The organism is Streptomyces carpinensis (assembly GCF_002154505.1).
GTDB lineage: Bacteria > Actinomycetota > Actinomycetes > Streptomycetales > Streptomycetaceae > Streptomyces > Streptomyces carpinensis.
On record NZ_MUBM01000095.1, the window covers coordinates 1 to 50,234 of the forward strand.

Below are 50,234 nucleotides of genomic sequence, written 5' to 3' on the forward strand. Positions count from 1 at the left end.
CGAAGTCCCGGCGATCGCCGGCGCGTACCTCTTCGAGCCGACGCCGTACGCCGACGAGCGCGGCTTCTTCTGCCGCACCTTCGACGCCGACGTGGTCCGCTCGGTCGGCCTCGACCCGGACGCCTTCGTCCAGGACAGCCTGTCCCGCTCGGTCCGGGGCGTGCTGCGCGGCCTGCACCTGCGCTCCGGCGCCGGCGAGGCCAAGCTGGTGCGGTGCTCGTACGGGAGGATCTTCGACGTCGTCGTGGACCTGCGGACGGACTCGCCGACCTACCTGGGCCGGGCCTTCTTCGAGCTGTCCGGCGACACGCAGGCGACCCTGTACATCCCGGCGGGGTGTGCGCACGGCTTCCAGGCGCTGACCGAAACCGCCGACACCTCGTACCGGATCGACCGCCCGCACGATCCGGCAGAGGACGTGACGATCGCCTTCGACGACCCAGAACTGGCCATCCCCTGGCCGCTGCCGGTCACATCGATGTCCCAGCGGGACCGGAAGGCGCCTAGCCTCGCCGAGGTCCTTCAGCAACGAGAGTGGAGGCCGGCGTGAACACCGAAGACACCGCAGAGCTCATCCTGCCCCGGTCGCGGAGGGCGAACGAGCGGCTGCACGCCATGATCCCCGGAGGCGCGCACACCTACGCCAAGGGCGACGACCAGTACCCCGAGAACCTGGCCCCGGTCATCAGCCACGGCCGTGGTGCCCACGTGTGGGACGTCGACGGCAACCGCTACGTCGAGTACGGCTCCGGCCTGCGGTCGGTCAGCCTCGGCCACGCCCACCCACGCGTGATCGAGGCGGTGCGACGGGAACTCGAGCGCGGCAGCAACTTCGTCCGGCCGTCCATCATGGAGGTCGAAGCCGCGGAACGCTTCCTGGCCACGGTGCCGACCGCCGAGATGGTGAAGTTCGCGAAGAACGGCTCCGACGCCACCACCGCCGCGGTGCGCCTCGCCCGCGCCGCCACCGGGCGCTCGCGGGTGGCCATCTGCGCCGACCACCCGTTCTTCTCCGTCGACGACTGGTTCATCGGCACCACGCCGATGTCCGACGGCATTCCGGCGGCGACCAACGAGCTCACCGTGGCGTTCCCCTACGGGGACCTGGCCGCCACGGAAGAGATGCTCACCCGGTACCAGGACGAGATCGCCTGCCTGATCCTCGAACCCGCCACCCACACCGAGCCGCCGCCCGGGTACCTCGCCGGCCTGCGCGAGCTGGCCGACCGGCACGGCTGCGTACTGATCTTCGATGAGATGATCACCGGCTTCCGCTGGTCCGAGGCGGGCGCCCAGGGTTTGTACGGCGTCGTCCCCGACCTCTCCACGTTCGGCAAGGCGCTGGGCAACGGATTCGCCGTCTCCGCGCTGGCCGGGCGTCGCGATCTGATGGAGCGGGGCGGGCTGCGTCACTCCGGGGACCGGGTGTTCCTGCTGTCCACCACGCACGGTGCGGAGACACACTCACTGGCCGCCGCGATGGCCGTGTTCACCACCTACGTCGAGGAGGGCGTCACCGCGCGGCTGCACGCCCTCGGAGAGCGGTTGGCCGCCGGTGTCCGCGACGCCGCGGCCGGCGCGGGCGTCGGCGAGCACGTCGTCCTCCGGGGCCGGGCCAGCAACCTGGTCTTCGCCACCCTCGACGAGAACCGGCAGCCCTCGCAGCGGTACCGGACCCTGTTCCTGCGACGGCTCCTCGCGGGAGGGGTGCTCGCCCCGTCGTTCGTGGTGAGCAGCGCGCTCGACGACGCCGACATCGATCACACCGTCGAGGTGGTGGCCCAGGCATGTGCGGTGTACCGGAAGGCACTGGACTCCGCCGACCCCACCTCCTGGCTGGCCGGGCGACCGGTGAAGCCCGTGTTCCGCCGCTTGGCTTGACATGACGTGACGTCAGCGGCGCTCCGGCCCACCGGCGTCGGCCACCCGGTCGACCGGCTGGTCAGCCGTCCGGTCGACCAGCCGGTCAGCCGTCCGGTCGACCAGCCACGCGGTCGCCGGTACGACCGCCAGCGCGGTGCACCAGCCGCCGAGGACGTCCGTCGGGTAGTGCGCGCCCAGGTCGACCTGTGCCCAGCCCATGGCGGCGCCGGCGACCAGCGCCGTGGCGAGCACGAGTGACGTGCCGGCCGTCCTCCCGAGGCCGAGCCGGCCGGTCGCGAGCAGCGCCACCACGAGGGCGACCGCCGTGAGGAAGGCGGTGTGCCCGCTCGGAAAGGACAGGTTGCCGGCGCCGTGGATGGTGCGTCCCACCACATGCTTGAGCAGCGTCGCCGCCCCCACGGCCATGCCGACGCCGGCAACGACGAGCACCGCTGCCCGGGGACGCCGAAGCAGCAGGCAGCCCGTCACGATGGCCACGACCACCGTCGTCGCTCCCCCGGGCTCCCCCAGGAAGTCCAGGGCATGAGCGACGTTCCGCCACGGCGGTCCCACACCGTCCACCGCCGCCGAGATCCGCGTGTCCACCGTGGCGGGCCCGCTGTCGTCGGCGAACAGGACACCGAGCACGACGACCACCAGTGCGGCGAGTACTGCCGTCAGCCCGAGCCACACACGCAGCGGTGGAGGCAGCACCGCGGGCGCCGACCGGCCGGTCACACGCCCACCGCGCCCGGTCGGCCTGCGGTGCTCTGCCGTGATCGGGTGTAGATCTCGACTTCTTGAGTCAGGGTGAGGGTGCGGCCCTTCATCCGACCGGTGGGCAGCCATGAATGCGATGCACCTCTCCCTCCCGTCAGGGCCGACGCCATGTCACCCACCGCTGCCGCGATGCCGCGTCCCCGAGAACTGCCCGCTGCCGCCCACCGACATGGCCGGGATCGTCAGATGTACGGGCTGCGCACGGCTGGACCGAGCAAGATTGCGAACACGTCGAGCGCGAACTGGGCCGGGCCGACTTCCAGGACCGCTCCGGCCAAGCGGCCAAACACCACTGCCGCCTGCCGACGTGGCCTTCGGCTTCTGCTGACGCCAACTCCCCACCAACGAGCCCCCCGTCGTGTCCGACTGGCCCCTGCGGGAGCCACCAGCCTGCGCAGCCCCGCACTCGCCAGCCCGTCCATCACCCTGGCCAACGGCATAGGAATCAGTCTCTGCTTCGCACCCTAACCAACAATGCGATCGCGGCAAACCGCCGGCAGAAGGTCCGCGTGTCAACACTCCGCGAACGTCGGTTCCGGATCGCTTGCCATCCGAGCGGGACGCCGGACGGCGCGCCAGGCCCCTGCCACGGGTGCAGGTCAGCAAGCTGGGACACCGTCCGGCCTGCTGCTGACCATGGTGTGCACGTTGATCGAGTTGTCCATGTGCTTCGCGTATCCCGGGACCGTCAGCCGACCCGGTTCGCGAGGGACTCGGCAACGGGTGGTCTTCTTTTCCTCCATCATCGTCGTTCGGCTCGGCCTCGTTGCCGACCCGGCCGCCGCGTGGGGTCGACCCGCGCGGTCACCGGGCCGTCCGCGCGACAAGGCGTCGGGTCCGCCTGTCCGGCGAACGCCCCGGTGGGCGGGGCCGGTTCGAGGAGCATCCGGCTCACCGATAGCCTGCGTCACCATGACGCGTGCTTGGATCCTGCCCCTGACGCTTGTGCTGTGCGGCTCAGCCGTCGCAACCGGGCTGGTCCTCAGGAGGGAGCCCGGCTCAGCCGTATCACTCCTGCTGGTGTTCGTGGTGCTCGCCTTCGTGAACTCGCCCGTGATGTTCCCGAGGTCGATCGGTGCGGTGGAGGCACAACGCCGCAGCGCCGTCGACGGCCGGCCGGTCGTCTACTGGCGGCCGGGCTGCACCTACTGCCTGCGACTGCGCGTGCGGTTGGGCCGCAGTGCTCACCGGTTGCACTGGGTCGACATCTGGCGCGACCCGGCCGGGGCGGCAGCGGTGAGGGCAGCCAACGACGGCGACGAGACCGTGCCGACTGTCGTCGTGGCGGGCCGCCCACACACCAACCCCGACCCCGCATGGGTGCGCGAACAGCTCTCCACTGCCCTATGACCGAGCGCGGCGCCCTGCCGACGAGACGCCCGCAAGCCAGAAGATCACGCACCAGCGAGGGCCCCGGCCCGAGTTCGCGGCCCCCGATCGTGCACCCCGCGCGCTGGGCCACCCCGCGCAGCAACGCCTTGGCGCAACCTCCCGCGCGATCACCGCTGCCGCCGCATCCACCGACTCCGCCCGGTCGGTGGCGCGGTCGCCGGCCGCACGGCCACGCCGCCTGAGCAGTCCGCAGGTCAAAGGCGCACCCGCGCACCCGGCGCTCCTGTACGTCCAGCGCCCCCTACGCCCGGCGGAGTAGACACGATGGCTCCCCCCGCAGGATGATCGCGAGTGTGCCATGGGCGATGCTGTGGCCTGTGACAGCTGATCTTCGCCGTGCTGGAGCCGAACCCGGGGACGGAGACGGGGGCGCCCATCCGGCATCCGCTCCGCCGTCGCCCCCTGCCGGGGGCGCGCAGCGGCCACGCCGCTCCCGGCTGCGGCGGTGGCTGCGGCGCGCGGTGCCGGCCTGTGCCGTGGTGCTGATGGTCGTCACGGCGGCCTCACTCGTCTACAACGGCGTCACGGCCGGGCGCGCGGCTCCGCCGCGGGGGCTCAGGTACGTGCAGGCCGCCGACATCCGCACGCGCTACCAGACATGGGGTACGGCGGGCCCACCGGTGGTCCTGGTGCACGGCGCCTTCGAATCCGTGGACACCTGGTCGCGCCTTGCCCCGCTGCTCGCCCGCGACCACCGGGTGTACGCGCTCGACCTGACGGGCGACGGATACAGCGAGCGCCAGGGCCCGTACACCGTCGACCATTTCACCCGGCAGCTCCTGGGCTTCCTGGACGCCATGCACCTCGGCGGTCCGGGCGGGCGCCCGCTGCTGGTGGGGCACTCCAGCGGAGCCGCCGTGGTCACCGAGGCGGCGTTGCGGGCCCCTGGCCGGCTGGGGGGTGTGATGCTCCTCGACGGCGACGCCCTCGACACGGGTGCCGGGCCGCCGCCGGCCTTCAAGTACGTGCTGATCGACCCGTACCGCACCAGCCTGCTGCGGCTCGGGCTCGGCATCGACGCGGTGATACGCGGTGTGTACGACGCACAGTGCGGGCCGGCCTGTCCGCGCCTGGACGCCGCCGGTCTGGATCAGTGGCGACGCCCGCTCCGGGTGCCGGGCGCGGAGAGCGCGCTCTGGAGCATGCTGGCCGCCGGGGTGCCGGGGCTGCCGGCGGACCGGGTGGCTCGGCTCGCCGGGGTGCGTCTGCCCAAGTCGGTGGTGTTCGGCGCCCAGGACGACGTGTTCACCCGGCAGACTCCGCAGGAGACCGCCCGGCGGATCGGCGCACCGCCCGCGACGCTCATCCCCGGCGCCCGGCACCTGACGATGATCTCCAGCCCCGAGGCGGTCGCGACGGCCGTGGACAGACTCACAGCGGCATCGGTCGCGGCATCTCGGTGATCCGCCGCTGCCCCGGCTCATGACCGTGAGGTGACTCAGCCAGCTGCGACGACGTGGTTCGGGCGCATCGGTCACGCCACACACCTGCGGTTGATCGTCCGCCCGCGCGCCGGGGGTCCGGCATGCGCGCGCGGGGCGCCGTGGCTGCCGGGCCGGCACATCGGCGTCCGCATCGCCCGTATCGACACAAGTGAACTGCTGGTTCGCCGACGGCGGGTCCTCGAACCGGCCGTGCAGGACGCCCTCACACGGGGTTGCTGTTCCGGCCCCACCGTGCCTGCAAGTCGGCCGTGCGGACGAAACCCGGTGCGCCGTCGCGGACCGCCCCACCCGTGCCGGCGCCCGCGCGGCGGCCGACGATGTCCGGTGCGAGGAGCGTCTCCAAGGAGGCGGCGTCTTTCCCGTTTCGGCTGCTGTGACGAAGGCGTACAGCAGACGTCGGTGTTCCGCCGCGTCCACGGCCTCCCGCCGCTCGGCCGCCAGATGTCTGCGGGCGCGGCTGGCGATCTTTCGGGTGTTCACGACGCTGAGCTGCAGCATGTCCGCGATCTCGGCGTAGGCGTATGGGAAGGCCTCGTGTCGGATGTACACGGCCCGCTCGGTGGCGGTCAGTCTCTCCATCACGAGGAGCAGTGCGAGTTCCAGCTCCTCCGCCTGCTGCACGCCGGCCTCGGGGCCGCCCAGAGACAGCTTCGTCCAGGGACGTTTCCGTGCGGCACGCAGGCCGAACGCCGTTCCGAACGCGCTGCGTTGGGGGGCGGCGAGCCGGTCGAGTCGGTCCAGGAACGGTGCGCACAGCTGGCGGAGCCTGGCGAACGCGAGGTCCGTCTCGGACTCGACGCGCACTTCCCCGGCGGCTGCCGTCAGGGCGACGGCTTCCGGGCCGGTGCGGCGCAGGAGCGGGGAGTCAGTCGATCGCGCGGGTCATCCGCGCCTCCTGGTGCGCGAAGGGGTCCCCGGCCGCCCGCCCTGCTTCTTCGCCGGTGAAGGCACTGGTGATCAGGGCCAGGGCGACCGTGTACGTCACCATGACGAGCGCGCCGCGCCCGGGGAAGCCGGTCCCCGCGGCTCCCAGCCCGACGAGCAGGTCCGAGCCGAGGAACACCAGCCCGCCCCAGGCCGCCCTGCTTCCCAGCACGCGCGCGGTCAGTGCCATGGCGACCAGGGCCGACGCGTAGACCGCCACCGCGGCGCCGAGAACCGGCCCCAGCGCCGGCGCGATCGCGGCGACCGCGGCGACCCAGACGGCAAGGTGCACGGCGCACAGCAGGCGGCGGGGACGCAGATACCGCAGGGCGCCTGCGCGCAGGAACGCCGCCGTCCAACAGAGCTGCGCGCCCAGGAAGAACGCGATTCCGCCCCCGAAGGCCACCGGGCCGGGCAGCATCAGCGCCACGTCCCCGGCGGTGGCGAGACCGAGGCCGGCCAGGACCGGAACGTGCCGTGTGCCGGTACGGCGCCACAGGTGTACGGCGAGCACGGGCGCCAGCAGGGGCTTGGCGATCCACTCCAGGGGCGGCAGGCCCGCCGCGACACCGGCGATGTCGAGAGCGGCCAGCGCGGCGAAGGCGACGATCAGCGGCGGCATGTCAGGCGTCCGCCCTCGGTGCCCAGCCGGGCGGCCCGAACAGATACCCGGCACGGTCGCGCCAGCGCCGCGCCGCGCGGACGTCGCGCCAGGCGGCCGCGAACTCGTGGAAGGCCACCCGCACCGGGTTGTAGGTGTCGATGTTCTTCGTCAGGCCGTACACCACGCGTACGCCCTCCGGTTCGAACGTGCCGAGGAGCCGGTCCCAGACGATGAGGATGCCGCCGTAGTTGCGGTCCAGGTAGACGTTGTTCGAGCCGTGGTGGACGCGGTGGTGGGAGGGCGTGTTGAAGAACCACTCCACGGGCCGCCACAGCCTGTCCACCCGCTCGGTGTGCAGGAAGAACTGGTAGACGAGGCTGAAGGCCTGCTGGAGCAGGATCATCCACGGCGGAACGCCGAGCAGTGCCAGCGGCAGCCAGAAGGGCAAGCCCGTCATCGGCGTCCAGCTCTGGCGCAGGGCGGTCGAGAGGTTGAAGCGGACGCTGGAGTGATGGACCACATGGCTCGCCCACAGCACCCGCACCCGGTGGTGGGCGCGGTGGAAGGCGTAGTACGCCAGGTCGTCGCCGAAGAACAGCAGCACCCACGTCCACGCGGACGACGGTGACAGGTGCCAGGGGACGACGGCGAAGACTCCCGCGTACAGCAGGATCGTCACCACCTTCCACGGGACCGCGACGACCTGGCTGCCGGCACCCATGGACATGCTGGTGACGGTGTCCCGCAGTTCGTAGCCGCGCTCGTCGTCGTCCGGCAGGAAGCGGTAGGACAGTGCCTCGACGACGACCAGCAGCACGAACGCGGGTATCGCGTAGACCACGGCAGGGATCATGTCAGCGCACCGCCTTCCGCGGCGTCGCGGGCACGCTGCGGGACAGCAGCTCGCGCGCCAGCCGTTCGGCCGCCTCGGCCTCGCGTGCCGCGATGTGCGCCGCCAGCCGCTGATGCGCTTCGACATCGAGGAGTTCCGCGGTCCGCAGGTCGTCCGGCACGTCGGCGACCGGGAGCGCGCCGCCCACCAGGCTGTTGAACGCCAGCAGGTAGGCGACGTTCCCGGAGCCCTCCACGATCAGTCGCCACCAGGCGATGTCCGCGTCGGCCAGTTCGGTCAGATCGGGCCCGGAGCGCGCGTACCGGCCCGCGGCCTCGACGATCTCCGCGGCGGTGCCCTCGGAGCAGCGGAGCGCGCACAGCCGGGCCGCGTCGGCGCCGATGCACGCCCGCATCTCCAGGGCGTCGCGGGTGAGGTCCTCCACCGAGGGACCGGCGTCGGCCGCCGCGATGCCCATGGCGAGGTCGAGGCCGGCGGTGCGCCGCCAGTCCAGGACGAGCGTGCGGCCACCGTGGCTGACCTCGACCAGCCGTGCCTGCTGGAGCCGCTTGACGGCCTCACGGACGGCATGCCGGTTCACACCGAACTCGGCTGCCAGGTCGCGTTCGGCGGTGAGTGCGGCACCGGCCGGCAGTTCCCCGCCGAGGATCCTGTCGCGTAGCAGGGCGAAGAGCTGGTCGGAGACCGCCTCGCGCCGGATGGGTCCCTGGTTCATGGCGATCAGAGTGAACGCGCGGGACTTACTGGTCAACTGGTTGGACCAGAATTTCCATGGCGTTCCGCGCATCGGCCGTCGGCGACCGACCGGCCGGTCCCGCCGGGGTGGACCGGGTCACCGACTTTTGCACTGTCATGACCAATGAAACCGACACACCATACCGTTAGCATGTTCGAACCCGCGATGATCGCCGCACTTCACCCATTCTTCGCTGGAGAAACACGCCATCCGACATGATTCGTAGTTTTTGTCCGACATCTACCAAATGAGTCAAACAATTGAAAAATACACAGACACGAATATCCGCACGAAGAAACAACGGCTCTGATTTCGCCGCGTGGCGTCAGCCACGAGTGGTGCTGTGGGCCACGGCGGGTGTGGCGACCTTGGGATTCCTCATCGCTCTGGAATATGCCGCACGCCGCTACGGCCTACCGGGACCGATCACCAACCAGGCGCGAGAGGTGATATTCGCACCCGGTTCGGGACCGCTGCTCTACGCCGGCCTGGCGTTGACGATGGTGGTGCTCACCTGGCGGCAACGGCTCCTCTCGGCTGGTGCCGCGATCGGCATCGACCTCGTCTTCTGGCTGGTGCGATGGGCCGTCGGCGCCGAGATGAACTTCGGCAACGGTGCGTTGTGGGTGGTTCTGGGCTGGGCGGTCATCGCTGTCACGCGTCGTACCGGCCGGGAGCGTGTGCTGCTGCTGAAGGGCGTCGGGCTGGGCCTGCTGCTGGTGGCCGGCCACAAGACGGGCGACACCTGGCTGCTCATCACGTCGAAGACCCGCCGGGCAGTGCTCGACCAGTACGTGGCAACCGCCGATCACGCCCTGGGCGACCCGTCGTGGCTGGTCGGCCGGATCGTCGATGCCACCGGCCCGATCGGCGCCGGCGTTCTTCACCTCGTCTACGGTCAGCTCCCGCTGGCGGCGGCACTCGTCGGGCTGTACCAGCTGCGCCGGGTGGCGGTCGAGCGCGGTTTCCCGGACCACCACCTGGTGCGCACCTTCCTGGTCATCGGTCTGCTCGGGCCGGCCATCTACATGGTCTTCCCCGTCGTCGGTCCGGTCTTCGCCTACGGCGCCGACGGCGGACACTGGGCGACGGCCGACCTGTGGCCGGACACACTGCCGTCGATCGGCACCCCGCAACCGATGCCGTTCGACGAGATCACCCCCCGCAACTGCATGCCCAGCCTGCACACTGCGTGGGCCACCACGCTCTTCGTCCATTCCCGCAAGGGCTCACGGGCGATGCGCTTCGCGGGCGCCTTCTGGTTGGTCGGCACCGTCTGCGCGACGCTGGGATTCGGCTACCACTACGGCGCGGACGTCGTCGCCGGCGTGGTGTTCGCGCTCACGATCGAGGCGGCCATGCGCTCGTTCGCCCGTGGCTGGGACCGGTCCGGCATCCAGCTGGTCGCCTACGGCGCGATGGTCTTCACCGTCCTCCTGGTGTCGTACCGCTACCTGCCGCAGGAGATGGCCGATCGTCCGTGGCTGTTCGGGCCACTTCTCGTCCTGGCGATGATCTCCGTGGTCACCGGCTACGTGCGGACCACCAGGCGGTGGGACCCGAAGGCCGCACCGGCGCGGCAACCGGAACCACAGACCGCCGAACCGCAACCCGGACTCGTCTGAGTCGTGTCGCACCGGGTTGCGGGCTCAGCGCTTCACGGTGACGCCGTGGCCGACGTAGACGACCGTCCGAGGACCGTCGATGGACCAAGAGCCTGAAGTCGCCCCGTCGGCCCTCGGCCTTGACGGCCGCGGCAACGCGGGGGAAGGCCACCGAGAAGCCGATCGGCAGCTGCTGGCTGCCGGACGCGTCCGTGAAGTAGGCCGACCGACTCCAGGCAGATCATCCCGGCGATACGCCTGCTGCGGCTCAGTCCACGAGCAGCATGCCGAGCTCCGATCAAACCGAGTTCCTCCATGTCGAAAACGGCGAGGGTGACCCGTGGCTCGATGCGCAGCCGGGTCAGGAGGCGTGCTGTCTCCAGCACCACCGCGACACCGGAGGCGTTGTCGTCGGCTCCTGGACTGCCGCTGACGCTGTCCAGATGAGCTCCGATCAGCGCCGTGGCAGCATCCTCCTGGGCAGCGCCCAGTGAGGCGATGAGGTTCGTCCACTGCAGCTGACGGTGCAGCCGTGGCTTGAAGCCCAGTGCCCGATGGCCGTGCCGGTCGGTCGGTCGGTCGGTCGGTCGGTCGAGCCCAACGTCCGACGCAGGTCGAACGGTTGCCGCACAACCTGCCAGCCGGCAGCGCCCAGCTCCCCCGTGACGTACGACTCCGCTCGCTCCATCATGCGCGGAGCCCGGCGCCGACTGCGTGGCTGAGCAGCGAGGAACTCGACGTCGCGACGCAGCCGAAGCGGGTCCACGAGCGCCTCCAAGTCCCCGACGGTGGGCATGGCGTGTGGCACGGCTGGTCCTGCCTCTCGAACGCAGACGGCGCAGAAGCTGCGGCGGGTGCCTGAGGCCGCTGCCCAACATGCGCTCGGGAGGCTCGGGACAGGCCTGCGCCGCCAGCGGGTGCAGGCAGGCAGAGCGGCGGCGGTCGCAGGAATGGGTGCAATGCCGTGCTCGCCGCGTGTGCAGGAACCGGCCGAGATTCGTGGTGCAGCGCCGTGTGGGGCATGTGCATGCCTCGTACATCGGCCATGGGTTCATCGACGGTCGAATTCACTGCCATACCTCGGAGTTCCGTTCGAAGTCGACCAGAAGGTGCCTGGAAGTGAACACTCAGGTGAGCCAGCGCCCTTGCGGGTACTCGTCCGTCAATTCCATCACGTGGCACCTGAGGGAGGGAAGAACGATCCTGCTGTCTGCGTGCCCGATACTGGCGACCTCCTGACCTTGCTGCCTGACTCCGTGAGGCTGAACCCGGTTGAACACATGGCCTGGTGTGCTGGCAGGAAAGACGGTATGGAGGCTGACTGCGATGACGACGGCATGGTCCTGTTCATAGCTTCGACGTGTTCCTGGATGTCTCTCTCGTAGAGGAGAAAGTAAGTGCCAGCCGTCTGTACCGTCTTTGTCGGAACTCGGCCCATCGTGGTGACTGCTGCCGGTGAACTGGACATCGCCACCGCCGCCCACACCGAGGCAATCTTCACCGCCGCGAGCAGCGGCACCCATCCCGAGGTCGTCATCGACCTGCGGCAGGTCACCTTCCTGGACTGCGCAGGAGCACGTCCGCTGACGGCCGCCGCCCGCCGCATCCACGAGGCCGGGGGCCGGCTGACGCTGCTGGCGGATCACCCCTTGGTCATCAAAGTACTGCGCTTCAACAAGCTGATTCCTCATGGCGTGGGGTCAACCGGCGGCGCCGACCCGGCTCACCGTCCACCCGCACACGCCCCGTCGCTGCACCTCTGCGACTACCACTGCCGACCATTGGCGGAGGAATGCTGACCGATTCGCTCATCACCGCCGCGGCCCCGCGGAAGCTGGGGCCCGTGCGATTCGGAGAACGTCGGAGAATGCTCGTCATTACGTATCGCGCCTTGGGGAAGTCCCGAACATTCTTCGGTAGTCCCGATGGAACTGGGACGGGCTTTCGTAGCCGACGCGGTGGGCGATCTCCGTGACACTCCCTGTGCGGGCCCACAGAAGTGTCCGGGCGGTTTGTAGACGTATGGTCTTCTGAAACTGGATCGGTGTGGCTGACGTAGCTGCGCGGAAGTGCCGGTGGAAGGAGGACGTACTCATGCCGGACAGGCGGGCGAGGTCGGCGACGTTGAGCGGCTCGTGATAGTGCTGGCGGATCCAGCCGATGGCCCGGGCGATGTGCGCGATGCTGCTGTTGGCCAGTCCAATCTGCCATATGAGGCCGCCCTGGTTTCCGGAGATCAACCGCCAGAGGATCTCGCGTTGGTATGCCGGGCCGAGAACCCGCAGGTCGTCGGGGCAGCGGGCGGCTCGCAGCAGTCGCACGACGGGGTCGAGCAGCTTTGGCGTAGCGTCCGTGACGAAGAATTCCCTGTCGGCGGGGAGCTTACCCGCCTCGTTCGTCTCGAGTAGCAACGACGCGATGGCCTGCGGTCGGAGGTCCATGATGAAGATCGTGAGCGGTTCGTCACGGTCAGCCTGGATGACCTGGCTAGTTGACGGCAGGTCGAGCGAGACGATCACATATTTGCCGGCACCATACTCGTACGGTTCGCCGTTGAACACCGTGCGCATGGTGCCTGAGCCACGATCGCCAGGGTGGGCCTGGGCACGGGCGCCACGACCGGAGGCGTCGGCTCGTTCACGACCGCAACGGCGACGCCGTCGACAACCGTGGCTTTGCGGCCGCCGTCCCCAACGTGTTCAAGAATCAGCGTGCGCAGCTCCTGTAGAAGCTCCATCATCAACCTCCGAAGACGAAGTTCCGCAAAGGGCTAGGCGCCCAAGCGTGCCGACGGGTTGTGATCGTCGCTGTGGGCTTCTTCGAATGTCGGAAGTTGTTCTTCCGCCCAGATGGTCTTGCCGTGGGATTGGTGGCGCGTGCCCCAGCGCCTGGTGAGCTGAGCGACGATGAACAGTCCCCGGCCGCTTTCGTCGAAGGTACGGGCTCGCCGCAGATGCGGGGAGGTGCTGCTGCCGTCGGAGACTTCGCACGTCAATCCTGCACCGTGGAGGATCAGGCGGAGTCGGACAGGAGGGTGAGCGTGGCGGATGCGTTGGTGACGAGCTCACTGGCGATGAGCTCCATGGTGGGTGCGGCGTGTTCAAGTCCCCAACGCCGCCAGCTTCCCTGAGATGTGCTTGCGAGCTTGCGAGACGGCCGCAAGATCGGCTGAGAGCTCCCACGTCCCTACATTTCTGCTGTCGCCCGCTGCGTCTCCTGCCCGGTGCCGGTCCGGAAGGCGGCGCCCTCAAGGCGTGGCCGGGCGCGACCGGGCGCCGGGGCGCCCGGTCGCTCACGTCGCCTCGGCCCCGGTGGGCAGGGGCGGTTCCGTCTCCATGCGCCGCGCCTCCTCGTCGGTGAACATCCGGGAGCGGATCAGGAAGCGGACGCCCTCGGGGGCTTCGAGGGAGAACCCGCTGCCCCGGCCGGGGACGACATCGACGGTGAGGTGGGTGTGCGACCAGTAGGCGTACTGGTCGGCGCTCATCCAGAACGGCGTGTCGCCGGCCAGGTGGCCGAGCAGGACGTCGGAGGCGCCCACCCTGAACTCGCCGCGTGGATAGCACATGGGTGCGCTGCCGTCGCAGCAGCCACCGGACTGGTGGAACATCACCGGTCCGTGCCGGGCCGCCAGTCGCCGCACCAGGTCCTCGGCGGCCGGCGTCAGTTCCACGCGCCTGGTGCGGGAGCCCATCAGAAGAACCCGAGCTTCTGCGGCGCGTAGCTGACCAGGAGGTTCTTGGTCTGCTGGTAGTGGTCGAGCATCATCTTGTGGGTCTCGCGGCCGATGCCGGACTTCTTGTAGCCGCCGAAGGCCGCGTGCGCCGGGTAGGCGTGGTAGCAGTTGGTCCACACCCGGCCGGCCTTGATCTCGCGGCCGAGGCGGTAGGCGGTGTTGCCGTCGCGGGTCCACACGCCGGCGCCGAGGCCGTACAGCGTGTCGTTGGCGATCTTCAGTGCCTCGTCGACCGAGTCGAACGTCGTCACCGACACGACCGGCCCGAAGATCTCCTCCTGGAAGATGCGCATGTCGTTGGTGCCGCGGAAGATGGTCGGCTCGATGTAGTAGCCGCCCTCCAGGCCGGGCACGGCGCGCCGGCCGCCGCCGGTGAGGAGTTCGGCGCCCTCCTTCTTGCCGATGTCGATGTAGGAGAGGATCTTCTCGTACTGGTCGTTGCTGGCCTGGGCGCCGATCATGGTCGCCGGGTCCAGCGGGTCGCCGCTGACGATGGCCTTGGTGCGCTCGACGCAGCGGGCCATGAACTCGTCGTAGATCGACGAGTGGATCAGGGCGCGCGAGGGGCAGGTGCACACCTCGCCCTGGTTGAGGGCGAACATCACGAACCCCTCGACCGCCTTGTCCAGGAACTCGTCGTCGGCGGCCATGACGTCGGGCAGGAAGATGTTCGGGCTCTTGCCGCCGAGTTCCAGCGTGACGGGGATGATGTTCTCGCTGGCGTACTGCATGATCAGGCGGCCGGTGGTGGTCTCGCCAGTGAAGGCGATCTTGGCGATGCGCGGGTTGGAGGCGAGCGGTTTGCCCGCCTCGACGCCGAAGCCGTTGACGACGTTGACCACGCCCGGCGGCAGCAGGTCGGCGATCAGCTCCATCACGTACAGCAGGCTCACCGGGGTCTGTTCGGCCGGCTTGATGACCACGCAGTTGCCCGCGGCCAGCGCAGGTGCCAGCTTCCAAGCGGCCATGAGGATCGGGAAGTTCCACGGGATGATCTGGCCGACCACGCCCAGCGGCTCGTGGAAGTGGTAGGCGACCGTGTCGGCGTCGATCTGGGCGATGCTGCCCTCCTGCGCCCGTACGACGCCCGCGAAGTAGCGGAAATGGTCGACGGCCAGCGGGATGTCGGCGGCCAGCGTCTCCCGCACCGGCTTGCCGTTCTCCCAGCTCTCGGCGACGGCGATCTTCTCGAGGTTCTGCTCCAGCCGATCGGCGATCCTGTTCAGGACGTTCGCCCGCTCCGTCGTGGACGCACGGCCCCAGGCGGGCGCCGCGGCGTGGGCGGCGTCCAGGGCCAGTTCGATGTCCGCGGAGGTGGAGCGGGCGACCTCGCAGAAGGTCTTGCCCGTCACCGGGGTCGGGTTCTCGAAGTACCGTCCCTCCACGGGGGCGACCCAGTCGCCACCGATGAAGTTGTCGTAGCGGCGGGCGAAGCTGACGATGCTGCCGTCCGTTCCCGGCTGCGCGTACACCATGGCGGCTCTCCTCGGTGGGATGGCGAGTGCGGTCCGACGGCGCACGCCGTCGTGACGCGGCTCAGCCTGGTCCCGGAAGGTTGGTGTCAGGTTGGCGCGGGGCGGCCTCGGCCCGGCCGGCGAGGCGGTGGCAGGGGCGGCGCCCGAGCGGTGGCCGGCCGGCTCCGGAAGGGACGGCGCCGTCCGGCCGCCGTCAGTCGCGCAGGGCCGTGCTCAGCCGGCCGGCCGCGATCGCGCGGCGTGGGTCGCCCGGACCGAGCAGGCGCAGCGCGTGTTCGTGCACCTGAGCGTCGTAGGGGGCCCGCGCGCCGTAGCGCAGGGCGTGTTCGGGAAGGGCGCTCGCCAGCACCGCCTCCCGCACGGCCACTTCCAGGTGGGTGCGCCACTCCTCGATGCCGGGTGCCTCGGAGCGGGGCAGCAGCGGACCGCGGTACAGGCGCAGCGCGGTCTCGGTGTCTCCCCGGTGCAGGGCGCGCAGCACGTGGGCGGCGTCGCAGGACACGGGTGTGGTCAGGGCGTAGCGCCGGGTGGCGATGCCGCCGCCGAGGGCCCGGCGGAGGTGGGAGATCTCCGCCTTGAAGGTGGAGGCCGTGACGGGCCGGTCGCCGTACAGGGCCTCGCGCAGTCGTGGCGGTGAGAAGCCGTCCGGTTCCAGGGCGAGCAGGGTGAGGATCTCCAGCTGCCGGGGCCGCAGGGAGAGGGTCCGGTCCCCGCGCTCGGCCCGCTCTGCGCCCAGGCAGTGCACCCGCACCCTGCTCTCGGTGTCCGGGGCGCGGCGGGGCAGTTGGGTGCCGAGGCGGGCCTCGATGGCCGACACCAGGGAACGCACGGTGGACATGGCCAGGGGGTGCGAGCGGTCCCAGGTGGTGGACAGGTCCAGCACGCCGAGAACCTCTCCGTCCGGGGCGTGGATGGGCGCGCAGTAGCAGACCCAGCCGTGCAGGGCACTCACGAGGTGCTCGGCGGAGAAGACGGTGTGCGGTCGGCCGGTGCGCAGGGCGAGGGAGAGCGCGTTGGTGCCCATGGCCTGCTCGTCCCATCGCCCGCCGGGCGCGAAGTTGACGCGCTCGGCCCGTCGGCGCATGGTCGTGCCGCCGCACGTCCACAGGATCGTGCCGGACTCGTCGGTGAGCGCGGTGACGAACCCGGCGTCCTCGGCGATGCTGTGCAGTTCGCCGGCCAGGTCGTCGACCGGCCGGCGCAGCGGCGAGGCGGTCCAGCGCTGGTGCACGGTGCCGCCGTCGGTGACGGGGGCGCTGTCCCGGCCGGGGTCCACGCTGGTCAGCGAGCGCATCCAGGACTCGGCGACCTCGTGGCGCAGTGCGTCGGCACCGTTCGGTCCGGCACCCGCGGCTCTCAGCCGCGGTACCCAGCGGGACCATTCGCTCTCCAGTGTGGCCCGGCGTCGCGCGAGGTCACTGCGCTGTGACATCTGCCTCCCCTGCCGTCGTACGGGGCCCGGACCGCGGGCCCGGCTCGGTCCTCGGTCCTCGGTCCTCGGTCCTCGGTCCTCGGTCCGACGACAGTGTTATCGACCAGGCGGGCGGCAAAATCAAGGCCGCGGCGGCGTTCGGAGCTGACCGGCGGGACGACCGGACGAATGCCGCCCGGCGGAACCGGGGCCGCGGCCTGCGGTCCGCCGGTCCGCCCATCTCCGGGTCTCCTGGTCCGCCGGCCAGCCGGTCTCCCGGTCCGCCGATCTCCCGGCCTCCCGGCCTGCCGGTCCGCTGATCCGCCGGTCTCCCGATCGGCCGGTCCGCCAACCTGCCCATCCCCCGTCTCCGGGTATCCCGGTCCGCCGGTCTCCCGACCTGCCCGTCTCCGAGTCTCCCGGTCCGCCGGTCCCCTGATCCGCCGGTGCCCCGGTCGGCCCATCCCCCCGTCTCCGGGTCTCCCGGTCGGCCGGTCGGCCACTCGGCGTAAACCACTCCCCGTGCCGCCCGGCGCCTACGCCACCGCCGCCTCCTCCCCCTCGGCGATCCCCGTCAGTCCGTGGTGCCTCTGCTGCTCGAACTGTGTGCGGTGCAGCTCCGCGTACCGGCCGCCGGCCGCCAGGAGTTCGTCGTGGGTGCCGCGTTCGACGATCAGGCCCGCCTCGACGACCAGGATGAGATCCGCGGCGCGCACCGTGGACAGCCGGTGGGCGATCACCACCGCGGTGCGGCCCTCCAGGGCCTCGGTCAGAGCCTCCTGGACGGCGGCCTCGGAGGTGTTGTCGAGGTGGGCGGTGGCCTCGTCGAGGATGACCACCCGCTGACGGGCCAGCAGCAGCCGGGCGATGGTCATGCGCTGGCGTTCCCCGCCGGAGAGCCGGTACCCGCGTTCACCGACGACGGTGTCCAGGCCGTCGGGCAGGGAGTGGACGAGATCGTCGAGGCGGGCCCGGCACAGGGCGTCCCACAGCTCCTCGTCGGTCGCCGCGGGGCGGGCCAGCAGGAGGTTGGCGCGGACGGAGTCGTGGAAGAGGTGGCCGTCCTGGGTGACCATGCCGAGGGTGGCCCGCAGGGAGGTGGCGCTCAGGTCGCGCACGTCGACGCCGCCGATACGCACGGCACCCTCGTCGACGTCGTACAGGCGCGGGAGCAGCTGCGCGATCGTGGACTTGCCGGCGCCGGAGGAGCCGACCAGGGCGACGGTCTGTCCGGGTTCGGCGCGGAAGGAGATGCCGTGCAGGACCTCGGCGCCGCCGCGGGTGTCGAGGCTCGCCACCTCCTCCAGTGAGGCGAGGGAGACCTTGTCGGCGGAGGGATAGCCGAAACGGACGCCGTCGAACTCCACCGCGACCGGGCCGTCCGGCACCTCGCGGGCGTCCGGCTTCTCCTCGATCAGCGGCTTCAGGTCGAGCACCTCGAAGACCCGCTCGAAGCTGACCAGGGCGCTCATCACCTCCACGCGCGCCCCGGCGAGCGCGGTGAGCGGCGCGTACAGCCGGGTGAGCAGCAGCGCGAGCGAGACGACGGCGCCCGGCTCCAGGGTGCCGCGCAGGGCGAACCAGCCGCCGAGGCCGTAGACCAGGGCGAGGGCCAGCGAGGACACCAGGGTCAGCGCGGTGATGAAGGCCGACTGCGCGGTCGCCGTGCGGATGCCGATGTCCCGCACCCGGACGGCGCGGGCAGCGAACTCCGCTGACTCCTCCTCGGGGCGGCCGAAGAGCTTGACGAGGGTGGCGCCGGGGGCCGAGAACCGTTCCGTCATCCGGGTGCCCATCGCCGCGTTGAGCGTGGCCGCCTCCCGCTGCATGCGGGCCATCCGGCTGCCCATGCGCCGGGCGGGCACCACGAACACCGGCAGCAGGACCAGCGCGAGCAGCGTGATCTGCCAGGACAGGGTGAGCATCACGACGAGGGTGAGCAGCAGCGTGACGATGTTGCTCACCACCCCGGACAGGGTGTTGCTGAACGCGCGCTGGGCGCCGATCACGTCGTTGTTGAGCCGGGACACCAGGGCACCGGTGCGGGTTCGGGTGAAGAACGCGACCGGCATGCGCTGCACATGGTCGAAGACGGCCGTCCGCAGATCGAGGATGAGCCCTTCGCCGAGCGTCGCCGACAGGCGTCTGCCGAGGATGCCGAGCGCACCCTCGGCCACCGCGATCAGCGCGATGAGCAGGGCCAGGCGTACGACGGTGCCCTGGTCGCCCCGGGACACGATCGCGTCGACGACGCGCCCGGCGAGCACGGGGGTGGCGACGGCGAGCAGTGCGGTCACCACCCCGAGGGCGACGAACTGTGCGATACGGCGGCGGTGGGGGCGGGCGAACGCCCCGATGCGGCGCAGCGTCGCGCGGGCGAACGGACGGCGCTCCTGCTGGGCGGACATGACGCTGTGCAGCTGCGTCCAGGCGGTGGTCTCCATGCTCATGGAAGCCAACCTAGGACCTCAAGCAACGTTGAGGTCAACGGGAGCGAACGGCTGAACCCGGGGGGCGCCTCATCCCGGCGTGTTCCGCCTCCGCACACCCATGGACAGGCCCGGTAAACCGGCCTCTCTCATGGTCGCGCCCGAGTCCGGGCCGCGTCATTCCCCGATCAACTCCCTTGCTCTACTTTTCACGGGCGGCGCGAGGCGCCTTCGACTCGGGCCCCTGGTCGCCGACGGGCGGCCACGAGCGCGCCCGCACCCTGCTCGCGGTCGCCGATCTCATCGAGCGGGACGCCGAGGAGATCGCGTACCGCGAGACCGTCGACATGCGCAAGCCGATCATCTTCGCCGGGCAGGAGGTGCCGTTCGTCGCGATGGCCTACCGCTACTTCGCGGGCCTGGCCAGGCAACCGGGCGGCGCGACCCGGCCGACCGCGACGGCGACGTTCACCTACACGCTGCGGGAGCCGGTCGGCGTGGTGAGTGCCGGCCCGGTCACGCGCCTGCACGGCCGGGGCGGTCGCTGCTGCGGCTGCTTCGGTCACTCCTGTATGGCCGCACAGGTCCGGGCGAGGACTCTCGCGACGGGACCGGTCGGGCCGGACTGCCGCAAGTCCGGACAGCGACTGTGCGAACTTCGCGAGCGGGTAGTCTGCCTCTCCCGTCGAAGGGGACACCGCCTCTCCCGTCGATGACGACGTCGGGAAGAAGCCGAGGAGAAAGGGCTCTTCACCATGCCGGTGCGCGTCGAACGCCAGGGGTGTGTCACCACGGTCGTGCTGTCCCGGCCCGAGGCCCGCAACGCGGTGGACGGTCCGACCGCCGCTGAACTCGCCACCGCGTTCCGGGAGTTCGAGGCCGACCAGGAGGCCAGGGTGGCCGTCCTGTGGGGGGAGGGCGGCACGTTCTGCGCGGGCGCGGACCTGAAGGCGATCGGCACCGACCGGGGCAACCGGGTCGCCGAGGCCGGCGACGGCCCGATGGGCCCGACCCGGATGCGGCTGTCGAAGCCGGTGATCGCGGCGGTCGCCGGGCACGCCGTGGCCGGCGGGCTGGAGCTGGCGCTGTGGTGCGATCTGCGGGTGGTGGAGGAGGACGCCGTGTTCGGGGTGTTCTGCCGGCGGTGGGGCGTGCCGCTGATCGACGGCGGCACGGTCCGGCTGCCCCGGCTGATCGGCACCGGCCGCGCGCTGGACATGATCCTGACGGGGCGGCCGGTCCCGGCCCGGGAGGCGTACGACATGGGGCTGGCCAACCGGGTCGTCCCCACCGGCCGGGCTCGCGCCGAGGCGGAGGAACTGGCCGCCTCCATCGCCCGGTTCCCGCAGGGGTGCCTGCGCTCCGACCGGGCCTCGGTGCTCGACCAGGAGGGGCTGGAGGAAGAGGCGGCCATGCGGGGCGAGCTCCTGCACGGCATGGGCGTGCTGTCCGACAGCCTGGAGGGTGCGGCACGCTTCGCCGCGGGGGCGGGACGGCACGGCGAACTCCCGGAGGGCTGAGTCGCTCCCGGCCCATCCGCCGGCTACATGGACCGGGACCGCTTCTCGGATCGGCCCGGTGGGGCCGGCGTGCCGTCACCTCGGCACAGTCGAGTCCTGCCGCCTCCGTTCGGCGTGCTCGCCGTCCTGGGCGGGCCGACGGTCCCACCCGGCTTCGGGATGCGCACCGTCCGGCCGGCAGCGCTCCCGACACGATCCTCTGGTCGTGTGCGGGTCACAGCCGGCCGACGCCATGCCCGGTACCCGAGCGCCGGCGGCACCGCGACGCCTGGGCCGGTGGAGCAGGCAGGTCGGCCGGGCGGCGGTGGTGTGTGGGGGGACAGGTCACCGTGCTGTTCTGCCTGCCGCAGTCATCGCCGGTGACAGTCGACACGATGAACCACGCGTCCGTGGCGCTCACCGTCGTACTGGTCCTCGCCGGCGTGTGGCGGTACGTCGCCCGGCGTTCGTACGGCACGCCCGCCGCCGCCTACGGCACCGAACGACCGGGCGGAACCGGCCGAGGGCATCATCTGACGGACCGCCACCGCACGAACTGCCGTACGAAATACGGCAGGATGAGCGATCGCGCCGGACGGCGGTTCCCCGGAACCGAGGTCCCGGCCGGCGCGCTGGCACATCCCGTAATCGAGCAGGTGACAACGTGACGCAACTTCACATCCGGCCGTCGGCGGCCCCGTGCGCCGCAGTACGTCTTTCCGGAGGTGACCGATGATGAACCGCGCCGTGACCCTGGACGATCTCATCCTCGCCGGCATCGCCGTGGCCGCGGGCCTGGCGGCGGCGTTCCTGTCGCGCACGCTGCTGCGCTGGCTGGCCAAGCACGCCAAGCGGACCCGCTGGAGCGGTGACGACGTCATCGTGGACGCGCTGCGCACGGTGGTGCCGTGGGCGGCGATCGCGGGCGGTGCGGCGTCCGCGGCGGCGGTGCTGCCCCTGACCCGTACGGTGCAGCACCACGTGAACCAGATCCTGACCGTGCTGCTCATCTTCGTGGCCACCCTCTCCGCGGCCCGGGTGATCGCCGGACTGGTGCGGACGGTGACGCAGTCGCGCTCCGGGGTCGCCGGATCGGCCACGATCTTCGTCAACATCACCCGGATCCTGGTGCTGGCGATCGGCTTCCTGGTGGTGCTGCAGACGCTCGGCATCTCCATCGCGCCGCTGCTCACCGCACTGGGGGTGGGCGGCCTCGCGGTCGCCCTCGCCCTGCAGGACACTCTCGCCAACCTCTTCGCCGGCGTCCACATCCTCGCCTCCAAGACCGTCCAGCCCGGCGACTACATCCGGCTGAGCACCGGCGAGGAGGGTTATGTGGAGGACATCAACTGGCGGCAGACCACGGTCCGCCAGCTCTCCAACAACCTGGTGGTCATCCCCAACGGGCAGCTCGCCAAGACGAACATGACCAACTTCACCCGGCCGGAGCAACGGCTGACGGTCCTGGTGCAGGTGGGGGTCGGCTACGACAGCGATCTCGAGCACGTCGAGCGGGTGACCATGGAGGTCGTCGCCGAGGTGATGACCGGGATCAGCGGCGCCCTGCCGGAGCACGAGCCCGCCATCCGCTTCCACACCTTCGGCGACTCCCGGATCGGCTTCACGGTCATCCTCGGCGTGGGCGAGTTCAGCGACCAGTACCGGATCAAGCACGAGTTCATCAAGCGCCTGCACAAGCGCTACCGCCAGGAGGGCATCTCCATCCCGGCACCGACCCGCACGGTGGCCCTCCAGCCGGGTCCGGTCGTGATCCCGCAGCAGCGAAGCGGCGACGGGGCGGGGACGGGCACGACGGCCTTCGGGTAGGGCCTCCCGTTCGGATCACACCGGGTACCGTCCCTCCGGCGGGCCCGGACCGCCCGCGGCGGTCCTATGCTCGAAGGCGGCATGACGACTCCCGACCCGTACCCCACGCCGTCCGGCCCGGCCGCCCGCTCGCTCGACCAGCGGCTGGACGCGATCGCGCGGCATCCGTTCCGCGCGAAGTTCCACCTGAGCGGGCGGGACCGGGTCACCGCGGAGCTACGGGGTCCCGCCACCTTGCGGTGGCACGCCCGGGACCTCGTCGCCCGGCGGCTGGCCCCGGCCGCGCCGTACAAGGACGGCAAGCAGACGCCGTACCGGGGCCACCCCGTCTTCGTCGCCCAGCACGCGACCGCGACCTGCTGCCGCGGCTGCCTGCAGAAGTGGCACGGCATTCCCAAGGGGCGGGAGCTGAGCCGGGCCGAGCTCGCCTACGTGGTGGACGTGATCTGCCGCTGGATCGAGCGCGAGGTGGCCGGCGGCTGAGCCGGTGTGTTGGGAGGTCGTGCCGCCGCGTCGGCGAGACCAGCTCCGGACCCCTGTCGAGCCGGGGCCGCTCACGAGATATCTTGATGTCGAGCAATGTTGCAGACGTGGAGCGGAGCACCCGGTGACTGACTCGACCATCATCTACACACACACTGACGAGGCCCCGGCCCTGGCGACGTATTCCTTCCTGCCGGTGGTCCGGGCGTACGCCTCGCAGGCGGGTGTGGCTGTGGAGACCCGTGACATCTCGCTGGCCGGGCGCATCATCGCCGTGTTCCCGGAGTACCTGAACGAGGACCAGCGGATCCCCGACGCGCTGTCGGAGCTGGGCGAGCTGGCCAAGACGCCCGAGGCCAACATCATCAAGCTGCCGAACATCTCGGCGTCCATCCCGCAGCTGAAGGCCGCCGTCGCCGAGCTGCAGGGCCAGGGCTACGCGCTGCCGGACTACCCGGACGACCCCAAGACCGACGAGGAGCGCGAGATTCGCGCCCGCTACGACAAGGTCAAGGGCTCCGCGGTGAACCCGGTCCTGCGCGAGGGCAACTCCGACCGCCGCGCCCCGGCCTCGGTGAAGAACTACGCCAAGACCCACCCGCACCGCATGGGCGCCTGGACCTCCGAGTCCAGGACGAACGTGGCGACCATGGGTGTCGACGACTTCCGCTCCACCGAGAAGTCCGCCGTCATCGCCGAGGACGGCGCCCTGCGCATCGAGCTGATCGGCGACGACGGCTCCACCACGGTGCTGCGCGAGTCGGTCCCGGTCCAGGCCGGTGAGGTCGTCGACGCCTCCGTGATGCGCGTCGCCGCGCTGCGCGAGTTCCTCACCGCGCAGGTCGCCCGCGCCAAGCAGGAGGGTGTGCTGTTCTCCGTGCACCTGAAGGCCACGATGATGAAGGTCTCCGACCCGATCATCTTCGGTCACGTGGTGCGCGCCTTCTTCCCGAAGACGTTCGCGAAGTACGCCGAGACGTTCGCCGCGGCCGGCCTGACCCCGAACGACGGTCTGGGCGGCATCTTCAAGGGCCTGGAGAGCCTGCCGAACGGCGAGGAGATCAAGGCCTCCTTCGACGCCGAGCTCGCCGAGGGCCCGGAGCTGGCCATGGTCGACTCCGACAAGGGCATCACCAACCTGCACGTCCCCTCCGACGTGATCGTCGACGCCTCCATGCCGGCCATGATCCGCACCTCCGGCCACATGTGGGGCCCGGACGGCCAGGAGCACGACACCCTCGCGGTCCTGCCCGACTCCAGCTACGCGGGCGTCTACCAGGCCGTGATCGACGACTGCCGTGCCAACGGCGCCTACGACCCGTCGACCATGGGCTCGGTGCCGAACGTCGGCCTGATGGCGCAGAAGGCCGAGGAGTACGGCAGCCACGACAAGACCTTCGAGATCCCGGTCACCGGCACGGTCCGCCTCGTCGACCAGGCCGGCAACGCGGTGATCGAGCAGGCCGTCTCGGCCGGTGACATCTTCCGCGCCTGCCAGACCAAGGACGCCCCGATCAAGGACTGGGTGAAGCTGGCCGTCACCCGCGCCCGCGCCACCGGCGACCCGGCCGTCTTCTGGCTGGACTCCACCCGCGCCCACGACGCCAACCTGATCGCCAAGGTCGAGCAGTACCTGCCGGAGCACGACACCGAGGGTCTGGACATCAGGATCCTGTCCCCGGAGGAGGCCACCAAGCTGTCGGTGGAGCGCATCCGCCGCGGCGAGAACACCATCTCCGTCACCGGCAACGTGCTGCGCGACTACCTGACCGACCTGTTCCCGATCCTGGAGCTGGGCACCAGCGCCAAGATGCTGTCGGTGGTCCCGCTGATGGCGGGCGGCGGCCTGTTCGAGACCGGCGCCGGCGGCTCCGCGCCCAAGCACGTCCAGCAGCTGGTCAAGGAGAACTACCTGCGCTGGGACTCCCTCGGCGAGTTCTTCGCCCTGGTGCCGTCCCTGGAGCAGTACGCCGAGGCCACCGGCAACGCCCGCGCCAAGGTCCTCGCCGACGCCCTGGACCGCGCCACGGCGACCTTCCTCAACGAGGACAAGTCCCCGACCCGTCGCGTCGGCGGCATCGACAACCGCGGCAGCCACTTCTACCTGTCCCTGTACTGGGCGCAGGAGCTGGCCGGCCAGACGGACGACGCCGACCTGGCCAAGGCCTTCGCGCCGCTCGCCGAGACGCTCGCCGCCAACGAGCGGAAGATCGTCGAGGAGCTGATCGCCGTCCAGGGCAAGCCGGCCGAGATCGGCGGCTACTACCAGCCCGACCCGGCCAAGGCCGCCGAGGTCATGCGCCCGTCGGCCACCTGGAACGAGGCCCTGGCGTCCCTGAGCTGACCCGGGTGAGCGCCCGGGCCTGACGGCCCCGCTCCGCGCGGCTCCGCCCCGACCGGCCCACCGCCGGCCGGGGCGGAGCCGCTCTCACGTACGCACCACCAAGACGACCCCTGACAACGCCCCGGGAGCAGCCCGTGCCCGACTCCGGCACCGCGCCGTCCTTCGAACTCCTGCCCGGTGCCGTCGGCTCGCCGGTGATCCTGCACGTGCCGCACTCGGCGCGGGCGATACCGCCCGACGTCCGGGCGGACATCGTGCTGGACGACGCGGCACTGGAGCAGGAGCTGGACCACATCACCGACGCCCACACCGCGCGGATCGCCGAGGTGGCCGCGGGCCTGGCCGCCGTCAGGCCGTTCCGGTTCGTCAACCGGCTCTCCCGGCTCGTCGTGGACCCGGAGCGGTTCCCGGACGAGCGCGAGGAGATGCTATCCGCCGGCATGGGCGCGGTGTACACGCGCACCACGCACCGGGAGGTGCTGCGTCGCGCGGGCACCGACCCGGAGCCGCTGCTCGCCCGCTACTTCCGCCCGTACGCGCGGGCCATGACCGAGGCCGTCGCCGACCGCCTCGCCGCCACCGGACGGGCCGTCATCGTCGACGTGCACTCCTACCCCACCGCCGCACTGCCCTACGAACTGCACGGCGAGGGCCCCCGGCCGCCGGTGTGCATCGGCACCGACGCCTTCCACACCCCTGACGAGCAGGCACGGCTCGCCCGGGAGGCGTTCGCGGCGTGCGGGGGGACCGGACTCGACAGCCCGTTCGCCGGAACCTACGTGCCGCTGGACTTCTACGGCCGTGACGCACGCGTCGCCGCCCTGATGGTCGAGATCCGCCGGGACACGTACATGACAGAGCCGGGCGGGCCCGCGGGCCCCGGTCTCGACCGGCTCGCCAAGGCGCTGGCCGCCCTGGTCGACGGACTGAGCGGCTGACCTCCGGCTGGAGCACTCCCGCGCGACAACGGGCCGGGGCACGGTGAGGGTTGACGTATGACGCAGGAGATCACCACTCCCCCGGCCGCCGGGGTGACGCCGTCCTCGCCCGCCCGGGTGACGCCGTCGCCCGTCGAGCGGCCGGCCCCGCCCCCCGCCGAGCGGCCGGCGCCGCCGCCGGTACGGGACTGGCCCGCGCTCGACCTGGAGGGCACGGAGTTCGACCCCGTGCTCACCGAGCTGATGCGCGAGGGCCCGATCACCCGTATCCGGTTGCCGCACGGCGACGGGTGGGCGTGGCTGGCCACCCGCCACGACGACGTGAAGCTGATCACGAACGATCCGCGGTTCAGCCGCACGGAGGTCACCCGGCGCCGGGTCACCCGGATGGCCCCGCACTTCCAGCCGCGCCCCGGCTCGCTCGCCTGGGCCGACCAGCCCGACCACAACCGGCTGCGCAAGCCGGTCGCCGGTGCGTTCACGGTCGGCGCCATGAAGCGGCTGCGGCCCCGGGCGCAGGAGCTGCTGGACGAGCTGGTGGACGGCATGCTGCGGGACGGGCCGCCCGCGGACCTGGTCGAGCGGGTGCTGGAGCCGTTCCCGATCGCGGTGGTCGCCGAGGTGATGGGGGTGCCCGCGGCCGACCGGGAGCAGGTGCACACCTGGACCCGGCAGATCATCTCCACGTCCGGCGGGGCCGAGGCCGCCGACCGGGCCAAGGAGGGGATGTACGGGTGGATCACCGCGACGATCCGCGCCCGCCGGGACGGCACCGCCCAGGACGTGCTGTCCCTGCTCGGTGCGGCGGTGGGCCGCGGTGACATCGGCGAGGAGGAGGCGGTGGGCCTGGCCGGCCCGCTGCAGATCGGCGGGGAGGCCGTCACCCACAACTGCGGCCAGATGCTGTACCTGCTGCTGACCCGGCCGGAGCTGATGGCGCGGATGCGGCAGCGGCCCGCGGAGCGCGGCCCCGTCCTGGACGAGCTGCTGCGGTACATCCCGCACCGCAGCAGCGTGGGCCTGGCCCGGATCGCGCTGGAGGACGTCGAGCTGAGCGGGGTGCGCATCGCCGCGGGCGAGCCCGTCTACGTCTCCTACCTGGCCGCCAACCGCGACCCGGCCGTCTTCCTGGACCCGGACGTGATCGACCCCGACCGCGACCCCAACCCCCACCTGGCCTTCGGCAACGGCCCGCACTACTGCACGGGCGCCGTTCTCGCCCGGCTGCAGACCGAGCTGCTGATCGACACGCTGCTGGACCGGCTGCCGGGTCTGCGGCTCGCGGTCCCGCCGGGCCAGGTCGCCTGGCGCCGCAGGACGATGATCCGCGGTCCGCAGACCCTTCCGGTCACCTGGTGAGGACGGCGGGCCGGGTCAGGCCCGCAGCCACTCGGTGACCACCACGTGCCCGCCCGTGCGCAGCCGCAGCGCGAACGGGCCGGTGGGCGGGGCATCGCCGGTGAAGCGGCCCAGGTCGTCGGCCGTGAGCCGGGCGCCGGGCCCAGGGCCCCTCAGCACCTCGATCCGGGCCGGCTGCGGCGGCATCACCTGCCCCATCAGGCCGTCCCCGGAGACCTCCACGTCCACGGTCAGCTCGCCGGCCTGGAAGGTCAGCATCCGCGGCACGTCCACGGCGCCCCTGACCGGGAGCGCGTCGAGCAGCGAGTCGAAGGTCAGCTCGGCGACACGGGCGTCCAGGTCGTGCAGCGCGTAGGCCTCGACGGCCAGTTGGCACAGGACGTCCGGTACCGGGTCCAGGACGGCGGCGGCCCGGCGCAGCTCGTCCTCCAGCACTCCCCCGTCGAACCCGCCGGCGCCGTCGGCGCCGCCGCCGTGGTCGTCCCCGAGGATGTGGTCGTCGTCGTTCACGATGTCCCCCGTGCGTCGAGTCGTGCGCGCAGGCGCCGCAGACAGCGCTGGCGCAGAGGTCCGATGCTGCCCACGGCGACTCCCAGCGCGGCGGACACCTCCTGGTAGCTGGGCGGCGGCGAGGCCATCAGCACCCGCAGCAACTGACGGCAGCGGTCACCGAGTCGCTCGAACTCCTGCCACAGCCGCCGGATCCGCTCGCTCTGCGCGGCGGCCTCCTCGGAGTCCAGCAGCGACTGCTCCGGCGAGCCGTCCTCGCTGATCCGGTCCAGCAGCTGCGGATCGTCGGTCACCGTCAGCCGGCTCAGGCTCCTGAGCGTCTTCAGGCACTCGTGGCGCGCGGTGCTCGCCAGCCACGATCCGGCCTTGTCGGGCTCCCTGATCCGCCCCAGGTGCTGGGCGAAGCGGAACCAGACGGTCTGGTACACCTCGTGCCCGTCGGCGTCGGAGAGCCGGTGCGCGCGCACGACCGACCACACCAGCGGGCTCAGCCCCTCCACCAACGCCTTCCAGGCCGACGCGTCGCCGTCGACGGCGGACTGGACGAGCACGCCGACATCTGCACGATCCACGAACTCACCCCTCGTGTACGGCACATCATCGTACGCCGTGGAAGGGAGGGTTCCGGAGCCGGTCACGATCATCGTGGTCCTCATGCCGGCGGTGCGAGGCGCAGGACGGGCACGGGGCGCCAGGTGGGCGGGAGCAGCGCCGGTACGTGCGCCCCGCGCACCTCCGCGTACCCGGTGTTGGCCTCCAGGAGTTGGCGGCGGGCCGCGCGCGGGTTGCGCTCCTTGTGCGCCGTCATGTGGGCGGCGACCATGCCGGCGGCCACGGGGGTGGCGAACGAGGTTCCGCTCCAGTGCGCGTACCCCTCGAACATCACCTGGTCCGCCTTGCCTCCGCCGCTCTCGCCTGCCTCGCTCAGCAGCCCCGTGTGGCGCGGGTACTGGCAGGTGCAGGCGTACTGGAAGCCGAACCGGCAGGCGTCGTAGGTGGAGTGCTGGTAGACGTACGGCACCGGGGCCCCGAAGCCGGTGAGGGCGCTGGTGAGCCGCTCGCCGGGGGCGTAGGCCCGCACCCAGGCGCCGTGGTTGCTGAAGCAGGCGCCGAACTCGCCGTCGCCGCGCAGGGCGCCGACGGACAGCACGGAGTCGGCGTAGTCGGGCAGGCCGGCATAGGCGGCGGGCCAGAACGGGGTGGCGCTGGCGTTGTTGCCGGCGGCGGCGACGAGCAGGGTGCCCCGCTCGCGCAGTTCGCGCATGAAGGCGTCCACGCCGAGCAGTCCGTCGGTGCGGCCGTTGGAGGTGCCGGCGGAGAGACTGATGATGTCGGGCCAGCCGTTCTCGTCGACGGCCTCGAAGAGCTTGTGCCCGAATTCGGACTCCAGGACGGCGCCGGCGTCGCTGAGGGTGCCGCGGACCGTGATGTCGGTGTTCGGGGCGACGGCGGCGACGAGTGCGGCGATGAACGTGCCGTGGCCGACGTACTGCTGGAGCACGCCCTGGTCGTCCGTCTCGCGCTCCTGTTCGTCGCCCTGGGTGTGGCCGAGCAGCGGCACGGCGCGGTAGTCGTGCGTGAGGCCGGTGTCGATGACGAGGACGCCGACGGCGGTGTCCGCGTCGTAGGCGGTCCCGGCGGGCGCGGGGTTGGTGCCCTGGGTGAGCGGGGCTGGCACCGGCTCGTCGCCGGGACAGGCGTTCACCGCGACGGACACCACGTGGTTGCGGCTGACCAGCCGCCGCCCGGCCCGTCCCTCGTGCTCGCGCAGTGCGCGCAGGGCGTGCGCGACGGCACGGTCGCCGCTGCGGTCGCCGTGTCCGGGGTCGCCGACCTGGATCCGGGTGACGCCCGTGCGGTTGGTCTCCGGGCTCGCGCGGCGCACGTGGTCGGTGGTCAGGCCGGTCGTGCCGGCGAAGTGCGTGCGCACGGTGTCCTCGACCAGCCGGGCCTCCTCGCCGTCGCGGGCGAGGACGACACCCTTCTCGTAGAAGAACTCGGCCGAGTCGTCCGGGCCCATCGCCAGGGGGACGTCGGGCATCGAGCGCTGGACCTGGTCGAACTGCTCATGGAATCGCTGTGGTGCCATGGCGTGGGTGTCCTCCCCTTGGGGCGATGGTCGTACAGTCAGAGCCGCCGGGCCCTCGATTGATACAGCGTCGACACCCGTGACGCGGTTTCGGCGTCACTTCGGTGCCACTACCATCCGGTGGGTGACAGCGGGAAGCGAATCGGTGCTGGAACTGCTGCCGATGGTGTTCGCTGCCCCGGGCGAGGCGCTGGCACGGGCGCACGCGCTGCTGGACGCCGGTCCGTCGCCGCTGCACGCCTCGGTGGCGCACCAGGTGATCGGCATCTGGCAGCGGGACTTCGGCGACATGCGGCCGGCCCTGCGGCATCTGCGGCGGGCACGCGATCTGGCGGCGCGGGCGGGCTCGGCCGACCGGGAGGCCGACGTACTGGCCACGCTCGGGGTCGCGCTGGTGCACGCGGGACGCACCCGGGAAGGCCTCACAGCGTTCGACGAGGGTGTGGCGCGCGGAACGGGGCACACCCGGGCCCGGGTCCGGTACCGGCGGGCGTACGTGTGGTGGGTGCTGGGCCGGCACCGTCAGGCCCTGGAGGACGTACGCCGGGCCGTTCCCGTGCTGCGGCAGGCCGACGACGTGATCTGGACGGCGCGGGCGCTGACGTTGCGGGCCACGGTGCACCTGGCACTGGGTGCGGTGGAACGGGCCGACGCCGACTTCACTGCGGCGGAGGCGCTGTGGGACACCACCGGCCAGGAGCACGACAAGGCCGACGCGGTGGAGAGCCGCGGCCTGGCGGCGTTCCGCCGGGGTGACATACCGGCGGCGCTGCGACTGCTGGACGAGGCCGAGGAGCGGTACGCCAAGCTCGGCACACCCACGTTCATGCTGAACATCCGGCGCTGCGAGGTGCTGATGGCGGCCGGGCTGGCCCCGGAGGCGCTGGCCGAGGCGGACGCGGCGATCGCCGAACTCGACCGGCTGGGCGGCCAGTCGACCCGCAAGGCCGAGCTGCTGCTGGCGGCGGCGCGCGCGGCGCGGCTGGCGGACGACCCGCACACGGCGATGGCGCGGGCCGCGGTGGCCGTGCGGCTGTTCGCCGGACAGCGGCGCGCCTGGTGGGAGACGCATGCCCGGCTGGTGCTGATCGAGGCGCGGGTCGCCGTCGGACGCCGCTCCGCCCGGCTCGTCGCGGACGCCGCCGCGGTGGCCGAACGGCTGGCCGCCTTCGGCTCCCCGGCCGCGCCGGAGGCGTCGCTGCTGGCGGGCCGGATCGCGCTGACCCTGGGCCGGCCGGCGGAGGCGGAGCGCCATCTGGCCGCCGCCGCGCGCAGTCGGCACGGCGGGCCGCCGCTGGCGCGGATGACCGGATGGGCCGCGCAGGCTCTGCGGGCACGGGCTGCGGGCTCGGGCCGCGGAGTGCTGGAAGCCTGCCGGCGCGGGCTCGACGTGCTGGACGACCACCGGATGACGCTCGGTGCCTCCGAGTTGCGTGCCCGGGCCACCGCGCAGGGCGCCGAACTGGCCGCACTGGCCCAGGAGTCGGCCCTCGCCTCGGGGCAGCCGCGGCGGCTGCTGATGTGGAGCGAACGCTGGCGGGCCACCGTGCTGTCCGCGCCGCCCACCCGGCCGCCCGCCGACCCGGCGCTGCTCAGCGGCCTGACCGCGTTCCGGGAGATCGCCGCCCGTGCGGAGGAGGCCCGTCAGGACGGCCATCCGGTTCCGGCGCTGGAACGGGAACAGCGTCGCCTGGAACGGGAGATCCGCTCCCGCACCCTGCATCTGCGCGGTGCGGCCCCGGGCGGCGGCGACCGCTTCGAGCCGGGCCGGCTGCTGGAGCGGCTCGGGGACGCGCGGCTGGTCGAACTGGCCGTGCTGGACGGCCGGGTGCACGTGCTGCTGTGCGCCGAGGGGCGGGTGCGGCGCTTCGAGGCGGGGCGGCTCGCGGACGCGGTGGTCGAGGCCGATCACGTGCAGGCGGGGCTGCGGCGGCTCGCCCATCCGGGCGCGGCGGCCCGGCTGCCGCTGGTGGAGGCGGCCGGGCGGCGCCTCCAGGAGCTGCTGCTCGGTCCGGCCGCCGGGTACCTGGGCACGGGACCCGTCGTGGTGGTACCGCCGGGCTCGCTGCACCGGGTGCCGTGGGCGCTGCTGCCGGCGCTGCGGGAACGGGTGCTGAGTGTGTCGCCGTCGGCGAGCAGCTGGCTGCGCGCCCGGGAGACCGAACCGCCGCCCCGGTCACGCCAGGTGCTGGTGCGCGGCCCCGGGCTGGCGACCGGCGGCGCGGAGGTGCCGGAGCTGGCCCGCCGGTACGGTGCGCCGACCGTGCTGGAGGGGGCCGAAGCACATGTGTCGCGTGTGCTGCGGGAGCTGGACGGGGCCGCGCTCGCGCACATCGCCGCGCACGGTGCCTTCCGCGCGGACAGTCCCCTGTTCTCGTCGCTGACGATGGCGGACGGCCCGATCGTGGTGCACGACTTCGAACGCCTGGACCGCAGCCCGTACCGGATCATCCTCTCCTGCTGCGACACCGCGCGGCTCGCCTCCGTCGGAGCCGACGAGCTCCTCGGCCTGGTCACCGCGCTGCTGCCGCTGGGGACGGCCGGGGTGGTGGCGTGCAGCGCGCCCGTCAACGACGAGGCGGTGGTGCCGTTGATGCTCGCGCTGCACAAGGCGCTCGGCGCCGGCCTGTCCCTGGCCGAGGCCCTGCGCGACGCGCGGGCCGCTCTGCCGGGCGACGCGACGCACCAGGCCACGGGGTGGGCGTTCTCGGCGTTCGGTGCGGCGTGAGACCGGGCCCCGGCCTTCAACCCGGCGCGAGACCGGCCCCGGGGCAGCGGACCGGGCGGTCATAGCGGCCGGGCCGCCGCCCCTGGCGCCCACCGGTCGGGCCACCCGGTCCAGCAGGTCCCGACAGGGCCGGGGTACGCGCCCCCTGGCAGCGGCGGCGCGGGACTCGCTGCTCACGGCAGCAGGGATCGGGCGAAGACGACCATGGGGCGGCCGGGGCCGTTGTAGTCGTCCACGACGCGGGCGTCGAAGCCGAGGCTGCGGTGGAAGGCGATGGAGCCCTCGTTGGTGACCGAGGTGATGGCCTTCAGACGAACGGCGCCCCGGGCTCGGGCGGCCTCGGTGAACGCCGTCCACAGGCGGCGGCCGAGGCCGGTGCCGCGGGCGTCGTCGCGGGTGGCGATGAGGTGGACGTATCCCGTGCGGTCCGGGGTCACGAAGCCGATGAGGTAGCCGCGGATGCCGTCCTCCGCGCGGGCGACCCGGCACGTCGAGCCGAACTGCTGCACCAGGACCGGCTGGTGGAGCGCCCGGAGGTCGCGGTCGCCCCAGAAGCGGGAGTGGTCCCGCAGGACCTGGTCGAGATCGGTGACGGTGGCGGGGAGGACGGCGAGCGGCATGCGTCCGATCATGGCAGAGGACCGTAACGGGCCGCCGCGCGGCGTGCGGCATCGGCCGATTGCCGCCGGATGTCGGCTCGTTCGAGAACCCCCGCGTCCGGTCCGAAGCCGAGCAGCCGCCGTCTCGCAGCGAGCGGTGAGTCGAAGTGCGGCACCAGCCCGTGCCGGCCGCGTTCCGGGTCCGGGCGGGTGGCGGCCGTCGTGTCGCCGAGGATCTCGGGCAGCACGGCGAGCGCGGCGTCGATGAGCTGTACGGTGACCGGGAGCTGGCCGAGGCTCGCCTCAAACTCCGCGGTCCAGCGCGCCCAGAAACCGGCCAGCCCGAAATCGCCTTCGTACGGTCCCGCCCCTCCGCGGGCAGCGAGGCCGGGCGCTTCCGCCGCGCCTGCGCGAGCGCGTCGCCCAGCCTGACCCGTTCCAGTGGGCCGCCCGCCGGAGACGGCCCGCAGGTGGAGCAGCAGGGACAGCGGCCGGTCGGCTCTCATCGGGCGGTCACGTCCTTTCCGCACCCGCTCGACCGGAAGGAGTGATTCCGACCGCCCGCCCCGGGTCGGTTCACCTGCGGTGCCACTCCTCGGCCAGCAGCTCGTAGGAGCGCACCCGGTCCGCGTGGTCGTGGGTGATGGTGGTGATGAGCAACTCGTCGGCTCCAGTGGCCTCCTGGAGCTGCTCCAGTTGGGCGGCGACCCGGCCGGGAGAGCCCACGAACTGGGTGTCGACGCGGTCCTGGACCAACGCCCGGTCCTCGTCGCTCCAGGTGTGGGCGCGGGCCTCCTCCGGCGTCGGGAACTGGATCGCGCCCTCGGCCGTGCGGATGCTGCGCACCCACAGGCCGTAGCCGGTGGCCAGTTCGCGTGCCGTCTCGTCGTCCTCGGCGACGACCACGTCCGCGGAGACGCTGACGTGCGGCTTGTCGAGGAACTCCGACGGCTGGAAGTACGACCGGTAGCCCTCCACCGCGTCCAGGACCGTGGCGGGGCTGACGTGGTAGTTCGCCGCGAAGCGCAGGCCCCGGGCGCCCGCGACCTCGGCGCTGGTGCCGCCGCTGCTGCCCAGGATCCACACCTCGACGTCGGCGCCCTCGCCCGGCACGACGTGCGCCTGCACGCCCTCAGGGGAGCGGTAGGTGCCGGCCAGCAGGGCGAGGATGTCGTCGATCTGCTCGGCGTAGTCCTGCGACTCGGCGCCCGGCAGCGTGAGCAGCTTGCGCTGCAGGGCGATCCGGGGTGAGCCGAGGATGCGCTCGAAGGAGAAGGGGGGCGGGATCAGCAGGCCGTTCGGGGCCCGGCCGTCGACGACCGGGGTGGCGGTCGGCGGCGCGGCCGCCTTCCCGGCCGGCGGGCGGCCTCCCGAGCGGCCGAGGCCGAGGTCGAGGCGGCCGGGGTGCAGTGCGTCGATCAGGCCGAATTCCTCCACCGTGGACAGCGCGGTGCGGTGGCCGAGTTGGACGGCCCCGGAGCCGAGACGGATCGTCGAGGTCGCGGCGGCTGTCAGGGCGAGGACGACCGCCGGGGAGGTACCGGCGACGCCCGGGTTGAGGTGGTGTTCGGCGAACCAGTAGCGGGCGTAGCCGAGGCGTTCGGCCTGCTGGGCCAGGTCCATGGAGTTGCGCAGGGCGTCGCCCGCCGTGGACCCGGACGGTATCGGGGCCAGGTCGAGGACGCCGAGGGGGATGTCGGAGGACATGATGGGCTCCTCAGCGGTCGAGGGGAGTGGGTGCGGATACGGGCGCCGGCTTCGCGAACACCGGGCCCCAGTCGAACGGCGGATCCGGGATCTCGCGGCGCAGCACGGGCGCTACCTCGCTCTGGAACAGCTCCAGCGAGTCCCGGTGCCGGGTGTCGGTGAGCCCGCTCGCGTCGGCCTGCACGTGCAGTACGGTGTGGCCGAACTGCTCGTGGTAGCGGTGCACCTTCTCCAGCACCTGCTGCGGGCTGCCGATCAGCGCGGAGCTGCGCTCGACGAAGTCCTCCAGGGTCTCGAAGACCACCGGCAGGCCCGCCCTCCGCTGGAACGCCAGGTTGCTCTCGAAGATCGGGCGGTAGGCGGCGAGCGCCTCCTGCGTCGTACGGGCCACGTAGGTGCCCGCCGAGCCGGCGCCGACCGCGACGTCGGCCGGGTCGTGGCCGTGGTGCTCCCAGCGTTCGCGGTAGTAGCGGATCAACCGCGCGTACGGCTCGATGGGGTTGGTGACGTTCGCCGAGAACAGCGGGTCGCCGTAGCGGGCGGCGAGGTCGACGCTCTCCTTGCTGGTGGCGCTGCCGTGCCAGACCCGGATCGGCTGCTGATAGGGCCGCGGCCAGACCTCGGCGTCCTTCAGCGGCGGACGGAAGCGGGTGTCGGCGGTCACCCTGTCCTGCCGCCAGATCTGCCGGAACACCTCGTAGCTCTCGGCGTTGCGGTCCCACTGGTCCTCGGGTGTGACGTGGAACAGCTCGCGCTGGGCGGCGCCGTTGCCCTTGCCGATGATCAGCTCCAGCCGTCCGCCCGCCAGATGGTCCAGCGTGGCGTAGTCCTCGTAGGCGCGCACGGGGTCCAGCAGGCTGAGGGTGGTGACGGCGGTGAACAGCCGGATGCGCCGGGTGAGGGCGGCGATGTGGCTGAGCACGACCGTCGGGGAGGAGGAGATGAACGGCCGCTCGTGCCGCTCCCCCACGCCGAACCCGTCGAAGCCCAGCTCCTCGGCGAGCAGCGCGTTGTCGAGGACCTCGCGGAAGCGGTCCTGTGTCGGCTTCCAGACGCCCGTGACCGGGTCCGGGCGGTGCACGATCAGGGTGATGGCGAGGAACTTCACGACGCCACCCGCTCCTCGCGCACCTCGTCCGGGTGCGTGAGGCCGAGGTGGTCGCGCAGGGTGGTGCCCTTGTAGTCGGCGCGGAAGACGCCCTGTTCCTGAAGGAGGGGGACCACCCGGTCGGCGAAGGGGTCGAGGCCGCCCGGGGTGATGTGCGGGACCAGGATGAAGCCGTCGGACGCGTCGGCCTGCACGAAGTCGTTGATGGTCTTCGCGACGGTCGCCGGGGAGCCGACGAAGGTCTGCCGGTTGCCGGTGTTGATCACCAGGTCGCGGATGGACCAGTTGTTCGCGGCGGCGAGCTCGCGCCACTCGCGGGCGACGGCCAACGGGTCACGGTACATGCGCACCTGGGCGCGGCCCTTGGAGATGTGCTCGTCGCTGACGTCCGGGTCGATGTCGGGCAGCGGCCCCTCCGGGTCGTACGCGGACAGGTCGCGGTTCCAGACGAACTCCAGGTGCTTGATGGCGGTCGCGCCGCTGACCTGCTGCCGGCGCACCTGGCGGGCCAGCTCGGCCGCCTCGGCGTCGGTGTCGCCGAGGACGAAGGTGGCGGCGGGCAGGATCAGCAGCTGGTCGTGCCGGCGGCCGTACTTGGCCAGGCGGGCCTTGACGTCGGTGTAGAAGGTTTGGCCCTCCTTCAGGGTGGAGTAGCGGCTGAAGATGGCGTCGGCACTGGACGCGGCGAACTCCCGGCCCTCCTCGGAGTCGCCGGCCTGGAAGATCACCGGTCGGCCCTGCGGCGAGCGCGGCACGTTGAACTGTCCGTGGATGTCGAAGTGCCGGCCCTGGTGGACGAAGGCGCCGGCCTTGGCGTCGCGCAGGAAGGTGCCTGTGGCCTGGTCGGCGACGATCTCGTCCCCCTGCCAGGAGTCGAAGAGTTCGTTCGCCGTGGCGAGGAACTCCTTGGCGCGCGAGTAGCGCTCCTCCTGCGGCAGGAAGCCGCCGCGGCGGAAGTTCTCGCCGGTGAAGGCGTCCCAGGAGGTGACGACGTTCCACGCGGAGCGGCCGCCGGAGAGGTGGTCGAGGCTGGCGAACTGGCGGGCGACCTCGTAGGGCTCGTTGAAGGTGGAGTTGATGGTGCCGGTCAGTCCGAGGCGGTCGGTGACGGCGGCCAGCGCGGCGAGGACGGTGAAGGTGTCGGGGCGGCCGACGACGTCCAGGTCGTAGATCTTCCCGCCCTGTTCGCGCAGCCGGAGTCCCTCGGCGAGGAAGAGGAAGTCGAACTTGGCGCGTTCGGCGGTCTGCGCGAAGCGGACGAAGGAGTCGAACTCGATGTGGCTGCCGGCAGCCGGGTCGCTCCAGACGGTGGTGTTGTTCACTCCCGGGAAGTGGGCGGCCAGGTGGATCTGCTTCTGCGGTTTGCTCATGGTCGTGGGTCCCTCCGGCTCAGGCGGCGGCGTAACGGTTGGCGGGGCGGGCGAGCCCGAGCAGTCCGCGCAGGGAGTCGGCCTCGTAGGCACGCCGGAAGGCGCCGCGGCGCTGGAGTTCGGGGACCAGGCCCTGGGTGATCGCCGGCAGGTCGTGCCCGAGGACGGCGGGGCGGAGCCGGAAGCCGGTCAGTCCGCCGGCCTGCAACTCCTGGAGCAGATCGGCGAGCTGGCCGGGCGTGCCGGTGAAGACGCGGGCGTCGCTGGTGTACGGCTCACCGGAGAGCTCGTCGAGGCGTTCCCGGCGGGCCGCCGCGGCGGAGGCGTCGTCGTCGAGGAAGACGACGAGGTCGCCGAAGACGTGCAGGGGCTCGTCGGCGCGGCCGGCCGCCTCCTGCTCGGCGCGGATCTCGGCGACGATCGCGCGGGCCTGGTCGGTGTCGTGCGGGGTGACGTACCCGATGTCGGCCTGGCGGGCCACCAGCCGGTACGGCACGGTCTGGTGGGCGAGGGCGCTGACGATCGGCCGGCCCTGCGGCGGGCGGGGCGTGATGGACGGGCCCTTGACGCTGAAGAACCTGCCCTCGAAGTCGATGTAGTGCAGCTTGTCGCGGTCGATGAAGCGGCCGGTGGCCACGTCCCGGATCTCCGCGTCGTCCTCCCAGCTGTCCCACAGCCGCCGGACCACCTCGACGTATTCCGCGGCCTCGTCGAAGAGTTCGGTGACCCGCTCCTGTCCGGCCGGGGTCCGGAGTTCCTCCAGGCTCAGCGGGGCGAAGGTGCGGCGGCCGAAGTGGTCGGCCTCGTGCGGGCGGGCGGTGAGCTGCACCCGCAGGCCCGCGCGGCCGGTGCTCACATAGTCGAGGGTGGCGATCGCCTTGGAGATGTGGAACGGCTCGGTGTGGGTGGCGATCACGGTCGGCACCAGGCCGATGTGCTGGGTGAGCGGCGCGATCCGGGACGCGATCAGTACGGCGTCCAGGCGTCCGCGGACCTGGTCGGTGCGGCCGTCCGGCTCGCCGTAGTGGGAGGACTGCAGGCCGAGACCGTCCTCGATGGTCACGAGGTCGAGCAGGCCGCGTTCGGCCTCGGCGACCAGGTCGGCCCAGTATCGGGCGGTGAACAGGTCCTTGGACCGGGACACCGGCTCCCGCCAGGAGGCAGGGTGCCAGCCGGTGCCGTCCAGGGCGACGGCGAGGTGCAGGGAGTCAGAGACGGATGAGGACACGGGAGGGGTGCCTTCCTTCAGGTCCGTACGGGATCGCCTGCCCACGGCACAGGGGTGGGCGGCGGCGCAGCAGGGGTTCCACCGGGCGGCGCCGGAACGGGTCGGGAGCGACAGCCGGCGCCGGGAGAGAGGGTCAGGAACGACAGAGCGCGCCGGCCACGCGCTGGAGGTCGATGTGGGGCCGGGAGTGGAGGCGGACGGCGTGGAGTAGGCGGGTCACGTCCGTCACCTCCGTCCGTCGGGCGCGTCGGACCGTGCGGCGCGCCGTACACATCTCCTCACAACTCGGAACGCGTCGGCCGCGCCGTCTGTTCCGGGCGCGCGGACCTGGCGGATGGCCGAGCGGCGACGCAGGGTGAAGCCGATCGACTCGTACAGCCGGATCGCCCGCGTGTTCTCCGCGGCGGCGTGCAGGAACGGTGTGTCCCCGCGGTCCCGGATTCCCGCCGCGACCGCGCGCACCAGCCGGGTGGCCAGGCCCCGGCCCCGGTGCTCGGGGTCGGTGCAGACGGCGCTGATCTCCGTCCACCCGGGCAGCCGCAGCCGCTCACCGGCCATGGCGATCAACCGTCCCTCGTGCCGGATGCCGAGATAGGTGCCCATCTCGACGGTCCGCTTCAGGAAGGGGCCCGGCCTGGTACGGGCGACCAGGTCCAGGATCTCGGGGACGTCGGCGCGGCCGAGCCGTACTGCCTTGGGGGCGGGGATGGGCCACGGAGGCGGTGTCCTCTCTCAGTCGGATGTGCGTGCGGAGTCGAGTGATGTGGCTGGTCGTCAGGAGTTGTCGAGCGGCAGACCGGGCGGGTTGACCTCGGACTCGGCGACGGCCTCGCCGGACAGGTTCCAGGCCTTGAGCCACTTGCCGTACTGACCGTTCTTGATCAGGTAGTTGATGGCGTCGGCGAGGGGCTTGGCGAGGCCGCTGTCCTTCTTGGCGGTCGCGGCGATCAGACCCTGGAGCCTCTCCCCGGCACCGGAGAACTGGCCCGCGATACGGGTCGCCTGGGGGGTGCCGGCGGTCTTCGCCGCGTGGTACGCGAGGTTCGGGTTGGGGCCGAAGTACGCGTCGATCTTGCCGCTGCTCAGCGCCAGGTAGGTGCTGTTGGTGTCCTGGAAGTACTTGACCGTGAGGGGCTTCTTGCCCTCCTTGGCCAGCTTCGCCTTCCACTCCAGGAGGATCTTCTCCTGGTTGGTGCCGTTGCCGACGGAGACCGTCCTGCCGGCGAGGTTCTCGTAGTCGCCGTCGAAGTTCCAGGCGCTGTCCTTCTTCACCTCGAGGGCCAGGTCGTCCTTCCGGTAGGAGGCGAACTCGTACTTCTTCTTGCGCTCCTCGGTGTCGGTGACGTTGGAGAAGGCCACGTCGACCTTTCCGCTGTCGAGGCCTATGAACAGGTTCTCCCAGGTCGACCGTCGCTCCTCGGGCTTTAGACCGAATACGGCGGCCACCAGGCGCCCGAGGTCGGGCTCGGAGCCCGTGAGCGTCTTCTGGTCGCTGCCCACGAAGCCGAGCGGCGGGCTGCCGGACGGCAGCGTGCCGGATCCGATCACCAGCTTGCCGCTCTTCTTGACGGCGTCGGGCAGTTCGGCCCTGATGGACTTCACCTCCGACACCTTCAGCGTGGTCTCGGTGGCCGCGGCGTTGGACAGCCGGCCCACGGTGACCGTGCCGGCGGCGTCGGTCGTGGTGGCGGCGTCGCTGTCACCCCCGCAGGCGGCGAGCCCGGTGGCGAGGGTGGCGACGGCGGTCGCCGCGGTGATGCCGCGTGTCAGGCTGCGTCGGGACATGTGGGTAGGCATGGCTGTCCTTGTCGTTCAGGAAGGGTGTCGAGGATGGCGTGGGGGGGAGTCGTGGTGCCCGGCACCGGCCGGGTCACAGGACCTTGCTGAGGAAGTCCCTGGTCCGCTCGTGCTGCGGCTTGTCCAGGACCTCGGCGGGCGGGCCCTGCTCGACGATCTTGCCGCCGTCGATGAAGACGACCCGGTCGGCGATCTCACGGGCGAAACCGATCTCGTGGGTGACGATCACCAGGGTGGTGCCGCTTCTCGCCAGGTCCCTGATGACGGCGAGGACCTCGCCGACGAGTTCGGGGTCGAGGGCCGAGGTGGGCTCGTCGAAGAGGATGATGCCGGGCCGCAGGGCGAGGGCGCGGGCGATGGCCACACGCTGCTGCTGCCCGCCCGACAACTGCCGTGGGTAGGCGGTCGCCTTGTCGGCGAGCCCGACCCGTTCCAGCAGTTCGCGGGCGAGCTCCTGGGCCGCGGCCTTGCCGAGCTTCCCGGTCGCCACCGGGGCGGCGGCCACGTTGTCCAGCACGGTCAGGTGCGGGAAGAGGTTGAAGTTCTGGAAGACGAAGCCGATCCGGCTGCGCTGGGTCAGGATGGCGCGCTCGCTCAGCTCCTTCAGCCGGTCGCCCTGTCGTCGCAAGCCGATCAGTTCGCCGTTGACGCTGACGTAGCCGATCTCGGGCTTCTCCAGGTGGTTGACGACCCGCAGCAGGGTGGACTTGCCGGAGCCGGAGGGGCCGATGATCACGGTGACCTCGCCCGGCCGGACGGTCAGGTCGATGCCGTTCAGTACCCGGTGGGTGCCGTACCACTTGTGCACGTCGTGCACCTCGACCGCGGCCGAGGCGGTCTCGAGGCTTTCCAGGGTCTCGATGGTCATACGGCGGCCTCCCTGCGGATGCGGGTCCGCAGGTCGCTCAGACCGGCCCGGAGTTTCTGCAACGGCGTCGGCGGCAGGGAGCGGGTGGCGCCCCTGGCGTAGTACCGCTCGACGTAGAACTGCACGACGGACACGATGCTGGTGAGGATCAGGTACCAGACGGTGACGACCAGCAGCAGCGGGACGATGTCGCCGGGATACGTGCTGCCCATGGTCTGGGCGGCGCCGAACAGGTCGAACAGGGAGACGTAGAAGACCAGCGAGGTGCTCTTGATCAGGCCGATGAGCTGGTTGACGTAGTTCGGGGTGATGGAGCGCAGCGCCTGCGGAAGGACGATCTTCCGGAACTGGTAGCCCTTGGGCAGGCCCAGCGCGGCGGCCGCCTCGTGCTGGCCCTGGTCGACGGAGAGGATGCCGCCGCGGACCACCTCCGCCGCGTACGCGGCCTCGTTGAGACTGAGGCCGATGACGGCGACCACCATGTCGGTGGCGAGCCGCGACTCGTCGAAGCTGAAGAAGGCGGGCCCGAAGGGGACGCCGACGCTGAGCGTCTTGTACAGGGCGCTGAAGTTGTAGAGGAAGATGAGCACCACGATCAGCGGTATGGAGCGCAACGCCCACACATAGGTCCAGCTGACGGCGCGCAGCACCGGACTCCTGGACAGCCGGCCCAGGGCGATCACGATGCCGCCGAGAAGGCCCAGGACCGCGCTGAGGGCGGTCACTTCGAGAGTGATGCCGAGCCCGTCGAGGATGGTCGGCCGGAAGAACCAGTAGGCGAAGCGGTCCCATTGGTAGAAGGAGTTGGTGATCAGGCCGTGGACGATCTGGGCGACGACGACCAGCACGACCGCGGTGGCGATCCAGCGGCCGGGCCGGCGCAGTGGCAGGACCCGCTGGGCGGCGAGAGGTTCGCTCCGTTGCGGCGCTGTATCAACGTCTGGCAACTCAAGTGGAGTTGACAGACTGTCAGTGGTCGTTTTCGAGGCGTCGAGGGACACGGCTGTCCCCGGCGATTCACTCATGGCGGGCTCCGAGAAGGTTCGGACACCCCTCGGCCGCGGCGACGTCGCGCAGCACCGTGCCGGCAGGCGAGGAGGCTCTGCCGGTACGGTGCGGCATCACGGGGCGCACGGTACCGGGAGGTGGGCGGACAACGGCACACCGCTCGGCGGTGTTCGTCGGATGCGCGGGCGGGGCTGCGGGAAGCCGTCAGCCCTGGAGCCGGCTACAGCCGGGCGCGGTACACAGTGCGCTGTTGACGCGGAGCAGATCGACGGCGCGGTCGGCGACGAGGAGCTGCGCGTGCGGCTGTACGCGGCGCGGGGAGCGGCGTACCGCCGTCCTGCGAGCTGCGTCCATGTCCGTCACCCGTCACTGTTCCGGCCCCGTGGGGCCTCGCGCTTACCGATCATCCGGTCCGGTCGTCACCTGGGGCACCCCACCGCGGTGCGAGGGTTGCCGGTCAGCCAGCCAGGGCTTGTCGCTGACGCTCATGACCGTTCTGAGCCGTAAGTAAGTCAGTTGGCCCGGTCGATGTCAATGACGTCCCACCCGCTGAAACAGCTCAGCGGCATTCGGCGCGGTCCGCGCCGCCGGCGTGGGCCGCCCAGTCGAGGATCTGCACGGCGGCTCCGGCCGCTTCCAGGCCCTGGCAGCGGGCGTGGTGGCGGCGGGCGATGCCGTCGAGGTCGAGGTGGGCCCCGAAGGCCGGGTGGGCCGCCAGGCGGCGTGCGTACGCCCACAGCGCGGGATGGTCCGCGATGCGCTGCACCGCGGAGGCGTCCAGGTGGACGCGGTGCACGGTGTCGAGGTGCACCAACGACACCCACAACTCGACGTCGGCCGCAGTGATCTGGTCGCCTGCCACATACGGGGTGCCGTCGGCGAGTCGCCGATCCAGTGCGCCCAGGGTGTCGAGCAGCACGTCCAGGGCCGCCGCCCGCACCACCGGGTCGGCGCCGGCGCGTCCGGCGTTCTGCGCGGCCTCGTCGACACCCTGGGCGCACAGGCGCTCGACGGCCTCGATCTCCGGGGCTGCGCGGCACGGGTACAGCGGGGCACGTCCGTCCCCGAAGTGCCGGTCCAGGTCCCGCATGATGTCGGGGGCATGGGTGCTGACGATCCGGCCGGACCAGTCGTCGCTGAGCACCGGCGCCAGGGCCGGGCCCGCGTAGCGGTGGGCGCTCGCCTCGTACAGCGGGCGCAGTGCGGCGTGCCCGCCGCCGGGACAGTCCGGTACGGCGGACAGGAAGGTCACCGGACAGATGTCGTCCAGGCCGAGCAGGCTGTGGGTGACGGCGATACGCAGGCCCTGCGGACAGGCGGTGGACAGGTGGAGGCGGTAGCGGCGCGGCACCGGGTAGTGGCCGCTGCGCGGGTCGCGGCCGATGCGGCCGCGCAACACGGGAGCGGTCGAAGTGGTGGGGCGGGCGGCGTGCGGCGTGATGGACATGTGCCTCCCTGGTACGGGCGCGTGGACGTACGCGCGGGGGAAGTCGGCGGCGGAGGGGTGTGCGACGGAAGCGGTCCGGGGCGAGGCTCACCGCATGGGTGCCGCGGGCCGGGGCGCGTGACGGGCCCGGCGCCGTGCGGTGGTACCGGCGCGCCGGCGGGGCCCGTGGCATGCCGCCGGGCCGGATCGGCGCGGGACCGTCGGGTTCAGCCCATGGGGCTGATGGCGCTGCACACGCGCAGCAGGTCGATGTGGCGGCGGGAGGTCAGAAGAGGCGACGGCCGCGGCGTACGGCTCACGCGGCCGGTGACCGGCTCAAGGCGCCCCATGTTTCCCTACCTGTTCACTAGGATTCCTCAGTGGAGTGTCGGTCCACCTGGAGCCGCAGTCAAGAGGGAGTCCGCCGGGCCGGCTCCCGAGGTGCGGACCGTGGGCGGTGGGAGTCGATGCGCAGGTTGCCGTAGTCCCAGGACCGCAGCGACAGCCGCCGCGACTCCGCGACGCGAGCCCGGTGTTCGGCGGCCTCACGCTCCTCCGCGGCGAAGGCCCGGACCGTCTCCATGTTCATCAAGCTGTCGGCGACGTGGCCGGACACCCGCGCGATCGCCTCCTCCCGCTGGTCGACGAGCGCCTGACGGCGGCGGACGAGGGGCGCCTGTTGAGGCCGATGTTGCCCACCGCCGGAAGCAGCATCGCGGGCACCGTCAGCCGCCGGAGCCGGGCCAACTCCCGTGCGTAGCGGCGAAGCGCGAGGAGCACCGAGCCCCTGCGGGGCGATGCCTTTCGTAACTCAGGCGATTCCATCCCACATCCCGTGGTGTCGTACGGCAGCCCGAAGCCGCCCCCGGCGGTTCACGGCACGGCCACCGAGCGAGTACGGGCAGGCCGGGGAGGGGAGTGTCCCGCGACGGCACCTGCGCGGTCCAAGCGTTTTTCCGGTCACCAGGACAACGAGAAGGCCGCCCCGGATTCCTCCGAAGCGGCCTGCGACCTGCGTCGTGCACGTCGGGACGACAGGATTTGAACCTGCGACCCCTTGACCCCCAGTCAAGTGCGCTACCAAGCTGCGCCACGTCCCGTCGGGTGTTCGCGCGGTGGCCCGTCCGAACGCCCAGGTAAACCCTACCGTACGTGAGCGGCCGCTGGCGGTCGGCCCCGGTCGGCCCGCGGTCGGCGGGGCGGCGCCGCAGTCCTCAGCCGGTGCGCCCCGGTGCCGCCTCCGCGGTGTCCTGCTCGACGTCCATGTCGTTCGCGTACGCGAGGAAGTCGTCGACCATCCGATGGAAGAGGGTGGCCAGCTGGTGGAGCTCGTCGGCGGACCAGTCGGACAGGGCGAGCTGCATGCCGCGGGCGCCGGCCTCGCGGATGCGGGCGATGGCCTCCCGGCCCGGCTCGGTGAGCCGGATGCGCTGGGCACGGCGGTCGTCGGGATCGGGGACGCGGATGACGTGGCCGGACTTCTCCAGCTGTTGCACGGTACGCGTCACATGGGAGGCCTCCACGCCGAGGCGGTTGGCCAGCTCGCCCGGCCGCAGCGGCTCGGAGTCGGCGATCTGGCGCAGCAGCGCCACCGCGGCGCGGTCCAGTGGCACGCCGGCCAGGCCCATCAGCCGCTCGTGCTGCCGGGCCCGTGTGCTCAGATAGGTGATGCGCGTCAGGGCGCGCTCGATCTCGGCCACTTCCGGCGAGATGACGGGTCCGGTGGGCGACGATGCAGTGGGCATACCCCCAGACTACCATATCGTTGACTTACTCAAGTAGTTTGCTGGATCGTTCACTGTTGCGACCCGCTCCTCCGCGGACCGTCACGGGCGGCGCGGCGACAAACGCGGCGGTCCCGGTCCCCGGGGACGTCCCCGCCGTCCCCGGGACGCGGGGACGGCATCCTCGGCGGCCGCCGCGGAAACGCTGGGCGACATGTGATCACGCCACGTGGTCACACGAACGACAGCCCGGAGGTTTCCATGATCCGACGGACCCTCACCGGCGGCCTGCTGGCCACGGTCGCGATGCTCGCGCTCGTGCCCACGGCCGCCGACGCCGCCCCGGCCGCTCCGGCTGCGCGCCCCGTCGCGTCGGCGGCCGCGTCGCAGCTGGTCCCGTCACTGCTGCCCGCCCCCGCCCGGCACCTGCGGCACACGCACCACGTCAACCACCGTCTCACGCACCACCGTTCGAACCCCTCCCTCGGGCGGGTGATGACGCATCGCTCTTCGCTCAACGTCCGGTCCGGCCCCGGCACCGGCTACCGCGTGATCGGCGTCCGGCACACGGGCCGGCTGGTCGCGCTGAAGTGCCGGACGTACGGGTCGTGGGTACGCGGCACCCACCAGTGGTACCGGCTCGCGCACGTGCGGGGTTACGTCTCGGCGCGCTATGTGCGCGTCCGCGGTGCCGTCCCGTGGTGCTGACCTCTCCTCGACCCCGTACGTCCTGACGGACAGGGCCCGTTCCGCGCCTCGCCGGAACGGGCCCCGGCACGTTCGGCCGTGCCGGAGCCACATCAGGCTCAGGTTTCTCATACCTCGCGGATGTGTGGCGGCGCCCGGAACCCGGGAAATCATTCCGGCAACCGGGGCGAAACACCCAAAGCGGAAATTGAGTCGGGAGCAGCATGATGCGGCAGGCCCAGGAAGCGGCACCGTCAGCCGGGCCGCTGGTGGCGACCCTGCGGGAGTTGAGGGACCGTACGGGCCTGAGCCTGGCGGCCCTCGCCACGCGCACTCCCTACAGCAAGTCCGCCTGGCACCGCTACCTGACCGGCGCCAAACGCCCCCCGCGCTCGGCCGTCGAGGCGCTCGCCCGGCTCGCGGGAGCCGACCCGGCGCCGGCCCTGGCGCTGTGGGAGGCCGCGGGCGACGCACCGCCCGCACCGGTCGAGTCCGAGGCGGGGTCCGAGTCCGAGGCCGGGCCCGAGACCGGGTCCGGGTCCGCCGGTGCGTCTCGTGCGCGCCCGGGACGGCTGCCGCTGCTGCCGGTGCTCACCGTGCTGACCGCGGTGGCGGCCGTGGTCACGGCCCTCGCCACCTCCTCGCGCGGCGCCGCGCCGGGCACTCGGGTCGTGCCCATGTCCCAGCGCTGCCAGGTGCGTCCCTGCCAGGGCGAGTTGCCCGGCGCATCGGCCTGCGCCCAGGACGCGCAGACCAAGAGCACCGTGAGCGACGCGACGTACACCGTGCGGCTGCGCTGGTCCCCCTCCTGCGGCACCGCCTGGTCCCAATTGCAGGTACGGGGCGCGGTGGCCCGGGAGGTGTCGGTGCGGACGGGCCAGAACGTGCTGTCGGCCACGTACTCCGCCGACGACACCCGGGGCGACACCAGTCCGATGCTCGCCGTGTCCTCACCGCGCGGGGTGGAGGCGTGCGCGGAGGTGAACGGGAAGGTGGCGTGCACGGGCCTGGACGACGACGCGGACGGGCACCCCTGACGCCGTTCGGGCCGTCCGGCGGGTCCCGTGGGCTCAGCCCGCGGTGAGCAGTTCCTGCGGTGTGCTGCCGCCGCGGGAGGACTGCTTCGTCGAGCGCAGGGCGGCGATGCCGATGAAGACCATCGACGAGACACCGGCCAGCGCGAACGCGGTGAAGCCCCAGTCGCCGCGGTCCGCGGCGAGCAGCTGGCCGCCGAGCCAGGGGCCGAAGACCGCCCCGAAGCGGCCCATGCCGGAGGTCCAGCCGACGGCGGTGGCACGGCTGTCGGGGGTGGTGCGGATGGAGACGGTGGCGTAGATCATGGTCTGGGCGCTGTTGAGGAACACGCCTGTCAGGAAGACCACCGTGTAGGTGAGCGCCAACGGCATGTGCACGCTGAGCAGGAAGACGCCGGCGGCCGTCAGCGCGAACCAGATCGCCGAGATCCGCGGAGCCCCGAACAGGTCGGAGGCGCGGCCGGCGACCAGCATGCCCACGATGCCGCCGAGGTTGAACAGGACGACGAAGGTCAGGGCGGAGCCGAGGTTGTAGCCCTCGCCGCGCATGAGGGTGGGCAGCCAGGTGGCGACGCCGTAGACGAGGAGCAGGCCGCCGAAGGAGGCCAGCCAGTACAGCAGGGTCTGGACCCACTCGCCGCCGCGGAAGAGGCCGACGAGGGCGCTCCAGCGGTCGGCGGGGTTCTTGCCGGCGGGTGCGGCGGGGAGTTCGACGTCGTAGCGGGCGGCCAGCGCGCGGGCCTCCTCGTCACGCCCCTTGGCGACCAGGAAGCTCAGCGACTCGGGCATGGCCTTGGCGAGCACCGGCACGAACAGCAGCGGGACCACGCAGATCCAGAAGGCGGAGCGCCAGCCGACGGGCTCCACCAGCCACTTGGCCACGTAGGCGGAGAGGATCCCGCCGGCGTGGTGGGCGGTCATCAGCGCGCCGATGGTGAGGGCTCCCCGGCCGCCGCGGGCGTAGTCGGTGACCATGCTGATGGCGGTGGGCAGCAGACCGCCGAGGCCGACGCCGGCGAGGGTCCGGCCGAGCCCGAAGACCGCGACACCGCCCGAGACCGCGCACAGTCCGGAGGCCAGCGAGAAGAGCGTGACGCAACCGACCATCAGCCTCTTGCGGCCGATCCGGTCGGCGACCGTGCCCGCGGTCAGGGCGCCGACCAGCATGCCGAAGGTCGCGTAGCTGCCGAGGTCGCCGGCCCGGCCGGGGGTGAGCCCGAGCGCCTTCTGCTCCAGCATGTGCGGCAGCACCGAGCCGTAGATGAACATGTCGAGGCCGTCGAAGAGCACGGCCAGCCAGCACAGGCCGACGACCAGCGCGGCCAGTCTGCTGCCGCGCGCGGGCAGGGCGGTGGAGGAGGACATCGTCGTTTTCCTCTCGTCCAGGAGGCGTCCCCTGGAGGGGATCGGGGATGGGGGTCCCCCTGCTCGGGCGGAGCCGGGGGACCGGGGGAGGGTCGAACGCGGCTCATGCGGCGGACCCATTCGATGCGCTAGACGGTAGGAGCCGCCCCAGTGAGTGTCAACGCTTTTGTCAACAATCTCCGCGACAAACCGTCCCGGACGGCCCGCGGACCCGGCGCACGGCAAACCCGCAGGTGACAGAAGGGGGTGGGCGGCACACCGTGGTGTGCCGCCCACCCCTTCGTGCACGCGGTGTCAGCCGACGGGTGGTGTGCCGTGGGTGTGGAAGGACGCGATGGTCCGCAGGCCCCAGGCCTGCCCCTTCGCCCGCTCGGTCTCGGTCCAGGTGATCAGCGGCCAGTCGGGCGCCAGCACCAGCCGGGTGAGCGGATTGCACAGTTCGATGCGGTTGCCGCCCGGCTCGTAGACGTAGAGGAAGAACGTCTGCTGGATGGCGTGCTTGTGCGGGCCCGTCTCGATGAACACGCCGCTGTCGATGGCGAGATCGGCGGCGCGCAGGATGTCCTCGCGGGTGTCGGTGGCGAAGGCGATGTGGTGCAGCCTGCCGCTCGAACCCGTCCAGTCCTCGGTGTAGACGACGTCGTACGACTTGTCGGTGAAGGTCAGCCAGCGGGCCGCGATCCGGCCGGTGTCGAGCCGGATCTGCTCGGTGGGCCGGGCGCCGAGCACGTCCTGCTGGAACTCGGCGTTGGCGAGCACGTCGGCGGCCAGGAAGTTGATGTGGTCGAGTCGGCGCACGCCCACGCCCCGATTGGGCTTGGCCTGCGGCTGGTTCTTCAGCGCGGGCCTCAGTTCCTCGGGGGCCCGGTAGTGCTCGCTCTCCCAGTACAGGGCGTGTTCGTGCCCGTCGGGATCGGTGGTGACGTAGAGCTTGCCGAGCCCGGGTTCGTCCTCGACCCAGCGGCCGGGGCGCCCTGCCGCCTCGATCGCCCCGACCCGGCGCCGGAGGGCCTCCTCGCTGGAGGTGCGCAGCGCGAGCCGGCCGAGGCCGGGCCGGTCGCGGGCGGTGAGGACCAGGCTGTGGTGCTCGTAGTCGTCGAAGGTGCGCAGGTACACCGTGTTGCCGTCCCGGCCGCACACGGTGAGGCCGAGGTAGTCGGTGAAGAAGGCGACACTGGCGTCCAGGTCCGGGGTGAACAGCTGGGCGTGCCCGACGTGGGCGATGTCACCGAGGGGCGGAGCCATCGTTGTCTCCAAGGGGTCGTGCGGGGGCGGTACGGGGGG

The 50,234-nt window shown here is 71.8% G+C and carries 45 protein-coding genes, 1 tRNA gene, 5 pseudogenes and 1 riboswitch; of the genes and pseudogenes, 17 read left to right on the forward strand and 34 right to left on the reverse strand.

Annotated features, from left to right (window positions below):
• Both BZY54_RS14170 and BZY54_RS14175 read left to right on the forward strand, forming a co-directional pair.
• Nucleotides 1-550: dTDP-4-dehydrorhamnose 3,5-epimerase family protein (locus BZY54_RS14170; RefSeq protein ID WP_107419714.1), on the forward strand; the 550-nt coding region annotated here is incomplete at its 5' end.
• On the forward strand, nucleotides 547-1,881 hold the full coding sequence (locus BZY54_RS14175; protein WP_086725574.1) for a glutamate-1-semialdehyde 2,1-aminomutase: 1,335 nt from the start codon (nucleotides 547-549) through the stop codon (nucleotides 1,879-1,881). The genes BZY54_RS14170 and BZY54_RS14175, both read left to right, overlap by 4 nt.
• A gap of 12 nt (nucleotides 1,882-1,893) precedes the next feature.
• Here the strand turns inward: BZY54_RS14175 and BZY54_RS14180 are convergent, their stop codons facing one another.
• A complete protein-coding gene (locus BZY54_RS14180; RefSeq protein ID WP_086725540.1) occupies nucleotides 1,894-2,601 on the reverse strand; it encodes a phosphatase PAP2 family protein in 708 nt (235 codons plus the stop codon).
• Nucleotides 2,602-3,555: 954 nt separating this feature from the next.
• On the opposite strand from BZY54_RS14180, the gene BZY54_RS14185 reads away from it, so the two are divergent.
• Complete coding sequence (locus tag BZY54_RS14185; protein ID WP_086725541.1) at nucleotides 3,556-3,993, forward strand: glutaredoxin domain-containing protein; 438 nt, start codon at nucleotides 3,556-3,558, stop codon at nucleotides 3,991-3,993.
• 527 nt (nucleotides 3,994-4,520) lie between these two features.
• Entirely contained in the window at nucleotides 4,521-5,438 is a 918-nt protein-coding gene (locus tag BZY54_RS14190) for an alpha/beta fold hydrolase (protein ID WP_158103865.1), read from the forward strand.
• Between the two features lie 492 nt (nucleotides 5,439-5,930).
• On the opposite strand, the pseudogene BZY54_RS55420 reads toward BZY54_RS14190, so the two are convergent.
• The 4 genes and pseudogenes from BZY54_RS55420 to BZY54_RS14210 form a co-directional block, all read right to left on the reverse strand.
• Nucleotides 5,931-6,284 (reverse strand): annotated as a pseudogene (locus tag BZY54_RS55420) (sigma factor-like helix-turn-helix DNA-binding protein); the annotation flags it as partial.
• Between the two features lie 61 nt (nucleotides 6,285-6,345).
• Nucleotides 6,346-7,026 carry a lysoplasmalogenase family protein gene (locus tag BZY54_RS14200; RefSeq protein WP_086725543.1) on the reverse strand — a complete coding sequence of 227 codons (681 nt, stop codon included), beginning with the start codon at nucleotides 7,024-7,026 and terminating at the stop codon, nucleotides 6,346-6,348.
• Between the two features lies 1 nt (nucleotide 7,027).
• Nucleotides 7,028-7,861, reverse strand: coding sequence for a sterol desaturase family protein (locus BZY54_RS14205; protein WP_086725544.1), 834 nt, complete (start codon nucleotides 7,859-7,861; stop codon nucleotides 7,028-7,030).
• 1 nt (nucleotide 7,862) lies between these two features.
• Entirely contained in the window at nucleotides 7,863-8,576 is a 714-nt protein-coding gene (locus tag BZY54_RS14210; RefSeq protein ID WP_086725575.1) for a FadR/GntR family transcriptional regulator, read from the reverse strand.
• A 359-nt stretch (nucleotides 8,577-8,935) separates the two neighbouring features.
• On the opposite strand from BZY54_RS14210, the gene BZY54_RS14215 reads away from it, so the two are divergent.
• The gene (locus BZY54_RS14215; RefSeq protein ID WP_244217156.1) at nucleotides 8,936-10,222 is read left to right on the forward strand and encodes a phosphatase PAP2 family protein; all 1,287 of its coding nucleotides are present in this window, start codon (nucleotides 8,936-8,938) and stop codon (nucleotides 10,220-10,222) included.
• 32 nt (nucleotides 10,223-10,254) lie between these two features.
• Here BZY54_RS14215 and BZY54_RS14220 read toward each other — a convergent pair whose 3' ends face one another.
• Nucleotides 10,255-11,256 carry a M28 family peptidase gene (locus BZY54_RS14220; RefSeq protein ID WP_341868686.1) on the reverse strand — a complete coding sequence of 334 codons (1,002 nt, stop codon included), beginning with the start codon at nucleotides 11,254-11,256 and terminating at the stop codon, nucleotides 10,255-10,257.
• Between the two features lie 384 nt (nucleotides 11,257-11,640).
• Between BZY54_RS14220 and BZY54_RS14225 the strand changes: the two genes are divergently transcribed.
• Nucleotides 11,641-12,000, forward strand: coding sequence for an STAS domain-containing protein (locus tag BZY54_RS14225; RefSeq protein ID WP_158103866.1), 360 nt, complete (start codon nucleotides 11,641-11,643; stop codon nucleotides 11,998-12,000).
• 78 nt (nucleotides 12,001-12,078) lie between these two features.
• Here BZY54_RS14225 and BZY54_RS14230 read toward each other — a convergent pair whose 3' ends face one another.
• From BZY54_RS14230 to BZY54_RS14255, 6 genes and pseudogenes are all read right to left on the reverse strand, one after another.
• On the reverse strand, nucleotides 12,079-12,771 hold the full coding sequence (locus BZY54_RS14230) for an AraC family transcriptional regulator (RefSeq protein ID WP_425276278.1): 693 nt from the start codon (nucleotides 12,769-12,771) through the stop codon (nucleotides 12,079-12,081).
• A gap of 200 nt (nucleotides 12,772-12,971) precedes the next feature.
• Nucleotides 12,972-13,403: pseudogene (locus tag BZY54_RS53200) on the reverse strand (ATP-binding protein); the annotation flags it as partial.
• Between the two features lie 90 nt (nucleotides 13,404-13,493).
• Nucleotides 13,494-13,895, reverse strand: a complete 402-nt coding sequence (locus BZY54_RS14240; protein WP_086725547.1) for a DUF779 domain-containing protein — start codon at nucleotides 13,893-13,895, stop codon at nucleotides 13,494-13,496.
• On the reverse strand, nucleotides 13,895-15,412 hold the full coding sequence (gene adh / locus BZY54_RS14245) for an aldehyde dehydrogenase (protein WP_086725548.1): 1,518 nt from the start codon (nucleotides 15,410-15,412) through the stop codon (nucleotides 13,895-13,897). Before adh ends, BZY54_RS14240 begins: the two co-directional genes overlap by 1 nt.
• A gap of 193 nt (nucleotides 15,413-15,605) precedes the next feature.
• Nucleotides 15,606-16,844: a GAF domain-containing protein gene (locus BZY54_RS14250; protein WP_086725549.1), complete on the reverse strand. Its 1,239-nt coding sequence runs from the start codon at nucleotides 16,842-16,844 to the stop codon at nucleotides 15,606-15,608.
• A gap of 515 nt (nucleotides 16,845-17,359) precedes the next feature.
• Nucleotides 17,360-19,267 carry an ABC transporter ATP-binding protein gene (locus BZY54_RS14255; protein ID WP_208640650.1) on the reverse strand — a complete coding sequence of 636 codons (1,908 nt, stop codon included), beginning with the start codon at nucleotides 19,265-19,267 and terminating at the stop codon, nucleotides 17,360-17,362.
• 182 nt (nucleotides 19,268-19,449) lie between these two features.
• Between BZY54_RS14255 and BZY54_RS14260 the strand changes: the two genes are divergently transcribed.
• The 8 genes and pseudogenes from BZY54_RS14260 (at nucleotide 19,450) to BZY54_RS14295 (ending at nucleotide 27,702) form a co-directional block, all read left to right on the forward strand.
• Nucleotides 19,450-19,968 (forward strand): aldehyde dehydrogenase family protein, encoded by a 519-nt coding sequence (locus tag BZY54_RS14260; protein WP_158103867.1) that lies wholly within the window; start codon nucleotides 19,450-19,452, stop codon nucleotides 19,966-19,968.
• Nucleotides 19,969-20,007: 39 nt separating this feature from the next.
• On the forward strand, nucleotides 20,008-20,772 hold the full coding sequence (locus BZY54_RS14265) for a crotonase/enoyl-CoA hydratase family protein (RefSeq protein ID WP_086725552.1): 765 nt from the start codon (nucleotides 20,008-20,010) through the stop codon (nucleotides 20,770-20,772).
• A gap of 205 nt (nucleotides 20,773-20,977) precedes the next feature.
• Nucleotides 20,978-21,288, forward strand: a pseudogene (locus BZY54_RS14270) (amino acid permease); the annotation flags it as partial.
• Between the two features lie 198 nt (nucleotides 21,289-21,486).
• Nucleotides 21,487-22,578 carry a mechanosensitive ion channel family protein gene (locus BZY54_RS14275; protein WP_086725576.1) on the forward strand — a complete coding sequence of 364 codons (1,092 nt, stop codon included), beginning with the start codon at nucleotides 21,487-21,489 and terminating at the stop codon, nucleotides 22,576-22,578.
• A gap of 81 nt (nucleotides 22,579-22,659) precedes the next feature.
• Nucleotides 22,660-23,061 carry a DUF4186 domain-containing protein gene (locus BZY54_RS14280; RefSeq protein ID WP_086725577.1) on the forward strand — a complete coding sequence of 134 codons (402 nt, stop codon included), beginning with the start codon at nucleotides 22,660-22,662 and terminating at the stop codon, nucleotides 23,059-23,061.
• A 124-nt stretch (nucleotides 23,062-23,185) separates the two neighbouring features.
• Nucleotides 23,186-25,405: an NADP-dependent isocitrate dehydrogenase gene (locus tag BZY54_RS14285; RefSeq protein WP_086725553.1), complete on the forward strand. Its 2,220-nt coding sequence runs from the start codon at nucleotides 23,186-23,188 to the stop codon at nucleotides 25,403-25,405.
• Between the two features lie 134 nt (nucleotides 25,406-25,539).
• On the forward strand, nucleotides 25,540-26,343 hold the full coding sequence (locus tag BZY54_RS14290; RefSeq protein WP_086725554.1) for an N-formylglutamate amidohydrolase: 804 nt from the start codon (nucleotides 25,540-25,542) through the stop codon (nucleotides 26,341-26,343).
• A 57-nt stretch (nucleotides 26,344-26,400) separates the two neighbouring features.
• Nucleotides 26,401-27,702 carry a cytochrome P450 gene (locus BZY54_RS14295; RefSeq protein ID WP_086725555.1) on the forward strand — a complete coding sequence of 434 codons (1,302 nt, stop codon included), beginning with the start codon at nucleotides 26,401-26,403 and terminating at the stop codon, nucleotides 27,700-27,702.
• Nucleotides 27,703-27,717: 15 nt separating this feature from the next.
• Here BZY54_RS14295 and BZY54_RS14300 read toward each other — a convergent pair whose 3' ends face one another.
• The 3 genes from BZY54_RS14300 to BZY54_RS14310 all read right to left on the reverse strand — a co-directional run bounded on the left by BZY54_RS14300 (nucleotide 27,718) and on the right by BZY54_RS14310 (nucleotide 30,301).
• Nucleotides 27,718-28,212: a hypothetical protein gene (locus BZY54_RS14300; RefSeq protein ID WP_425276279.1), complete on the reverse strand. Its 495-nt coding sequence runs from the start codon at nucleotides 28,210-28,212 to the stop codon at nucleotides 27,718-27,720.
• Complete coding sequence (locus tag BZY54_RS14305; protein ID WP_086725579.1) at nucleotides 28,209-28,784, reverse strand: RNA polymerase sigma factor; 576 nt, start codon at nucleotides 28,782-28,784, stop codon at nucleotides 28,209-28,211. The genes BZY54_RS14300 and BZY54_RS14305 overlap by 4 nt, the downstream gene beginning before the upstream one ends.
• A gap of 80 nt (nucleotides 28,785-28,864) precedes the next feature.
• Nucleotides 28,865-30,301: a S8/S53 family peptidase gene (locus BZY54_RS14310; RefSeq protein ID WP_086725556.1), complete on the reverse strand. Its 1,437-nt coding sequence runs from the start codon at nucleotides 30,299-30,301 to the stop codon at nucleotides 28,865-28,867.
• A 163-nt stretch (nucleotides 30,302-30,464) separates the two neighbouring features.
• Here BZY54_RS14310 and BZY54_RS14315 point away from each other — a divergent pair, with 163 nt between their 5' ends.
• A complete protein-coding gene (locus tag BZY54_RS14315; protein ID WP_244217159.1) occupies nucleotides 30,465-33,029 on the forward strand; it encodes a CHAT domain-containing protein in 2,565 nt (854 codons plus the stop codon).
• A gap of 173 nt (nucleotides 33,030-33,202) precedes the next feature.
• Here the strand turns inward: BZY54_RS14315 and BZY54_RS14320 are convergent, their stop codons facing one another.
• The 17 genes and pseudogenes from BZY54_RS14320 to BZY54_RS14385 all read right to left on the reverse strand — a co-directional run bounded on the left by BZY54_RS14320 (nucleotide 33,203) and on the right by BZY54_RS14385 (nucleotide 45,885).
• Nucleotides 33,203-33,661, reverse strand: a complete 459-nt coding sequence (locus tag BZY54_RS14320) for a GNAT family N-acetyltransferase (protein WP_086725558.1) — start codon at nucleotides 33,659-33,661, stop codon at nucleotides 33,203-33,205.
• On the reverse strand, nucleotides 33,658-34,134 hold the full coding sequence (locus tag BZY54_RS14325; protein ID WP_086725559.1) for a WYL domain-containing protein: 477 nt from the start codon (nucleotides 34,132-34,134) through the stop codon (nucleotides 33,658-33,660). The genes BZY54_RS14320 and BZY54_RS14325 overlap by 4 nt, the downstream gene beginning before the upstream one ends.
• A gap of 70 nt (nucleotides 34,135-34,204) precedes the next feature.
• The gene (locus BZY54_RS14330; RefSeq protein ID WP_086725560.1) at nucleotides 34,205-35,335 is read right to left on the reverse strand and encodes an MsnO8 family LLM class oxidoreductase; all 1,131 of its coding nucleotides are present in this window, start codon (nucleotides 35,333-35,335) and stop codon (nucleotides 34,205-34,207) included.
• 10 nt (nucleotides 35,336-35,345) lie between these two features.
• The gene (locus BZY54_RS14335) at nucleotides 35,346-36,443 is read right to left on the reverse strand and encodes an LLM class flavin-dependent oxidoreductase (RefSeq protein ID WP_086725561.1); all 1,098 of its coding nucleotides are present in this window, start codon (nucleotides 36,441-36,443) and stop codon (nucleotides 35,346-35,348) included.
• Nucleotides 36,440-37,813: an NtaA/DmoA family FMN-dependent monooxygenase gene (locus BZY54_RS14340; protein ID WP_086725562.1), complete on the reverse strand. Its 1,374-nt coding sequence runs from the start codon at nucleotides 37,811-37,813 to the stop codon at nucleotides 36,440-36,442. Before BZY54_RS14340 ends, BZY54_RS14335 begins: the two co-directional genes overlap by 4 nt.
• A gap of 19 nt (nucleotides 37,814-37,832) precedes the next feature.
• Nucleotides 37,833-39,041: an LLM class flavin-dependent oxidoreductase gene (locus tag BZY54_RS14345; RefSeq protein WP_086725563.1), complete on the reverse strand. Its 1,209-nt coding sequence runs from the start codon at nucleotides 39,039-39,041 to the stop codon at nucleotides 37,833-37,835.
• A gap of 133 nt (nucleotides 39,042-39,174) precedes the next feature.
• Nucleotides 39,175-39,315, reverse strand: coding sequence for a putative leader peptide (locus BZY54_RS55425; RefSeq protein ID WP_425276280.1), 141 nt, complete (start codon nucleotides 39,313-39,315; stop codon nucleotides 39,175-39,177).
• A pseudogene (locus BZY54_RS14350) lies at nucleotides 39,267-39,746 on the reverse strand (GNAT family N-acetyltransferase); the annotation flags it as partial. The gene BZY54_RS55425 and the pseudogene BZY54_RS14350, both read right to left, overlap by 49 nt.
• Nucleotides 39,747-39,815: 69 nt before the next feature.
• The gene (locus BZY54_RS14355) at nucleotides 39,816-40,838 is read right to left on the reverse strand and encodes an ABC transporter substrate-binding protein (protein WP_086725564.1); all 1,023 of its coding nucleotides are present in this window, start codon (nucleotides 40,836-40,838) and stop codon (nucleotides 39,816-39,818) included.
• 73 nt (nucleotides 40,839-40,911) lie between these two features.
• A complete protein-coding gene (locus tag BZY54_RS14360; protein ID WP_086725565.1) occupies nucleotides 40,912-41,706 on the reverse strand; it encodes an amino acid ABC transporter ATP-binding protein in 795 nt (264 codons plus the stop codon).
• Nucleotides 41,703-42,731 carry an amino acid ABC transporter permease gene (locus BZY54_RS14365; RefSeq protein ID WP_086725566.1) on the reverse strand — a complete coding sequence of 343 codons (1,029 nt, stop codon included), beginning with the start codon at nucleotides 42,729-42,731 and terminating at the stop codon, nucleotides 41,703-41,705. Before BZY54_RS14365 ends, BZY54_RS14360 begins: the two co-directional genes overlap by 4 nt.
• Nucleotides 42,732-42,918: 187 nt before the next feature.
• Nucleotides 42,919-43,068, reverse strand: a complete 150-nt coding sequence (locus BZY54_RS52215) for a hypothetical protein (protein WP_208640649.1) — start codon at nucleotides 43,066-43,068, stop codon at nucleotides 42,919-42,921.
• A 33-nt stretch (nucleotides 43,069-43,101) separates the two neighbouring features.
• A riboswitch (SAM riboswitch) is annotated at nucleotides 43,102-43,207 on the reverse strand.
• Nucleotides 43,208-43,273: 66 nt separating this feature from the next.
• Nucleotides 43,274-44,161, reverse strand: a complete 888-nt coding sequence (locus BZY54_RS14370; RefSeq protein WP_086725567.1) for a glutathione S-transferase C-terminal domain-containing protein — start codon at nucleotides 44,159-44,161, stop codon at nucleotides 43,274-43,276.
• A gap of 206 nt (nucleotides 44,162-44,367) precedes the next feature.
• Nucleotides 44,368-44,490 (reverse strand): putative leader peptide, encoded by a 123-nt coding sequence (locus BZY54_RS54750; RefSeq protein WP_279634683.1) that lies wholly within the window; start codon nucleotides 44,488-44,490, stop codon nucleotides 44,368-44,370.
• A gap of 110 nt (nucleotides 44,491-44,600) precedes the next feature.
• Nucleotides 44,601-44,813, reverse strand: a pseudogene (locus tag BZY54_RS55430) (ABC transporter transmembrane domain-containing protein); the annotation flags it as partial.
• A 353-nt stretch (nucleotides 44,814-45,166) separates the two neighbouring features.
• A tRNA-Pro gene (locus BZY54_RS14380) sits at nucleotides 45,167-45,240 on the reverse strand.
• A gap of 114 nt (nucleotides 45,241-45,354) precedes the next feature.
• The gene (locus tag BZY54_RS14385) at nucleotides 45,355-45,885 is read right to left on the reverse strand and encodes a MarR family winged helix-turn-helix transcriptional regulator (protein WP_086725568.1); all 531 of its coding nucleotides are present in this window, start codon (nucleotides 45,883-45,885) and stop codon (nucleotides 45,355-45,357) included.
• 240 nt (nucleotides 45,886-46,125) lie between these two features.
• On the opposite strand from BZY54_RS14385, the gene BZY54_RS14390 reads away from it, so the two are divergent.
• Both BZY54_RS14390 and BZY54_RS14395 read left to right on the forward strand, forming a co-directional pair.
• Nucleotides 46,126-46,572: an SH3 domain-containing protein gene (locus BZY54_RS14390; RefSeq protein ID WP_086725569.1), complete on the forward strand. Its 447-nt coding sequence runs from the start codon at nucleotides 46,126-46,128 to the stop codon at nucleotides 46,570-46,572.
• Nucleotides 46,573-46,775: 203 nt separating this feature from the next.
• Complete coding sequence (locus tag BZY54_RS14395; RefSeq protein WP_086725570.1) at nucleotides 46,776-47,588, forward strand: helix-turn-helix domain-containing protein; 813 nt, start codon at nucleotides 46,776-46,778, stop codon at nucleotides 47,586-47,588.
• A 33-nt stretch (nucleotides 47,589-47,621) separates the two neighbouring features.
• On the opposite strand, the gene BZY54_RS14400 is transcribed toward BZY54_RS14395, so the two are convergent.
• Together BZY54_RS14400 and BZY54_RS14405 are read right to left on the reverse strand one after the other, a co-directional pair.
• Nucleotides 47,622-48,950, reverse strand: a complete 1,329-nt coding sequence (locus BZY54_RS14400; RefSeq protein ID WP_086725571.1) for an MFS transporter — start codon at nucleotides 48,948-48,950, stop codon at nucleotides 47,622-47,624.
• Nucleotides 48,951-49,244: 294 nt separating this feature from the next.
• Nucleotides 49,245-50,195 carry a catechol 2,3-dioxygenase gene (locus BZY54_RS14405; RefSeq protein WP_086725572.1) on the reverse strand — a complete coding sequence of 317 codons (951 nt, stop codon included), beginning with the start codon at nucleotides 50,193-50,195 and terminating at the stop codon, nucleotides 49,245-49,247.
• Between the last annotated feature and the right edge of the window lie 39 nt (nucleotides 50,196-50,234).

Bases quoted from the DNA above. Each gene is read 5' to 3' on its own strand.
- BZY54_RS14400 (WP_086725571.1), bottom strand. From the start codon at position 48,950: ATGTCCTCCTCCACCGCCCTGCCCGCGCGCGGCAGCAGACTGGCCGCG.
- BZY54_RS14240 (WP_086725547.1), bottom strand. From the start codon at position 13,895: ATGGGCTCCCGCACCAGGCGCGTGGAACTGACGCCGGCCGCCGAGGAC.
- BZY54_RS14340 (WP_086725562.1), bottom strand. From the start codon at position 37,813: ATGAGCAAACCGCAGAAGCAGATCCACCTGGCCGCCCACTTCCCGGGA.
- BZY54_RS14210 (WP_086725575.1), bottom strand. From the start codon at position 8,576: ATGAACCAGGGACCCATCCGGCGCGAGGCGGTCTCCGACCAGCTCTTC.
- BZY54_RS14370 (WP_086725567.1), bottom strand. From the start codon at position 44,161: ATGTCCATCACGCCGCACGCCGCCCGCCCCACCACTTCGACCGCTCCC.
- BZY54_RS14310 (WP_086725556.1), bottom strand. From the start codon at position 30,301: ATGGCACCACAGCGATTCCATGAGCAGTTCGACCAGGTCCAGCGCTCG.
- BZY54_RS14295 (WP_086725555.1), top strand. From the start codon at position 26,401: ATGACGCAGGAGATCACCACTCCCCCGGCCGCCGGGGTGACGCCGTCC.
- BZY54_RS14325 (WP_086725559.1), bottom strand. From the start codon at position 34,134: ATGAGAGCCGACCGGCCGCTGTCCCTGCTGCTCCACCTGCGGGCCGTC.
- BZY54_RS14355 (WP_086725564.1), bottom strand. From the start codon at position 40,838: ATGCCTACCCACATGTCCCGACGCAGCCTGACACGCGGCATCACCGCG.
- BZY54_RS14395 (WP_086725570.1), top strand. From the start codon at position 46,776: ATGATGCGGCAGGCCCAGGAAGCGGCACCGTCAGCCGGGCCGCTGGTG.
- BZY54_RS14275 (WP_086725576.1), top strand. From the start codon at position 21,487: ATGAACCGCGCCGTGACCCTGGACGATCTCATCCTCGCCGGCATCGCC.
- BZY54_RS14390 (WP_086725569.1), top strand. From the start codon at position 46,126: ATGATCCGACGGACCCTCACCGGCGGCCTGCTGGCCACGGTCGCGATG.
- BZY54_RS14200 (WP_086725543.1), bottom strand. From the start codon at position 7,026: ATGCCGCCGCTGATCGTCGCCTTCGCCGCGCTGGCCGCTCTCGACATC.
- BZY54_RS14220 (WP_341868686.1), bottom strand. From the start codon at position 11,256: ATGAACCCATGGCCGATGTACGAGGCATGCACATGCCCCACACGGCGC.
- adh (WP_086725548.1), bottom strand. From the start codon at position 15,412: ATGGTGTACGCGCAGCCGGGAACGGACGGCAGCATCGTCAGCTTCGCC.
- BZY54_RS14320 (WP_086725558.1), bottom strand. From the start codon at position 33,661: ATGATCGGACGCATGCCGCTCGCCGTCCTCCCCGCCACCGTCACCGAT.
- BZY54_RS52215 (WP_208640649.1), bottom strand. From the start codon at position 43,068: ATGGACGCAGCTCGCAGGACGGCGGTACGCCGCTCCCCGCGCCGCGTA.
- BZY54_RS14385 (WP_086725568.1), bottom strand. From the start codon at position 45,885: ATGCCCACTGCATCGTCGCCCACCGGACCCGTCATCTCGCCGGAAGTG.
- BZY54_RS54750 (WP_279634683.1), bottom strand. From the start codon at position 44,490: ATGGGGCGCCTTGAGCCGGTCACCGGCCGCGTGAGCCGTACGCCGCGG.
- BZY54_RS55425 (WP_425276280.1), bottom strand. From the start codon at position 39,315: ATGTGTACGGCGCGCCGCACGGTCCGACGCGCCCGACGGACGGAGGTG.
- BZY54_RS14250 (WP_086725549.1), bottom strand. From the start codon at position 16,844: ATGTCACAGCGCAGTGACCTCGCGCGACGCCGGGCCACACTGGAGAGC.
- BZY54_RS14205 (WP_086725544.1), bottom strand. From the start codon at position 7,861: ATGATCCCTGCCGTGGTCTACGCGATACCCGCGTTCGTGCTGCTGGTC.
- BZY54_RS14255 (WP_208640650.1), bottom strand. From the start codon at position 19,267: ATGGAGACCACCGCCTGGACGCAGCTGCACAGCGTCATGTCCGCCCAG.
- BZY54_RS14190 (WP_158103865.1), top strand. From the start codon at position 4,521: ATGGTCGTCACGGCGGCCTCACTCGTCTACAACGGCGTCACGGCCGGG.
- BZY54_RS14330 (WP_086725560.1), bottom strand. From the start codon at position 35,335: ATGTCCTCCGACATCCCCCTCGGCGTCCTCGACCTGGCCCCGATACCG.
- BZY54_RS14265 (WP_086725552.1), top strand. From the start codon at position 20,008: ATGCCGGTGCGCGTCGAACGCCAGGGGTGTGTCACCACGGTCGTGCTG.
- BZY54_RS14360 (WP_086725565.1), bottom strand. From the start codon at position 41,706: ATGACCATCGAGACCCTGGAAAGCCTCGAGACCGCCTCGGCCGCGGTC.
- BZY54_RS14315 (WP_244217159.1), top strand. From the start codon at position 30,465: ATGGTGTTCGCTGCCCCGGGCGAGGCGCTGGCACGGGCGCACGCGCTG.
- BZY54_RS14405 (WP_086725572.1), bottom strand. From the start codon at position 50,195: ATGGCTCCGCCCCTCGGTGACATCGCCCACGTCGGGCACGCCCAGCTG.
- BZY54_RS14230 (WP_425276278.1), bottom strand. From the start codon at position 12,771: ATGCGCACGGTGTTCAACGGCGAACCGTACGAGTATGGTGCCGGCAAA.
- BZY54_RS14280 (WP_086725577.1), top strand. From the start codon at position 22,660: ATGACGACTCCCGACCCGTACCCCACGCCGTCCGGCCCGGCCGCCCGC.
- BZY54_RS14185 (WP_086725541.1), top strand. From the start codon at position 3,556: ATGACGCGTGCTTGGATCCTGCCCCTGACGCTTGTGCTGTGCGGCTCA.
- BZY54_RS14365 (WP_086725566.1), bottom strand. From the start codon at position 42,731: ATGAGTGAATCGCCGGGGACAGCCGTGTCCCTCGACGCCTCGAAAACG.